General features: G+C 58.7%; 33 protein-coding genes, 1 tRNA gene and 1 pseudogene. 32 read left to right on the top strand and 3 right to left on the bottom strand.

Translation table 11 applies throughout. The features are described from left to right. Window positions 1–147 precede the first annotated feature (147 nt). From ruvC to AC1RAC_RS25810, 20 genes and pseudogenes are all read left to right on the top strand, one after another. Window positions 148–672, top strand: a complete 525-nt coding sequence (gene ruvC / locus AC1RAC_RS25905) for a crossover junction endodeoxyribonuclease RuvC (RefSeq protein WP_492617102.1) — start codon at window positions 148–150, stop codon at window positions 670–672. 70 nt (window positions 673–742) lie between these two features. Next, window positions 743–1354 (top strand): Holliday junction branch migration protein RuvA, encoded by a 612-nt coding sequence (gene ruvA, locus AC1RAC_RS25900; RefSeq protein ID WP_003193868.1) that lies wholly within the window; start codon window positions 743–745, stop codon window positions 1352–1354. Beyond that, complete coding sequence (gene ruvB / locus AC1RAC_RS25895) at window positions 1355–2413, top strand: Holliday junction branch migration DNA helicase RuvB (RefSeq protein WP_003193867.1); 1059 nt, start codon at window positions 1355–1357, stop codon at window positions 2411–2413. Between the two features lie 238 nt (window positions 2414–2651). Further along, window positions 2652–3107: a tol-pal system-associated acyl-CoA thioesterase gene (ybgC, locus tag AC1RAC_RS25890; RefSeq protein WP_014719714.1), complete on the top strand. Its 456-nt coding sequence runs from the start codon at window positions 2652–2654 to the stop codon at window positions 3105–3107. Between the two features lies 1 nt (window position 3108). Next, the gene (gene tolQ, locus AC1RAC_RS25885) at window positions 3109–3804 is read left to right on the top strand and encodes a protein TolQ (RefSeq protein ID WP_003193865.1); all 696 of its coding nucleotides are present in this window, start codon (window positions 3109–3111) and stop codon (window positions 3802–3804) included. A gap of 23 nt (window positions 3805–3827) precedes the next feature. Further along, window positions 3828–4280 carry a protein TolR gene (tolR, locus tag AC1RAC_RS25880; protein ID WP_161793227.1) on the top strand — a complete coding sequence of 151 codons (453 nt, stop codon included), beginning with the start codon at window positions 3828–3830 and terminating at the stop codon, window positions 4278–4280. Then, entirely contained in the window at window positions 4280–5353 is a 1074-nt protein-coding gene (gene tolA / locus AC1RAC_RS25875) for a cell envelope integrity protein TolA (protein ID WP_003193863.1), read from the top strand. Before tolR ends, tolA begins: the two co-directional genes overlap by 1 nt. Window positions 5354–5370: 17 nt before the next feature. After that, a complete protein-coding gene (tolB, locus tag AC1RAC_RS25870; protein ID WP_032874245.1) occupies window positions 5371–6651 on the top strand; it encodes a Tol-Pal system beta propeller repeat protein TolB in 1281 nt (426 codons plus the stop codon). A gap of 55 nt (window positions 6652–6706) precedes the next feature. Beyond that, window positions 6707–7207 carry a peptidoglycan-associated lipoprotein Pal gene (pal, locus tag AC1RAC_RS25865; RefSeq protein WP_003193861.1) on the top strand — a complete coding sequence of 167 codons (501 nt, stop codon included), beginning with the start codon at window positions 6707–6709 and terminating at the stop codon, window positions 7205–7207. Between the two features lie 6 nt (window positions 7208–7213). Next, window positions 7214–8044 carry a tol-pal system protein YbgF gene (ybgF, locus tag AC1RAC_RS25860; RefSeq protein ID WP_034128581.1) on the top strand — a complete coding sequence of 277 codons (831 nt, stop codon included), beginning with the start codon at window positions 7214–7216 and terminating at the stop codon, window positions 8042–8044. 164 nt (window positions 8045–8208) lie between these two features. Continuing rightward, complete coding sequence (gene queE / locus AC1RAC_RS25855) at window positions 8209–8856, top strand: 7-carboxy-7-deazaguanine synthase QueE (RefSeq protein WP_034128580.1); 648 nt, start codon at window positions 8209–8211, stop codon at window positions 8854–8856. A 123-nt stretch (window positions 8857–8979) separates the two neighbouring features. Further along, window positions 8980–9055 (top strand) — tRNA-Lys (locus AC1RAC_RS25850). 398 nt (window positions 9056–9453) lie between these two features. Continuing rightward, window positions 9454–11166 carry a ShlB/FhaC/HecB family hemolysin secretion/activation protein gene (locus AC1RAC_RS25845; protein WP_034128579.1) on the top strand — a complete coding sequence of 571 codons (1713 nt, stop codon included), beginning with the start codon at window positions 9454–9456 and terminating at the stop codon, window positions 11164–11166. A gap of 30 nt (window positions 11167–11196) precedes the next feature. Then, window positions 11197–21831 (top strand): two-partner secretion domain-containing protein, encoded by a 10635-nt coding sequence (locus tag AC1RAC_RS25840; protein WP_492617101.1) that lies wholly within the window; start codon window positions 11197–11199, stop codon window positions 21829–21831. A 10-nt stretch (window positions 21832–21841) separates the two neighbouring features. Then, window positions 21842–22039, top strand: a complete 198-nt coding sequence (locus tag AC1RAC_RS25835) for a DUF4926 domain-containing protein (protein ID WP_034128708.1) — start codon at window positions 21842–21844, stop codon at window positions 22037–22039. A gap of 252 nt (window positions 22040–22291) precedes the next feature. Beyond that, window positions 22292–24793: pseudogene (locus AC1RAC_RS25830) on the top strand (DUF637 domain-containing protein); the annotation flags it as partial. Beyond that, the gene (locus AC1RAC_RS25825) at window positions 24790–25032 is read left to right on the top strand and encodes a hypothetical protein (RefSeq protein ID WP_054897997.1); all 243 of its coding nucleotides are present in this window, start codon (window positions 24790–24792) and stop codon (window positions 25030–25032) included. The pseudogene AC1RAC_RS25830 and the gene AC1RAC_RS25825, both read left to right, overlap by 4 nt. Window positions 25033–25156: 124 nt before the next feature. Continuing rightward, the gene (locus AC1RAC_RS25820) at window positions 25157–25444 is read left to right on the top strand and encodes a tRNase toxin domain-containing protein (RefSeq protein ID WP_487976928.1); all 288 of its coding nucleotides are present in this window, start codon (window positions 25157–25159) and stop codon (window positions 25442–25444) included. Window positions 25445–25447: 3 nt separating this feature from the next. After that, entirely contained in the window at window positions 25448–25927 is a 480-nt protein-coding gene (locus AC1RAC_RS25815; protein WP_054918449.1) for a hypothetical protein, read from the top strand. A gap of 250 nt (window positions 25928–26177) precedes the next feature. Then, window positions 26178–26522 (top strand): hypothetical protein, encoded by a 345-nt coding sequence (locus tag AC1RAC_RS25810; RefSeq protein WP_492617100.1) that lies wholly within the window; start codon window positions 26178–26180, stop codon window positions 26520–26522. 285 nt (window positions 26523–26807) lie between these two features. Here the strand turns inward: AC1RAC_RS25810 and AC1RAC_RS25805 are convergent, their stop codons facing one another. Continuing rightward, window positions 26808–27005 (bottom strand): DUF6124 family protein, encoded by a 198-nt coding sequence (locus tag AC1RAC_RS25805; RefSeq protein WP_430692941.1) that lies wholly within the window; start codon window positions 27003–27005, stop codon window positions 26808–26810. A 53-nt stretch (window positions 27006–27058) separates the two neighbouring features. Here AC1RAC_RS25805 and AC1RAC_RS25800 point away from each other — a divergent pair, with 53 nt between their 5' ends. The 11 genes from AC1RAC_RS25800 to AC1RAC_RS25750 all read left to right on the top strand — a co-directional run bounded on the left by AC1RAC_RS25800 (window position 27059) and on the right by AC1RAC_RS25750 (window position 41561). Further along, window positions 27059–27760: a transposase gene (locus tag AC1RAC_RS25800; RefSeq protein ID WP_089042403.1), complete on the top strand. Its 702-nt coding sequence runs from the start codon at window positions 27059–27061 to the stop codon at window positions 27758–27760. A gap of 431 nt (window positions 27761–28191) precedes the next feature. Next, window positions 28192–29886, top strand: coding sequence for a 2-isopropylmalate synthase (gene leuA, locus AC1RAC_RS25795; RefSeq protein WP_034128567.1), 1695 nt, complete (start codon window positions 28192–28194; stop codon window positions 29884–29886). 1 nt (window position 29887) lies between these two features. Next, entirely contained in the window at window positions 29888–30628 is a 741-nt protein-coding gene (locus AC1RAC_RS25790) for an AraC family transcriptional regulator (RefSeq protein ID WP_054899116.1), read from the top strand. 210 nt (window positions 30629–30838) lie between these two features. Continuing rightward, window positions 30839–32341, top strand: a complete 1503-nt coding sequence (locus AC1RAC_RS25785) for an efflux transporter outer membrane subunit (RefSeq protein ID WP_089042404.1) — start codon at window positions 30839–30841, stop codon at window positions 32339–32341. Then, window positions 32338–33510 carry an HlyD family secretion protein gene (locus AC1RAC_RS25780; RefSeq protein WP_054898385.1) on the top strand — a complete coding sequence of 391 codons (1173 nt, stop codon included), beginning with the start codon at window positions 32338–32340 and terminating at the stop codon, window positions 33508–33510. Before AC1RAC_RS25785 ends, AC1RAC_RS25780 begins: the two co-directional genes overlap by 4 nt. Next, entirely contained in the window at window positions 33503–35047 is a 1545-nt protein-coding gene (locus AC1RAC_RS25775; protein WP_054918466.1) for an MDR family MFS transporter, read from the top strand. Before AC1RAC_RS25780 ends, AC1RAC_RS25775 begins: the two co-directional genes overlap by 8 nt. 461 nt (window positions 35048–35508) lie before the next feature. Continuing rightward, a complete protein-coding gene (locus AC1RAC_RS25770) occupies window positions 35509–36285 on the top strand; it encodes a DUF3050 domain-containing protein (RefSeq protein ID WP_492617099.1) in 777 nt (258 codons plus the stop codon). Then, on the top strand, window positions 36282–36629 hold the full coding sequence (locus tag AC1RAC_RS25765; protein ID WP_492617098.1) for a DUF4437 domain-containing protein: 348 nt from the start codon (window positions 36282–36284) through the stop codon (window positions 36627–36629). Before AC1RAC_RS25770 ends, AC1RAC_RS25765 begins: the two co-directional genes overlap by 4 nt. Window positions 36630–36653: 24 nt before the next feature. Continuing rightward, on the top strand, window positions 36654–37583 hold the full coding sequence (locus AC1RAC_RS25760; protein ID WP_054918469.1) for a diiron oxygenase: 930 nt from the start codon (window positions 36654–36656) through the stop codon (window positions 37581–37583). 12 nt (window positions 37584–37595) lie between these two features. Then, on the top strand, window positions 37596–41072 hold the full coding sequence (locus tag AC1RAC_RS25755) for an amino acid adenylation domain-containing protein (protein ID WP_492617097.1): 3477 nt from the start codon (window positions 37596–37598) through the stop codon (window positions 41070–41072). Window positions 41073–41093: 21 nt separating this feature from the next. Then, window positions 41094–41561 (top strand): SRPBCC family protein, encoded by a 468-nt coding sequence (locus AC1RAC_RS25750; protein WP_054918472.1) that lies wholly within the window; start codon window positions 41094–41096, stop codon window positions 41559–41561. A gap of 143 nt (window positions 41562–41704) precedes the next feature. Here the strand turns inward: AC1RAC_RS25750 and AC1RAC_RS25745 are convergent, their stop codons facing one another. After that, entirely contained in the window at window positions 41705–46660 is a 4956-nt protein-coding gene (locus AC1RAC_RS25745; protein ID WP_492617096.1) for a hemagglutinin repeat-containing protein, read from the bottom strand. A gap of 121 nt (window positions 46661–46781) precedes the next feature. Next, the gene (locus AC1RAC_RS25740; protein WP_492617095.1) at window positions 46782–48470 is read right to left on the bottom strand and encodes a ShlB/FhaC/HecB family hemolysin secretion/activation protein; all 1689 of its coding nucleotides are present in this window, start codon (window positions 48468–48470) and stop codon (window positions 46782–46784) included. Window positions 48471–48970: 500 nt separating this feature from the next. On the opposite strand from AC1RAC_RS25740, the gene nadA reads away from it, so the two are divergent. Further along, on the top strand, window positions 48971–50029 hold the full coding sequence (gene nadA, locus AC1RAC_RS25735) for a quinolinate synthase NadA (protein ID WP_003193840.1): 1059 nt from the start codon (window positions 48971–48973) through the stop codon (window positions 50027–50029). Window positions 50030–50108 lie beyond the last annotated feature (79 nt).

The following is a 50108-nucleotide window of genomic DNA, read 5'->3' as shown; positions in this document are numbered from 1 at the left end:
CCCCCCTCCCCCCCCCCCCCCCCCCCCCCCCCCCCCCCCCCCCCCCCCCCCCCCCCCCCCCCCCCCCCCCCCCCCCCACAGGGCTTCTATGCTGTTACACAAATGTGTGCCTGGCACATACCGTTGTAAATCCAACCCGCAGGCGTTATGACTTTAATCCTAGGTATCGACCCCGGTTCGCGCATCACCGGTTTTGGCGTGGTGCAGCAGACCCCACGCGGCTGTGTGTACGTCGCCTCGGGCTGCATCCGCACTGGCGCAGGGGAATTGGCCGAGCGGCTGCAGATCGTCTATCGCGGCGTACGTGAAGTCATCCAGACCTACGGCCCGGTCACCATGGGCATAGAGAAAGTCTTCATGGCCAAGAATGCCGACTCGGCGTTGAAGCTCGGGCAGGCCCGGGGCGCTGCCATCGTGGCAGGTGCCGAGGAGGGTATGGAGATCGCTGAATACACCGCGACCCAGGTCAAGCAGGCCGTGGTCGGCACCGGTGGCGCCAACAAGGAGCAGGTGCAAATGATGGTCATGCACATGCTCAAGCTCACTTCAAGGCCGCAGATCGACGCCTCGGATGCCCTGGCCATCGCCATTTGCCATGCCCATACCCGCTCCAGCCTGTTGCCTCACGGCTTGGGCGCAGCACGTAGTCGTGGCGGGCGGCTGCGTCTCTGATAGCATCAGCGCAATCGTTATTTTTGCGGTCAGGCTCCGATCTGACCCCCAAGCTTTAAGGATCTGAACCGTGATTGGACGCTTGCGCGGCACCCTGGCTGAGAAACAGCCGCCGCACCTGATTCTGGATGTGAATGGGTTGGGTTATGAGCTGGAAGTGCCCATGACCACCCTGTATCGCCTGCCGTCGGTCGGCGAGCCGATAACCTTGCACACTCATTTAGTGGTGCGCGAAGACGCGCAACTACTCTATGGTTTCATCGGCAAGCGTGACCGCGATTTCTTCCGCGAGCTGATTCGTCTCAATGGCGTGGGGCCCAAATTGGCCCTGGCCTTAATGTCGAGCCTGGAAGTGGATGAATTGGTCCGGGCTGTATCGGCCCAGGATACCTCGGCCCTGACCAAGGTGCCGGGGGTGGGCAAGAAGACCGCCGAGCGCTTGTTGGTCGAGCTCAAGGACCGCTTCAAAGCCTGGGAGGTGGTGCCGAGCATGTTCGCCCTGGTACCGAACCAGCCGGATATGCCGGCGGCCCAGGTCGCCAGCGCGGAAAGCGATGCCGTCAATGCGCTGATCTCCCTGGGCTACAAGCCTCAGGAAGCCAGCAAGGCCGTATCGGCCATCAAGGACAAGAACCTGAGCGCTGAAGACATGATTCGCCGTGCCCTGAAGGGAATGATTTAAGTGATTGAAGCCGATCGTCTGATCGCGGCCACCGGCCCGCGTGACCGTGAAGAAGTCCAGGACCGGGCCATCCGCCCGTTGAGCCTGGCCGAATACATCGGCCAGCCCACCGTGCGCGAGCAGATGGAGCTGTTTATCCAGGCCGCTCGCGGGCGCAGTGAGTCCCTGGACCACACCCTGATCTTCGGCCCGCCGGGTTTGGGCAAGACCACTCTGGCCAATATCATCGCCCAGGAAATGGGCGTGTCGATCAAGTCCACCTCCGGCCCGGTGCTTGAGCGTCCTGGCGACTTGGCCGCGTTGCTGACCAATCTTGAACCCCATGACGTGCTGTTTATCGACGAAATCCATCGCTTGTCGCCGATTGTCGAAGAAGTGCTGTACCCAGCCATGGAAGACTTCCAGCTCGACATCATGATCGGCGAAGGCCCGGCGGCCCGTTCGATCAAACTCGACCTGCCGCCCTTTACCCTGGTGGGCGCGACCACCCGCGCGGGCATGTTGACCAACCCGCTGCGAGACCGTTTCGGCATTGTTCAACGTCTAGAGTTCTATAGCACCGCCGATCTGGCGACCATTGTCAGCCGGTCGGCGAGTATCCTCGGCTTGCCCCTGGACCCGGAAGGCGCCTTTGAAATCGCTCGACGCGCTCGCGGTACGCCACGAATTGCCAACCGTTTGCTGCGCCGCGTGCGAGACTTTGCCGAGGTGCGTGCCAAGGGCCACATCACCAAGGCCGTGGCGGACCTGGCCTTGAACCTGCTGGATGTGGACGAACATGGTTTTGATCACCAAGATCGACGCCTACTTTTGACCATGATCGAGAAATTCGACGGTGGCCCGGTCGGCGTGGACAGCCTGGCCGCAGCCATCAGTGAGGAGCGCCATACCATTGAGGATGTGCTGGAACCGTACCTGATTCAGCAGGGCTACATCATGCGAACCCCGCGGGGCAGGGTGGTGACGCGTCATGCCTATTTGCACTTCGGGCTAAACATTCCGTCACGATTGGGAGAGATGCCCGTGGTAGACGAATTCCTCGATGCAGTGGACGATTAAAAAATTGCAGGAGCGAGCTTGCTCGCGAAAAACGCCAACGATAACGCGGTATGTCTGGTTATACGCGGCGTGCTCAGGTTCTTCGCGAGCAAGCTCGCTCCTACAGGGTATTTGTCATGTGGGGTGATTTATCCGAGCTTTGTGCTGTCCCAGTGTCTGGCGTCGTCATTTGAAAGCGTTCAGGAATGAAAAAACAGTTGCCCAGCCAATTGGCAACCTGAGGAGTAAGCACTAGAGTATGCGCGCGCAAAACGGGGATCAGTCGTTCGCACATCGCTGTCGCGTTTATTACGAGGACACCGATGCCGGCGGCATCGTTTATTACGTCAATTACCTGAAATTCATGGAACGGGCTCGAACCGAGCGGCTGCGGGAGTTGGGTTTTGCCCAGTCCGAGCTGGTAGGCGAGGACCTGTTATTCGTCGTGCATTCCAGCGAGGCGCGGTATTACGCGCCGGCGCGACTGGACGATGAGTTGCTGGTCAGTGCTGAAGTCATCGAATTGAACCGTGCCAGCCTGCGTTTCAAACAGCAGGTCAGGCGGGCCACGGATGCAACGCTGCTCTGTGAGGGGCAGTTCCTGGTGGCGTGTGTGCGCACCAACAGCTTGAAACCTCGGGCCATTCCCGAAACTCTACGCGCGGCCTTTGCCGCCGTGAGCGGCGCGGGTCAACAATCAAAGCAGGAGATTTAGCGTGGAACCTACCGTCGTCGACCATTCCTCCATGTGGAGCCTGGTCAGCAATGCCAGTGTCGTGGTTCAACTGGTCATGCTGACCCTGGTAGCCGCATCGGTTACCTCTTGGGTCATGATTTTTCAGCGCAGCAACATGTTGCGCGCCGGTCGACGTGCCCTGGAGAGCTTTGAAGAGCGCTTCTGGTCGGGTATCGACCTGTCCAAACTGTACCGCCAGGCCGGCAGCAACCCGGACCCGGATTCGGGCGTCGAGCAGATCTTCCGTGCCGGTTTCAAGGAGTTCTCGCGCTTGCGCCAACAGCCGGGTGTCGATCCTGAAGCGGTGATGGAAGGTGTGGCCCGTGCCATGCGCGTGGCCATCTCCCGCGAAGAAGAGAAACTTGAGCAGGGCCTGCCGTTCCTTGCCACCGTGGGTTCTGTCAGCCCGTACATCGGCCTGTTCGGTACCGTATGGGGCATCATGAACTCCTTCCGTGGCCTGGCCCAGGCGCAGCAAGCCACACTGGCCACCGTGGCCCCGGGTATTGCCGAAGCACTGATCGCCACCGCGATCGGCCTGTTCGCCGCTATCCCCGCAGTAATCGCCTACAACCGTTTTGCCGCAACCAGCGAAACCTTGATCGGCCGTTACTACACCTTCGCCGATGAATTCCAGGCGATCCTGCACCGTAAAGTGCACACCAGCGAAGAATAAGCAGGTAATTCCCAATGGCTTTAATCGCTCGAGCTCGCAAAAAGCGCAAGCCGGTCGCCGAGATGAACGTAGTGCCCTACATCGACGTGATGCTGGTGCTGCTGGTGATCTTCATGGTGACCGCGCCGATGCTCAACCAGGGCGTGAAAGTTGATCTGCCCAAGGTTTCCAGTGAAGCCTTGCCGCAGGACAACAACACTCAGGTCCTGACCATTTCGATCAAGGCTGACAAGACCTATTACTGGAACCTTGGCAGCGAAGTCGACACGCAAAAGCAGCAGGACAAGGCCCTGACCTTGCCTGCAATGACCGATGCGGTGACCAAGATCATTCGCTCCGGCAACGAAGGCGGCAAGCACACCCAGGTGTTTATCCGGGGTGACAAATCGGTCGACTACGGCTCCGTCATGGGCGCCATGGGCGGGCTGCAGAAGGCCGGCGTCGGTAACGTTGGCTTGATTACCGAGGCGCCCTGATGCAGCAACAGCGAGAGCCGTCCGCCTCGGAAAGCTACTTCTGGCCTGGCGTGTGGGCAATTGCCCTGCACGTCCTGGTGTTCGGCATGCTGTTCGTCAGCTTTGCCATGACCCCGGACCTGCCGCCAGCCAAGCCGATCGTGCAGGCGACCCTGTATCAGCTGAAATCGAAAAGTCAGGCCACCACCCAGACCAATCAGAAGATTGCGGGTGAGGCCCAGAAGTCGGCCGCGCGCCAGACTGAAGTCGAGCAGATGGAACAGAAGAAGGTCGAGCAGGAAGCGGTGAAGGCTGCTGCGGAACAAAAGAAAGAAGAGGCGGCTCAAAAGGCCGAGGAATCGAAAAAGGCTGACGAAGCCAAGAAGGCCGACGAGGCTAAAAAGGCTGATGAAGCCAAGAAAGCCGAGAAAGCTGCCGAAGCGAAAAAGGCCGAAGAGAAACAATTGGCTGATATAGCCAAGAAGAAATCGGAAGAAGAAGCCAAGAAGGCTGCCGAAGAAGAGGCCAAGAAAAAGGCCGCTGAAGAAGCCAAGAAAAAGATAGTCGAAGACGCGAAAAAGAAAGCCGCCGAAGACGCCAAGAAAAAAGCTGAAGCAGACGAGGCGAAGAAGAAAGTCGCCGACGAAGCGAAGAAGAAAGCTGCCGCCGACGCCTCCAAGAAAAAGGCCCAGGAAGCAGCACGCAAATCCGCCGAAGAGAAAAAGGCCCAGGCCCTGGCAGATTTGCTTTCCGACACGCCGCAGCGTCAGCAAGCCTTGGCCGATGAGCGTGGCGATGAAGTCGCGGGCAGTTTCGACGACCTGATTCGGGCGCGGGCAGCGGAAGGTTGGACACGTCCACCTTCGGCACGTAAAGGCATGACAGTAGTGCTGCAGATCGGCATGTTGCCGGACGGTACGGTGACTTCGGTCAGCGTGGCCAAGTCCAGTGGTGACGGTTCGTTCGACAGTTCGGCGGTTGCCGCGGTCAAGAATATTGGCCGGTTGACCGAGATGCAGGGAATGAAACCAAGTGACTTCGCTCCCTATCGTTCATTCAAGATGACATTCACACCTGAGGATCTAGCCTTGTGAGAAACCTTCTTCGAGGAATGCTTGTCGTTATTTGCTGTATGGCAGGGATAGCGGCGGCGGATGAAAAGAACATCCTGGTAACCAGCGGCAGTGATCGGGCCACCCCGATTGCAGTCGTGCCGTTCGGTTGGCAGGGCGGCAGCGTGCTGCCGGACGACATGGCCCAGATCGTCAGCGACGACCTGCGTAACTCCGGTTACTACGCGCCGATTCCAAAAGGCAACATGATCAGCCAGCCAACCCAGGCCAGCGAAGTCATCTTCCGTGACTGGAAGGCGGTGGGTGCCCAGTACCTGATGGTCGGCAGCATCACGCCGGCCGGCGGTCGCCTGCAGATCCAGTACACGTTGTTCAACGTGGCCACCGAGCAGCAGGTCTTGACCGGCAGCGTATCGGGTACCGCCGAACAACTGCGCGACATGGCTCACTACATCTCGGACCAGTCGTTTGAAAAACTCACCGGTATCAAGGGGGCGTTCTCGACGCGCCTACTGTATGTCACGGCTGAGCGTTTCTCTGTAGACAATACCCGCTACACCCTGCAGCGTTCGGACTACGACGGTGCTCGTGCAGTGACCTTGCTGCAGTCCCGTGAGCCAATCCTGTCGCCGCGCTTCGCGCCGGACGGCAAGCGTATTGCCTACGTATCGTTCGAACAGCGTCGCCCGCGTATCTTTGTGCAGCACATCGATACTGGCCGTCGTGAGCAGATCACCAACTTCGAAGGCCTCAACGGTGCGCCAGCCTGGTCGCCGGACGGTTCGCGCCTGGCTTTCGTGCTGTCCAAGGACGGCAACCCGGATATCTACGTGATGAACATGGCCTCGCGTCAACTCTCGCGTGTGACCAGCGGCCCGGGCATCAACACCGAACCGTTCTGGGGCAAGGATGGCTCGACCATCTACTTCACCTCTGACCGTGGCGGCAAGCCTCAGGTCTACAAGGCAAATGTGAACGGCGGCGGTGCGGAACGTGTGACCTTTATTGGTAACTACAACGCCAACCCCAAGCTTTCGGCCGATGAAAAGACGTTGGTGATGATTCACCGTCAGGATGGTTTCACTAATTTCCGGGTTGCGGCCCAGGATTTGCAGCGCGGAACCGTAAAAATCCTTACAGATACCAACCTTGATGAGTCAGCCACTGTTGCGCCCAACGGCACCATGGTAATCTACGCCACCCGCCAGCAGGGCCGGGGAGTCTTGATGCTCGTGTCCATCAACGGACGCGTAAGGCTCCCACTTCCTACCGCACAAGGCGAAGTCAGAGAACCATCCTGGTCCCCTTACCTGAACTGACGCGGCGCTACAAAAAGAAGTACTTAACACACTGGGGTTCATTAGGAGTTTCACGATGGAAATGCTGAAGTTTGGTAAGTTTGCTGCTCTGGCTCTGGCTCTGTCCGTAGCCGTTGGTTGCTCCTCTAAAGGCGGCGACAATGCCGGTGAAGGCGCAGCTGTTGATCCAAACGCTGGTTACGGCGCCAACACTGGTGCGGTCGACGGCTCCCTGAGCGAAGAAGCTGCTCTGCGCGCTATCACCACTTTCTACTTCGAATACGACAGTTCGGACCTGAAGCCAGAAGCCATGCGCGCTCTGGACGTTCACGCCAAGGACCTGAAAGCTAACGGCGCTCGCGTTGTTCTGGAAGGTAACACTGACGCCCGTGGTACTCGTGAGTACAACATGGCACTGGGCGAGCGTCGTGCGAAAGCCGTTCAGCGCTACCTGGTACTGCAAGGTGTTGCTCCAGGCCAACTGGAACTGGTTTCCTACGGTAAAGAGCGTCCAGTTGCAACTGGCAACGACGAACAGTCGTGGGCTCAGAACCGTCGCGTCGAACTGCGTAAGTAATTCGTCATGCGAACGTGCCGTCGTGCTCTAACTGTATTGGCTCTCAGCTTCGCACCGCTTGCGGTGTGGGCTGCGGTTCCTGTAACGGATAGCAACTCAGGCTATAACAATAGCGGGAGCAGTTATCCGCCAGCGGGTTATGGCACGAACGGCGCCTATGCGGGGGGAGCGGCTACGTCCGCTCCCTCGGCACAGGGCGAACTGTTCAACCAGCTGCAACGCATGCAGGATCAGTTGGCCCAGCAACAAGGCGCCATTGAAGTTCTGCAGAACCAAGTGAACCAGCTGAAGCAAGAAGGCCTGGAGCGTTACCAGGATCTTGACCGTCGTATTGGAGCCGGTGTTGCACCTGCCGCTACTCCTGATAATTCTTCTACCGGTGGCGCACCCAGTGCCGCTGCCGGTGGCGCAGCAGCGGGGGCCGCCGCGGCTGCCCCTGCCGCCAGCAGTGAACCGGGTGATCCGGCGAAGGAAAAACTGTATTACGATGCAGCCTTCGACCTGATCAAGGCCAAGGATTTCGATAAGGCCAGCCAGGCTTTTACCGCTTTCCTGCGCAAATACCCCAACAGCCAGTACGCGGGCAACGCCCAGTACTGGTTGGGTGAGGTCAACCTGGCAAAGGGTGATTTGCAGGCGGCGGGCCAGGCTTTTGCCAAGGTCAGCCAGCTGTACCCCAAGCATGCCAAGGTTCCGGATTCGCTGTACAAACTCGCTGACGTAGAACGCCGCCTGGGTCACACCGACAAGGTCAAAGGTATTCTGCAGCAGGTGGTTGCCCAGTATCCGGGTACTTCCGCGGCGCAGTTGGCCCAGCGGGACCTGCAACGCTTGTAAGCAATGCAGCCCGTTCAGAAGAAACCCGCGCTTGTCGCGGGTTTTTTCGTTAGAATCCACGCCCTTTTATGAAACACGCTTCCTGGGGTTGACGCGTTGGCGCAATCCCTTGAAGTGCCTGACTGAGGCGGACAGCCTGTTTAGCTGTTACGCCCGTGGCGACTATGCAAGACACACTACGTATTACCGAAGTCTTTTACTCGTTGCAGGGTGAAACGCGCACTGCTGGCCTGCCCACCGTATTTGTACGGCTCACCGGCTGCCCGTTGCGTTGCCAATACTGTGACAGCGCCTACGCCTTCAGCGGCGGCACTGTGCGCACCCTCGACGACATCCTGGAACAGGTTGCCGGTTACCGGCCGCGCTACGTCTGCGTGACGGGCGGTGAGCCTCTGGCGCAACCCAACGCCATTCCGTTGCTCAAACAGCTGTGTGATGCCGGTTACGAGGTCTCGCTGGAAACCAGTGGCGCCCTGGACATCTCTGCGGTCGACCCGCGCGTCAGCCGAGTGGTTGACCTCAAGACCCCGGATTCCAAGGAAGCCCACCGCAACCGCTACGAGAACATGGACTTGCTGACGGCCAACGATCAGGTCAAGTTCGTCATCTGTTCACGTGACGATTATGACTGGGCCACCTCCAAGCTGATCCAGTATGGCCTGGAGCGTCGTGCGGGCGAGGTGCTGTTCTCGCCAAGCCATCACGACCTGAATGCCCGTGACCTGGCGGATTGGGTAGTGGCGGACAACCTGCCGGTACGCCTGCAATTGCAGCTGCATAAGTACCTGTGGAACGACGAGCCGGGGCGCTGATTCGGCTGCTGCTTTAGGCGTTCTACCCACCGAATTACCGTTCAAATGCGTTTTTTCTGATTTATTTAAAATAAGGTGTTGAATAATCCTTAGAAATCAGTATTATACGCGCCACCACACAGCGGGTCGTTAGCTCAGTTGGTAGAGCAGTTGGCTTTTAACCAATTGGTCGTAGGTTCGAATCCCACACGACCCACCATTTTTGGCGGTTTAGAAAATCCGGAAGGCCCACGCAAGTGAGGATTTCCGGGTTTTTTTTTGCCTGTGATTTGGCCTGTCCGAGTCGACGTTGGGTCAACGTCTGCGCAAATTTCCGTTGTCGTCCAAAAATTCCTTAAATTCAAATATTCATATGCGGACCGGTGCTGACCCAATAGTCCGGGCGTTCGTGTGGGTGCTCGATGTGTATCAAATCTGATACCGCTGGTCGGAAAACAACCAATAACTTCAAGCAATATCCATTCTTATTCGATTATTTTCTTTATTAGTCAGCTAGTTACAGTTTTTTTAGGGCGTTACCTAAAGGTGGGTCAGATTATTGGCGAGAAAGGCGGTCGATGTTAGTTTGCCACCCTTCGTAAATTCGATGGATCGAACATGAATTCCCAACCGCCACGGACTCGGTATTCACTGAGCATTGCCCTGCTTGTCTGCCTCGCCTCCCCCAGCGTGATGGCGGCAACCCTTCCGGGTGATCAGGACCTGATCCGCGACCGGCAAAACCGCCTGTTGGAAGATCAGCAACGCCGCCTTGAACAACTCAAGGAACTGCCCGGCAAAGAGGCCAGGCCCGAAGCGCCAGCAGCCCCGGTGGACAGCCGTTGCTTCCCGATCCAAACCATTGAACTCCAGGGGGCCGACCACCTGCCTGCCCCTGAACGCGAGCGTCTGCTCAAACCGTACACCGGTCAATGCCTGGGCGTCTCACAACTCAACGCCCTGCTCAAAGACCTCACCGACTTCTACATCGACAAAGGCCTGATGACGAGTCGCGCCTACTTGCCGCAACAGGACATGTCCAAGGGGCATCTGCAAGTGCTGGTGGTGGAGGGCAAACTCGAAGGCTTGAAGGGCGCCGACAACAGCAAGTTGACGGACCGCGAGCTGGCCATGGCCTTTCCCGGCAAAAGCGGCGAGATATTGAACCTGCGAGAAATCGAGCAGGCCGTCGACCAACTCAATCGCTTGCCGTCCAATCAAGCCCAAATGGAGCTGACCCCGGGCGAGGCCGTGGGCGGCAGCTCGGTATTGGTCAAAAACAACCCGCAAAAGCCATGGCGCGCCAGCCTTTCACGTAACAACGATGGCCAGAAAAGCACCGGCGAACAGCAGTGGGGCACCGGCTTTGAGTGGGACAGCCCGCTGGGCCTGGCCGATCAGCTGATTCTGCGTGGCGGCCATGACGCGGTCAGCGACCATCAGAAAACCTCCAAGAATGCGATGCTCTACTACAACGTGCCCTGGGGCTGGTGGAACTTCAGCTACAGCTACAACCAGAGCGATTACCGTTCGGTCGTCCAGGGCGACGGTTTCGACTTCAAGCAAACCGGTGACAGTGAAAACCATCAGTTACGCGCTGAGCGGGTGATCCACCGTGATGCCGTGAGCAAGACGTCGCTCAACGTCGGCTTGTCCCACCTGCGAACCAACAACTACATCGATAGCAGCCGCCTCAAAGAGAGCAGCAACCGCCTCAGTGAACTGCAGTTGGGCATCAACCATGGTCGTCGTATCGGCAGTGCGTTCGTCAACGTCGATGTGGGCATGCAAAACGGCACCGGCGCCTTCGACGCCCAAGGCAATCATAACCCCCTGCCTGGCGTGCCGGATGCGCGCTACCGCAAGTACACCGCCACCGTCAGCTACCTGCAACCCTTCACGCTGTGGGGCGAGTCGTTCAGTTTCACCAGCCTGGCCACCGGCCAACGCAGCGAAGACGTGCTGTTCAGCCCCCAGCGCATGAGCCTCGGTGGCTCGGCGTCGGTACGCGGCTACAAGGATCAGCAACTGACCGGCGACAGCGGCGGTTACTGGCGCAATGACCTGCGCTGGAGCCGCCCGGTGACCCTCGGTTGGCTGCGCCCGGTGTTCGGCGAGTACGGTGCCAGCGTGGGCTACGACCAGGGCGTGATCCGCAATGGTCGCTACAACGGCGAAGTGCACGGCCGCGTCTCGAGCAACTCCCTTGAGCTGTTCGCCCGCGGCCAACACGTGAGCACCAGCGTGACCTTTGCCCACTCGCTGGAACGACCGGCCGCGCTGCTTGAGCGCGAAGCACCGATCTACTTCCGCATGGATTTCTTCCTGTAATTCAACGCCCAGTTGCAACGAGAATTTGAAATGGATGTTCGCCAATTTGCCTTCCTGGTTCGCCAGCCTTCTGCTGCCCTGAAAAGCCGTGACGCGTTCCTGGGCCTGCCCAAACGTGGCGTGGCGCTGATCCTGGCCAACGCGCTGTTCTGGCAACCGCTGCTGGCCCAGGCCGAAGGCATCGTGGTCAGCGCGCCGGGCACCACGGTCGGCCAGGCGGGCAATGGCGTGCCGGTGGTAAACATCGCCGCCCCCAATGGCAGTGGCCTGTCCCACAACCAGTTCAAGGACTACAACGTCGGCGCCAACGGCGTGATACTCAACAACGCCACCGACCGTACCCAATCGACGCAACTGGGCGGCATCATCCTCGGCAACCCGAACCTGCAAGGCCGCGCCGCCAACATCATCCTCAACGAAGTCAACGGCGGCAGTCCCAGCCAACTGCGCGGCTACACCGAAGTGGCGGGCCAGTCGGCCAAGGTCATCGTCGCCAACCCCTATGGCATTACTTGCAGTGGCTGCGGCTTCATCAACACCCCCAACGTCACCCTGACCACCGGCAAACCGATACTCGACGCAAGCGGGCAACTGCAACGTTACCAGGTTGATGGCGGCGTCGTGACCATCGACGGCCAGGGCTTGAACGCCGATAACGTCGACCGCTTTGAAATCATCACCCGCTCGGCCAGGATTAACGCACAGATCAATGCGCGCAACTTAAGTGTGGTTGCCGGGCGCAATGACGTCGATGCTAAAAGCCTGCAAGCCACTGCCCGCGCCGACGACGGCAGCGCTAAGCCCGAGCTGGCGATTGATTCGACGGCGTTGGGTGGGATGTATGCCGGGGCGATCAAACTGGTGGGCACCGAGGCCGGGGTGGGCGTGAAGCTCGACGGTACGTTAATGGCCAGTGGCGGTGATATTCAGCTCGATGCCAATGGACGACTGAGTTTGGCTAATGCCAAAGCCAGCGAAGCGGTGGTGATCAAGGCCGGTCAATTGGACGCTGCGGGTGCGGTGTATGCCGGCACGCGAGTCGATGTACAAACTACGACAGGCCTGAGCAACCAGAAAAGCCTGGCGGCCCGCGACAGCATCACCGTGACCAGCGGTGGGGCGCTGGTCAACAGCGGCATCATCGAAGCCGGTGTCAACGCCGATGAAAGCCGCAATGCTGGTGGCGATGTCAGTCTGCGCGCGGCAAACCTGAGCAATAGCGGCAGCGTGGTTGCCAGCCGAACCCTTACCGCCACGGCCAACCAAACCTTGAACAATCAAGGCGGCACTCTGAGCGGTACCACCGCCGTGATTAACGCCGGTCAACTCGACAACCGTGGCGGTCGTGTACTGGGTACGGACTCGCTCAAGGTCACGGCCACCGGTCTGGATAACCGCACCAACGGTCTGCTGCACAGTGAAAACAGCACCGACGTTACGGTGACCGCTGCGCTGGATAACCAGAACGGTCGCGTGATCGGCCTCAAGAACCTGACGCTCAACGCCGGCCAACTGACTAACGATAACGGCCTGGTCGCCAGCCAGGCGCAGGCCCGTGTAACCGCAGGGCAACTGAGTAACCAGGCGGGTGAAATCTCTGCCAGCCAGACAACCGTGATTGCCACGAACCTGGATAACCGTTCAGGAAAATTGCTGGGCAGCAACCTCAACGTAACCGCCAGCGGTGCCATCGATAACCGCCTGGGGATTTTCTCTGCGTCCAGCCTGACAGTACAGGCGGCCAGCCTGGATAACCGCGACAAAGGTTCCATCGCCGCCCAAGGCGTGATGAACCTGACCGTCGCCGGGCTGCTGGACAATCGCAATGAAGGCAACCTCGTCAGCCAGGGGGCTCAACAAATAACCGCAGGGCAGTTGAACAACAGCCAGGGCGGCCTGGTGTCCAGCAAAACCACCCTGGCGTTGCACGGCGACAGCCTGATCAACCAGGGTGGCGTGGTCATTGCCGACGGCGCGCTGACCCTCACCGGCGGCGATCTGGATAACAGCCAAGCGGGCGTGATCAGCACCAAGGCCGCCGCGCACGTGCAACTGAACCAGTTGAACAACAGCAATGGCGGCAAGTTGGGCAGCGATGGTGCGCTGACCCTCAACGCCAACCAGCTCGAAAACGGCGCCGGTCGTATCAGCGCCAAGGGCGACCTGCAGGCAACCGTCGGTGTGCTCAATCAACAAGCGGGCGAACTCGTCAGCGACGGTGCGCTGAACCTGACCGGCGCGTCCCTGGATAACCGCAACGGCGGCCTTATCGCTGCCACCAAGGGCGTGGACCTGCGCAGCCAGACCATCCTCAATCAGCAAGGCGAGATCTCCAGCCAGGCCAGGGTGCTGGTGGTCGCCGATCAACTGAACAACACCACCGGCAAGGTCATCGGCGACAGCGGCCTGACGCTCACGGTGCAGCGCCTGCTCAACCAGAGCAACGGCTTGCTGGCGGGGCGTGAGAGCCTGGCATTGAATGGCGACCAACTGGATAACAGCCTGGGTGGCCGCGTTACCAGCCAAAAAGACCTGACCATTAGCCTGACCGGAGGCTTGCTCAACCAAGGGCAGGGCACGCTGCTGAGCGAGGGCGGACTGACCGTCAGGGCTGGCACCCTGGATAACAGCCGGGGCGGTATTCTTTCTGCGGCCAATGCGCTGTCGATCACCACCCAGGGCCAACTGAACAATCAGGCTGGCAAGCTGCTGGCCGATGGCACCGCCACGCTGGTCAGCACTGCGCTGAACAACAGCCAGGGCGGCGTGATCAGCGCCAAGCAACAGGTGGACGTGCGCAGCGCCGGCCTGGACAACAGCCAGCGCGGCAGCATCAGCAGTGACGCTGGCATCACCCTCAACGCAGGGCGACTGGACAACAGCCAACAAGGTTCGATCTTCGCCAAGTCCACGGTCAAGGCAACCCTGACCGGGCTGGACCAACATGATCGTGGCGAGCTGATCAGCAATACCAGCATCGACCTGGACTTGAGCCATGGGCAACTGATCAACCGTGACCACGGCCTGATCGCGACACCGGGCCAACTGCTGCTGAACAACCTGGGCACCGTCGACAACAGTCAGGGCGGTGAAATCTCCAGCACCCAATCATTCCTGTTGATGGCCGATGCGCTGAATAACCGCGGCGGTAAAGTCATCAGTGGCGACAGCCTGCAGGTACGTATCGCCAAGGCGCTGGATAACAGTGTGGAAGGTGTACTGTCCGCCAAGAGCGTTCTGCAGGTGGCAGCCGACAGCCTGGACAACCAGGCCGGTGGCGCGCTCGCCAGCCGTGGTGCGCTGGACCTGAAGGTCACCGGCGTGCTGGATAACCATAACCAGGGGCAGATCTTTGCCGCTACGGTTTTGACGACCACCTCAGGCTCCTTGAACAACAGCGACAAGGGCAGCCTTTCGGCCGGCACGCTCCAGACGCTCAACACCGGCGCGCTGGACAATCACCAGGGCGGGCGAATCGTCAGCGATGGTAGCCAGACGGTCACCGCCGCCAATGTGGATAACCGCGCGGGTGTGATCGGCAGTCAACAGGCGTTGAACCTGACCACTGCCAACCTCGATAACACTGCCGGGTTGATCAACAGCCAGGCTGATTTGACTCTGACCGGGCAAACAGTCGACTCAAGCCTGGATGGCGAAATCTCAGCCAAGGGCGACTTGAAACTCATCGTCCAACAGCTGATCCAGCGCCAGGGCCGCTTGATCGGCGAACGCGCTGTGAGCCTCGATCTGCAAGGCGGAAATCTCGAAAACAGCGCAGGCTTGATCAGCGCCAAAGGCCCGCTGACCTTCGCGCGCCTGGCTAACCTGACCAACCGAGAACAAGGCGAAATCTCCAGCCAGACGGCGTTCACCATCGCCGCCAAACGCATCGATAACGGTGATCGCGGGGTCATCCTCAGTGCCGATCAATTGCGCCTTGAAGCGGATACCGTGGTCAACACCAACAAGGGCTTGATCTCCGGCTGGAACGGTCTGACGGTGGTCGGCAATGGCCTCGACAACAGCGCCGAGGGCACGTTGTCGAGCAAGAGTGGCACCCTGCACACTGACCTCACCGGTGTATTGGATAACCACGCGGCGGGTGCCCTGGTCAGCATGGGCAAACAAACGCTCATCGCGGGCAGCCTGAACAATGATCAGGGGATCATCTCCGGCCAGGCCGATGTCGACCTCAACGTTGCCGGTCGCCTGGATAACAGCAACAACGGCCTGATTTCCGCAGCTCAACACCTGGGCTTCAATAATGCCCAGAGTCAAATTCTCAACCGTGGTGGGCGTATCAACGCCGCCAACATCACCTTTATCGGCGAGAGTCTCGACAACAGTGCTGGCCAACTGATCAGCCAGGGCACCTTGGACGGCACCCTCAGTGGCGCGCTGATCAATGCCAACAATGCGCGCCTGGCCAGTGGCGCAGCCCTGTTGCTGAACGCCGCCAGCCTGGGCAACCAAGGCGGCCAACTGGTCAGCCAGGATCGCCTTGACCTGACCCTCGCCAATGGCGACCTGGATAACAGCGCCAAAGGCACGCTTGCCAGCCAGAAAGACCTGGTGATCAAGCTGTTGGCCGGTGACGTTCAAAACCAGCAAGACGGCCTGATGTTCAGCCAGAAGGGCAAGCTCGACCTTACCGCCCGCGCCCTCACCAACGATCAAGGCACGCTGCAAAGCCAGACCGATAACCGCCTGCGCCTCAGCGGCGCCCTGAGTAACCAGGGCGGCCGCGTCGACAGCCTCAGTGGCAACCTGGACCTGGAAACCGCCAGTGTAGCCAACACGGCCGGTGGCGTACTCAACAGCAGCAAGGGCTGGGTCAAACTGGTCACTGGGTTGTTCACTAACAGCAACGGCATCACTCAGGCGCAGTCGCTGGATATCCAAGCCAAGGGCGGGCTGCTCAACCAAATGGGGCATTTATCCGCACTCGGCGGTGAAAGCCGCATCGTCACCACGACCTTCAATAACCAGGGCGGCGGTGTCTACGCCGATACCTTGCTCAAGGTCACTGCCCAGGCTTTCGATAACCAGGGCACGGCGGCCGGTAAGGGCGGCAAGGTCGGTGCACGCAATATCGACTTTGGCCTCACTGGCGCCCTGAGCAATGGCTATGGCCTGATTGAAAGCGACGACGTCCTGCGCCTTGCTGCGCAAACCATCAACAACGTCGGCGGTAACCTGCGGGCCATGGGCCGTACGGGCACGACCGACATCGATGTTTCCGGCCTGTTCGATAACCGCTTCGGCGTGCTTGAAAGCGCCAACGAACACCTGAACCTGCAAGCCGCCGGCCTGGACAATAACGGCGGGCGCATCGTACACACCGGCACCGGTACGTTCGACCTGACCTCCGACCAAGTCACCCGGGCCGGCGGCAGCTTCGTCACCAACGGCCAGTTGGACATCAAGGCTGCCAGTTGGACCAACAGCAGCGTGATCCAGGCCGGGCGCCTGAACCTCGACATCGGCCAGTTCACCCAGACCGCCAGCGGCCAGTTGCTCGGTGCACAAAGCCTGGTCGGCATTGGCGACACCTGGACCAACGACGGCCTTCTGGCCAGTGATGGCACCCTCAGTGTGACGCTCACCGGTGGCTACAGCGGCAACGGCCGCGTCAGCAGCCTGGGCAACATGAGCCTCACCAGCGCCAGCATGGACCTGGGCGAGAACGCCCGCATTGCCGGCGGCGCACTCAACCAGGTCACTAGCACGAGCCTGAATAACCACGGGCGCCTGACTGCCATCGGCGACCTGACAGTCAATGCCACCACCCTGAACAACTACGGCACCCTGGGCGGCGCCGGAAAAGTCCGGCTGAACGCCACGCACCTGGTCAATGACAAGGGCTTGCTCTTCAGCGGCAACGACATGGCGTTGCGCGTCAATGATTTCAGCAACCGCTATGGCGACGTCTACAGCCTCGGCGCCCTGGACATCGCCCGGGATGATGCGAGCGCGCGCAGCAGCCTGATCGAGAACGTCTCCGGCAGCCTGGAAAGTGGCACCGGCATGCGCTTGCTGGCAGACACCCTGAGCAACCGTCGTGACCAGTTCACCACTGAAATGAAGCTGGTGTCGGGCAACCTCAATATCTATTGGAACGACTACTGCAAAGGCAAAGGCTGCGAGCTGTACTTCAACTCGGTGGAGAAATACGAAGATGTCATCACCGGCAGCTCGGCCTCTGCGTTCATCAACGCCGGTGGCGACCTGACTGTGGGCAGCCAGACCTTCGATAACCTTTACAGCTCGGTATCCGCCGCCGGGAATATCCTGATCAACACCGATGTGCTGACCAACCGCGGCGCGGCAGGCGGCGAAGAGCGTCACTTCAATTCCGGGCTCTATACCCGCGACCGTGGCATCTACAACACCTTCATGGAGCGCCAGAACCAGTTCAACATCTACAACAATCCCAACTCAGGCGACTACCGCCCGGGCCAGATGACGATGGACCAGGTCAGGGCAGGCGTTGGCAATTTCTATGAAAGCAGTATCTATGTAGTGCCCATCACCGGCAGCGTGATTGCACAGGCGGTGATTCAGGCCGCAGGTGCGGTGACGGTCAATGCGACCTCCAGGATCGACAACAGCGTCATCCGCCCCAACGCTACCCACATCGACACCCCGGCGGCCAACCGCAACACCAATTCCGAGGTATTTGCCTCCACCGTCAAGCCGGCGATCACCGCACAGCTACCGCCAGATCTGGCCCAACGCCAGGTCAACCCGGTGACCTTGCCCGGCTTCAGTTTGCCGACCAGCCAGAACGGCCTGTTCCGTCTCAGCGGCCAGGCCGCGAAGGGTGGTGCAGCGGGTAACGCGGCTACCGGTAGCGGTGACTTCAGCGTGAGTGGACGTGTAATCAGCGCCGCCGAGCGCGAGAAAACCCTCGACTACAACGCCGTGCAAGAACGCGGTTTCAGCCTCGATGGCCAGCCCGTCAGCGGTGCAGTCAACGGCCAGGGCCCGCTGGCCTTGGACAACCGCGCGCCCTCCGTCACCCGCGTTCAAGGAATGCCGGACATCGCCCCGGCGGATAACAGCCACAAATACCTGATCGAAACCAACCCGGCGCTCACCGACCTCAAGCAGTTCATGAGCTCCGACTACCTGCTCGGCAAACTCGGCTACAACCCCGACGCCAGCTGGAAGCGCCTAGGCGATGGCCTGTACGAGCAACGCCTGATCCGCGAAGCCGTGGTGGCCCGCACCGGCCAACGCTACATCAACGGCCTTGCCAGTGATGACCAGTTGTTCCGCTACCTGATGGACAACGCCATCTCCTACAAGGACTCGCTCAACCTGCAACTGGGCGTGTCCCTTACCGCTGAGCAAGTGGCGGCGCTGACCCACGACATCGTGTGGATGGAAGAAGCCGAGGTCAACGGCCAGAAAGTCCTGACCCCCGTGCTCTACCTGGCCCAGGCCAACAACCGCCTGGCCCCCAACGGCGCGCTGATTCAGGGCCAGGACGTGAGCCTGGTCACCGGCGGCGACCTGCACAACAGCGGCACCCTGCGGGCCACCAACAACCTCAGCATGGTCGCCGGCAACATCGACAACAGCGGCCTGATGCAAGCCGGCAACCGCCTGGAAATGCTCGCCACCGACTCGATCCGCAACAGCCGTGGCGGCATCATCAATGGCCGCGACATCAGCGCCACTGCTGTGACCGGCGACATCATCAACGAGCGCACCGTCACCACCTTTAAACAGGAAGGCCAGGGCTACCAACTGCGCAACGACGTGGCCAGCGAAGCCTCCCGCTTCGAAGCCACCGACACGCTCAAACTGAACGCCGGCCGCGACGTGCTCAACCTCGGCAGCAACCTCAAGGCCGGTGGCAACGCCAGCGTAACCGCAGGGCGCGACGTACTGATCGCCAGCCAGACCGAACAGGACGACTACGCCTACCAACGCCGCCGCATCAGCGGCACCGAGCAAACCATCCTGCAACACACCTCCGCCGTGGACGTGGGCGGCAACCTCGCCATCGACGCCCGGCGCGACATCGCCGTGGTCGCCAGCACCGTCAGCGCCGCCAAAGACCTCAGCGTCAAAGCCGGCGAAAACCTGACCCTGGCCGCCGCCGCCAACGAACAACACGACTACTCCAAAGGCAAAAAAGGCGGCACCAAAACCACTACTCAACTGGACGACGTCACCCAACAAAGCGCCGAACTCAAAGCCGGCGGCGACCTGATCGCCATCGCCGGCACCGACCTCACGCTAGTCGCCAGCAAAATCAGCGCGGGCAACGAAGCCTATGTGCACGCTGATAACGAACTGCAAATGCTGGCGGCGCAGGACAGCCACTACTCGCTGTATGACATGAGCAAGAAGGGTAGTTGGGGCAGCAAGAAGACTCAGCGTGATGAAGTGACCGATGTGAAGAATGCCGGGAGTGAGGTCAAGACGGGTGGAGACCTGACGCTGGAGAGCGGTGGGGATCAGAAGTATCAGGCGGCGAAGCTTGAGAGTGGTGGGGGTATTGCGATTGTCAGCGGTGGGGCGGTGACGTTTGAGGCAGTGAAGGATCTGCATGACGAGAGCCACACCAAGAGCAAGGGCGACCTCGCCTGGACCAGCTCCAAGGGCAAGGGGAATACCGACGAGACGCTACGTCAGACGCAGATGATTGCAGAAGGCAGCGTCGTGATTAAAGCCGTCGATGGCTTGAAAATTGACATCAAGCAGATCGATCAAAATACGGTTAGTCAGACGATTGATGTGATGGTCAAAGCCGACCCGCAACTGGCCTGGCTAAAAGAGGCCGAGCAGCGCGGAGACGTGGATTGGCGCCAGGTTAAAGAGCTGCACGACAGTTTCAAGTACAGCAATTCAGGCTTGGGCGCCGGCGCGCAGATCATCATCGCGATCATTGTTACCTACTTCACGATGGGAGCCGCCAGCGGTGCAATTGCCGCAGCTGGTTCGGGGACATCGATGGCGAGTGCCACGGCTGTTGGGACTGCGGCCACGTCTGCCGGATGGGCCAATGCTGCGGGCAGTACCGTGCTTGCTGGCATGGCGAGTAACGGTGCGATCAGCGCCATCAATAACCGTGGAAACCTGAGCACCGTCTTAAAGGATGTCACTTCCAGCGACGCGATGAAAGGCTACGTGGTGTCCGGCGTCACTGCGGGCTTGACTGCAGGTGTCTATGACAAATGGACCGGCACTCAGACAGGTACTTCCACTGCACTCCCCAACTCAGGTGCAGTTGCCACCGTAAGTCCGTTGAGCACTTGGCAAGGTGTGGGGCAGTTCACGGCCAACCAAGTACTGCAAAACGGAACATCACTATTGGTAGATCGGGCGCTCGGGGGCGAAGCCCGTCTTGGCGACGCGTTGCAGAGTAGTTTGGCTAACGCATTTGCGGCTTATGGATTCAACCTGGTCGGGGATGTTTCCAAGAACCGGTTTGCAGAAGGTGGCATTACCAAGATTGGGCTACATGCCTTGATGGGCGGGTTGGCAGCTGAGGCTTCTGGAGGAGATTTCCGCACAGGGGCCCTGGCAGCGGGTGTGAATGAGGCATTGCTGGATAGCCTCGCCAAGAACTACGCGGACATGCCCGATGACCAGAAGAAAGGTTTGCTGGTCATGAACTCGCAGTTGCTTGGTGTGCTTGCGGCATCGGTACAGAGCAATGCGGATGCGCAGAGCCTGCAAACTGGGGCGTGGGTGGCAAAGAATGCCACGCAATACAACTATCTGGGCGATCATCAAAAGGCTCAGAGAGCGAAAGAGCTGGAAGAAAGCAAAGATTCACTGGAAACACTCAGGATCAATACGAAGTGGGAATTGATCGACGCCGGGCAGGACGCCAGCTTTGCGGGTGGGGCAGTGGTTGGGGTGCCGGAAGGGCTACTTGATACGGTCAAGGGCATCTTGGAAGTTGCCGTCAGCCCGATAGAGACGTATCGGGCGTTGAGATCTGTGCTTGAGAGCGGGGATGTGCTGGGTAATGTTTCGGACGCTATGAAGCAGTCCTACATCGCACGAATTGACAATCTGGAAGCAGAGTATGAAAGAGCTGGGGCGGGTGGATCGTTTAACGCAGGGCGTGAAACCGGGAAGCTGATAAGCGACGTGGTGGCGCTTGGGACGGGGGTTGGGGGAGCGCTGAAAAGCGGGGCCTTGCTCGTCGAAAAGGTCACTGCTAAGGTTGTTAAGGTGGAGTTGGCGGGTGCAAAAGCAACCGGCGAGGTAGCTGCTACCGTGCCGCGGACTCCTCTAGCAGGCCCGACAGGTAACTGGAAAAATTATACTCACGCAGAGGCTGTCATTCAGACCCAAGCATCTGGCCGGTTGGTAAATGCAGAAAAAGCGGTTATTGATCCGAGCAAAGTGACATCTTATGCATTGAACACAGCGCACCCTGTTGGCGGTAACAAAGCAAAGGTCTTTGAGTCGGCCTTGGGCTACAATCAAACGAATGCTGCCAGTTTAATAACAAAAGTACAGGAGGGTGCAGCGCTGTATCCTGCGAAGTTAGGCGCTTCTGATAAATTTGGTCAGCGTATAACTATAGATATGCCAATAACTGGGCCAAACGGTAATACGGCAACTGTCCGTACAGGCTGGATATATGATCCGGGTTCTGCCACACCTAGGATGACGACCCTCTATGTCAAGTAAGGAGTATAAGGTGGTTTATTCGCTTTTTGATGTGGTTGTGTTAATCGAGGATATTCCGGAGGAGGGGTTGCGGGCAGGTATGAAGGGCGCGATTATCGAGATCTATAGTCAGCCAGTTGAGGGGTATGAAATAGAGTTTTGTGACGAGCAGGGGCGAACAGTTTCACAGTTGGCATTATCCTCTAATCAATTCCAGCTCTATAAGTAGGTGCAAAAGCAACTGGGGCTGTTGTAGATGATGCGGTCAAGGCATTACCAGCTCCAAGGCAAATAGATGCATCCTGGAGCGCGAGCACTTATAACAAGGGCGGCCTGATAAGAAAAGGGGACAGATTTATTTTAGCGATCAAAGAAAAGGGGACAGATTTATTTTTGAAGTTTGGTTTTGTGAGGATTTTGAAAAGTAGCGGATGAGTTTCTGAAAAATAAATCTGTCCCCTTTTTTTAGGGCTACCAACTGCGCAACGACGTGGCCAGCGAAGCCTCCCGCTTCGAAGCCACCGACACGCTCAAACTGAACGCCGGCCGCGACGTGCTCAACCTCGGCAGCAACCTCAAGGCCGGTGGCAACGCCAGCGTAACCGCAGGGCGCGACGTACTGATCGCCAGCCAGACCGAACAGGACGACTACGCCTACCAACGCCGCCGCATCAGCGGCACCGAGCAAACCATCCTGCAACACACCTCCGCCGTGGACGTGGGCGGCAACCTCGCCATCGACGCCCGGCGCGACATCGCCGTGGTCGCCAGCACCGTCAGCGCCGCCAAAGACCTCAGCGTCAAAGCCGGCGAAAACCTGACCCTGGCCGCCGCCGCCAACGAACAACACGACTACTCCAAAGGCAAAAAAGGCGGCACCAAAACCACTACTCAACTGGACGACGTCACCCAACAAAGCGCCGAACTCAAAGCCGGCGGCGACCTGATCGCCATCGCCGGCACCGACCTGACTTTGGTTGCCAGCAAGATCAGCGCAGGCAATGAAGCCTATGTGCATGCGGATAACGAACTGCAAATGCTGGCGGCGCAGGACAGTCATTACTCGCTGTATGACATGAGCAAGAAGGGCAATTGGGGCAGCAAGAAGACTCAGCGTGATGAAGTGACCGATGTGAAGAGTGTCGGGAGCGAGATCAAGACTGGGGGTGATCTGACGCTGGAGAGTGGTGGGGATCAGAAGTATCAGGCGGCGAAGCTTGAGAGTGGTGGGGATATTGCGATTGTCAGTGGGGGGGCGGTTGAGTTTGAGGCGGTGAAGGATCTGCATCAGGAGAGTCATGAGAAGAGCAATAACAATGCCTTCTGGGTGTCCTCCAAAGGCAAAGGCAACACCGACGAAACACTGCGCCAGACCCAGATGGTTGCCGAGGGCAACATCGCGATCAAGGCGGTGGAAGGCCTGAAGATCGACGTCAATCAGGTCAATCAACAGACCGTCAGCCAATCGATTGAGGCGATGGTCAAGGCCGATCCGCAACTGGCCTGGATTAAGGATGCAGAGGCTCGTGGGGATGTGGACTGGAGGCAGGTCAAGGAGATTCATGACAGCTTCAAGTACAGCAACTCAGGGTTGGGGCCTGCGTCGCAGATCATTATTGCGATTGTGATGGCGGCGGTGGTTGGGCCGTTGGCTGCGGGTGCGGCTGCCAGCGCAGGGGCGGGCGTTGGCGTGGCAGCTGGAGCTGGAGCAGTGGCTGCAGGAGCAGCGACCAACGCTACGGTCAGTGTCGTTAACAACCGTGGCAACTTGGGCGCGGTACTCAAGGACGTGACTTCTTCGGATGCGATGAAGGGGTATGTGATTGCTGGCGTCACGGCTGGCATGACCGCTGCATATTTTGGTGATTGGACGGGGACTCAAACAAACACAATCACTGGGAAAGTCACGACGCCAGGTCTACTGAATACGTGGAGCGGTGTCGGTAAATTTGCCGCCAACCAGACGTTGCAAAGCGGCACATCCATGCTGCTGAGCAAGGCACTCGGGCAGGGCGGTAGCGCCAGCGATGCATTAAAAAGTGCGCTGTTCAATACGTTGGCGGCAGCTAGTTTCAATCTGGTGGGAAATTACACCCAAGGTGTAGTTGCCGATGGGTCGGCACCCAAGATTGCGATTCACGCGATGGTAGGTGGTTTGCTGGCTGAGGCTACGGGCGGCGATTTTAAAACCGGTGCGTTGGCAGCGGGGGCGAATGAGGCGCTGGTTACTCATCTGAATACGCTGGTTAACGGCAACGAAGAGTTGCTGACGATGAGTTCGCAGATCGTGGGTGTGTTGGCGGCTGCGGGGCAGAAAGATGCGGACGCTGCCAAGATCGAGAAAGGGGCTTGGGTTGCGCAAAACCTGACGCAATACAATTTTCTGGAGCATCTGCCACCAGGCTTAAGTGAATACGGATCAGCGGCGACTACTCTGGCAAAGGACATGCTGGAAAAAGGTGCCACTAACGACCAAATTGCCCAAGCACAGCTGGAGCTGGCCCAAGGACAAGGTTTTGAAGGGGTTCAACCGGCTAACGAGTTCGTCAAGGCTTGGGGCTATTTTATGGCCGGTGAACTCACAGGTGCTGGGCTGGCGGCAGTATTAGGTCGGCTTGTGATGGGAGGTGCAAAAGGATTGCCTTCCGCCCTGCAAAATTTCGGCGGCCGCACTTTCGATGATCTATCTGCCGCAGCTTCAAATCCTATCAATAAGGAAGGTCTGACAGAGGCTGCTAGGGCGCTCACAAAGCATGCTTCTGGCCAGCGAGCTACTGGAACGTTCCCAAAACTCACAGGTGGAATTGAAAAGCAAAATGCAACTGCACTCGGTATTATTGATGACGTTCTCAAGAATCCAAATTCAACATTCTCAAATTTGAGTCGCGGTGGGCTAGAGGTCCGGGCTCCCGATGGAAGAGGTCTGCGCTACAATAATGATGGCTCATTTTCTGGGTTTTTGGACCCTAAGGCGAAACCATGAAACTTGAAAGTAATTCGGATTTTGAAGTTCTGGGCTTTAGTGATAATCGCTATAAAAGGCTGACTGCGGAGATTCAATATAAAGGCGAACCAATTGCTCAAGTTAATCAGGATAAAGGGGTGGACGCTTTAGAGGTGGAGATCTTTGCTGACTTAAGTAGCGCGACTTTGAGAGTTCCATTCTCTGGTTTTTTTGAGGCGATGATTCTAGCGAAAGATTTCATTGTTGAGTCGGGGTGAGGCTAGAAGAAAAAATGGGGCAAATTTGAGCGTCACTTACTTGACAAGAAAAGGGGGCAGGTTTTTTGAGGTTTGGGCTTTGTGAAGATCTTGAGACGTAGCGGATGAGTCTCTGAAAAAATAAATCTGTCCATTTTTTTTCGTTCAATTACCTTACAAAGGTTCCACCGTTATCGGTCATGCACTATCGAAGCACGCGGGTAGAAATCCTGATATTTGGGGTAAGACTACAGGGTCTATGGCTACTTGGAACGAGCAGGCTATGAAGCAGTTACGTGAAATAATACGTGCTCCCGGCGAGTTTAAGTCGGTGACAACAGAAAAAGGAATTCCATTTATAGAGAAACGTCTTGGCGACGGGCGTGGCATACGGTTGAATTTAGATGGGGCATTTAAAGGGTTTGTCGACTAATTTATGAAAGAGTTATATGAGGTTGTTCTAGGTGGTGTGGTTGAAGACGATATTATTATTCTTCTGAAGGATTTGGAGAGTCATTCGGAGCGCGTCGACGATGTGACAGCTTCAGAAGTGCTCGGTATTGCGAGTTGCTTGGGCCTTGATCAAAGTATGGTTGCGGAGCTTTGTCGTTTTGAAGGTGATGTTTGTGTGTCTGCTAAGTTGTATGGTTTTGATATTGTATCTGCTTCCTCCGATTTTTTTGTATTACTTAGAGTTGTAAAATGTGGGGGCGGTGTTGACGTAGAGCTGTGTTTTGACGATTCTGTTTTTAATGATGTTGATAAAGTTATGCTTCTACTGCAGAAATATCTGAAAGAGATTTCTGATAGAGTTCGTATGAAGGAGTATTACGGAGGGATGGAGCCTGCTAAAGACTTAGGAACTCGGTACTTTACTGGCGAAATGTTAGGCCCTCTGGTTACGCGTTTTCGCTGACAGGTGGCAAAATGGGTGAGTATAAGCCTACATCCACGAAAACGACTTACGATCCAAAGGTTCTGCCGGATAGCAGGGTGGCTGATATGTCTAGTCGAGCGGCAGTCCAAGCCGAGTCTTTGTTTAAAACCAACCCAGCGTTGAGAGAAGCTAGTATTAAAGTTGATGGCTATCACTTCCAAGTGACACGTAATAGCAAGACAGGAGAAATAACAAATTCCTTTATCACTATGCCCCCGAGGACAAACTAATGGATAGCTTGGCTTGGCTTAAGAGGTTCAAGGAGTCATTTGCTTCAACTGGTCTGGACTATGAAGATCTTTACGAATTGATAGAGGCTTCTATGGCGAGGGGAAGGACTAATTTTCCAGCGTTCATCTATGACGCTTCGCAGGGATTTGGCTTCTCTGTGAGTGAAGGTTTTTTTTACGCCCTTGATCAGGACTGGGACGATCCAGAAAGTTTCAATAAGGTTAGTTTCTTTTTGGGCGAAGTGGAAACTTCAAGTATCCCAGTGCCTGACTACGTTTCCCTGATGAAAATTGCAGCAGATGTTTATTCTGCTTTCTTTCCTGATGATGGGATGGCGTTCTAAGGTCTGCTGAAAGATTAGAAGAGCGTTACTCAAAAAAATTTTCAGTCTAGTTGGAGTGGAAAAGGGGCAGATTTATTTGATTGCTCTATTGGCGGTTTGCTGTTTAATAACGTGGTTTTATTTTTTGGTACCTGCTAGCTTTATAGTTAGCCAAAATGGATGTCTATAAGGCACCATTTTTTTGTAAGTATTCAATTGTTTAAATATAAGTGATAGATGGGGTAGGACACGATATTTCGAATAAAACTGCGTAACCTATCCTCATCTATTTTTCTCCATTAAAAATCAGAGGGTTACTGGACTCGTTTTTTTCAGAGCATCGTTTACTAGAAGGTGCGCGCTTTCGATCAGCTGGGCCAACCCGAAGGTTTGAAGTCGCTGTGATCCGTTTGAGGAAAACGCCTGTTCATTCGCCATTGCTGATGCCGAAGCCAAAAGCTCACTCGCATTGAGAAAAAAGGGGACTGAGAAAAAAGGGGACAGATTTATTTTTTTCCATTTGCTAGGCTGTAATTCTCTAAGGAAGGAGGTTACCTATGCCCAGAGTGGGACATGTCGTTTTGCCCAACTATCCTCATCATGTTGTACAGCGTGGTCACAACCGCCAGGTGGTCTTTGCTGCCGAGGAGGACTACCAGCGCTACGTGAGAGACCTTCGAGAGCTTAAGGACGCATTTGGCATAAAAATATACGCCTACTGTTTGATGACTAATCATGTCCATTTACTGGTTTCTCCGGGTAACTCGGTTGCAGGGCTAGGGCAGTTAATGAAGGCGCTCGCGGCTCGGGCCACTCGGTATCGAAACAGGTTAGAAGGGCGGACAGGTACATTATGGGAGGGACGGTATAAATCAAGCGTGGTGCAAACGGAGGCTTACTTGCTAGCTTGCTGCAGGTACATTGAATTAAATCCGGTTCGTGCATGCATGGTAGCTGACGCGGCGGATTATCCATGGTCAAGTTACAGTGCCCGCACAGGGGGGGTGCCTGATAGTGACTGGCTTGATGTTGATGCTTGTTTTTCCATATTGGGGGATACAACGCTGAAGCGCCGCGAAAATTATAAGTTATTTGTGAAGCAGTCCGTTTCGAGTGATGAGACGAAAATTATTCGTGAGGCGTTGCAACGGGGGCAGCTTACCGGAACTGCTCGTTTCATTGAAGAAGTTGAGAGGATTGCAGGCGTTCGTATTGAGCGCCGAGGGCAAGGGCGGCCGAGGTTGGATGGTGGTAAATAAATCTGTCCCCTTTTTGGTCGTCACCCCCTTTTTGGTCGCTTTTTGCTCGTCCTGAACGTAACCTACAGGTATCCAATCAAGTGTGTTCAGAAAACCCGAGAGCCTTACACAGGTAAGGTTCTCGGGTTTTTTTTGCCCGTCAGAAATGTTTTCCCTGGCTCCCTCAGCCCGTTCATCCAAGCGATAGGTTCTTTTTTACTGATTTTGCCCGTAACTCCTGACTTCCGGTCTTTGATTGTTTGTTTTTATTTCTTTGCGCAATATTTTTTCGGTTTTTTTGAGCTTTTTGGATTTTTCTTTGGATTTTTTCATTCCGCAAACTCAACAACGCAATTTGTATCAAACTATGTTCGTTTAGTATTGGATCCAATCAGTCGGCATTGCCGGTGGTGTGTCTGACACAAACAAACTGCTGAAAAAGGAGAAACGCCATGATGCTCAAGGACCCTTCCCGCAAATATCGCCACTTCACCACGGTCAACCTGCCGGATCGCACATGGCCCAGCACTGTCCAGGCTGCTGCTCCCACCTGGTGCAGTGTGGATATGCGTGATGGCAACCAGGCTTTGATCGAGCCGATGAATGCCGAGCGCAAGCGGCGTTTCTTCGATTTGCTGGTGAAGGTCGGTTTCAAGCAGATCGAGGTGGGCTTTCCTGCCGCTTCGCAGACCGACTTTGACTATGTCCGTGAGCTGATTGAAAGCGGTTCGATTCCTGATGATGTGACGATTCAGGTCATGACCCAGGCGCGCAGCCACCTCATCGCACGCACGTTTGAGGCGTTGAAGGGCGCGCCTCGCGCCATCGTGCATGTTTACAATGCGACGGCGCCGGTGTTTCGGGACGTTGTCTTCAATGTGGACAAGGCGGGCTGCATCGAGATTGCTACCCAGGCAACACGAGAGATCAAGCAGCACATGGACGCGAACCCCGATACGCAGTGGACGTTCCAGTACTCCCCGGAAACCTTTTGCTTCACCGAGCTGGATTTTGCATTGCAGGTGTGTGAAGCGGTGACGGATACGTTCGGGCCGACCCCGAGCAACAAGATGATCCTGAATCTGCCCACCACCGTGGAGGTGTCTACCGCCAATGTCTTCGCCGACCAGATCGAATGGTTCTGCCGGCACTTCAGTCGCCGTGACAGTGTGGTCATCAGCGTGCATCCGCACAATGATCGGGGCACTGGAGTTTCCACCGCGGAGCAGGCGTGCCTGGCCGGTGCCGAGCGTGTCGAGGGCACGTTGTTCGGTAACGGTGAGCGTACCGGCAACGTCGATATCCTCACGTTGGCGATGAACCTCTACACCAGCGGCATCGATCCGCAGTTGGATTTCTCCGACATCCTGCACGTCCAGCGTGAGGTGGAGTTCTGCAATCAGTTGCCGACCCATCCTCGTCACCCTTACGCCGGTGAGTTGGTGTTTACCGCGTTCTCCGGCTCGCATCAGGACGCGATCAAGAAAGGCTTTGCGGCGCGCCAGGCCAATCCGCAGGGCATGTGGGAAGTGCCGTATCTGCCTATCGATCCTGCCGATATGGGCCGTAGCTATGAAGCGGTGATTCGCGTGAACAGCCAGTCGGGCAAGGGGGGCGTGGCCTATCTGTTGGAGCAGCACGGCATTGTGATGCCGCGTCGCTTGCAGATGGAGTTCAGCAGCCTGGTACAACAGGAAGCCGATGGCTCCGGCCAGGAAATCAGTGGCGAGATGATCCTTGCCTGCTTCACCCGGCATTACCTGGAGCAGGGCAAGCCTTACGCGTTACGAGCCCCCAAACTGGTGAGCGAGGGCGATGTGACTTACCTGGAGGCCACCCTTGAACAAGGTACACAGCGCATCGACTTGAGTGGCGAGGGCAACGGCCCGCTTGCGGCGCTGGTCGATGCGTTTGCCCAGCGTGGCATTCATTTTGATATCGCCGATTACCACGAACATGCCACCCGTGACGGTGCCCAGGCTGAGGCGTTGGCCTATGTGGAAATTCGCGTGGGCAACCAGTTGCTGTTCGGCGCCGCTCGCGATGGCAGTAGCCTGCTCGCTTCCCTCGAAGCGGTCACCAGTGCGGTCAATCGTGCATCGCGCCTGGGCCTGCTCAGCGTGGTGAATGCTGCGGTGCCGTCCTGAGATGAACGCGCATACCGCATTGGCGGCACTTGCCGGTAATTATGGCCACGGTGACATCGTGGCCTCGCATCGACATGACGAAGGCCAACTGGTCTACGCCATCAACGGCGTGATGCTTGTGTCGGTGGAGGAGACCACCTGGGTGGTACCTTCCGGGCATGCCCTGTGGGTGCCTTCAGGTTTGGAACATCAGATCCGCATGACCGGCGAAGTGCGCATGCGCACTTTGTTGATCTCACCGGGAGCGCACCGTCGTTTGACGGAGGAGTGCGAGGTCATCAGGGTTTCACCCTTGCTGCGCGAGCTGATTGTGGCCGCCGGCGATGAGCCTGACAGCCACCCGGCGTCGTTGCGGCATGTACAGATTGTCGAGCTGATTTTCTCGGAACTTGACCGTGCGCAAAGGGTGCTGGCTCACGTGCCGATACCGGACGAGCCTAGGCTCAAGTCTCTGTGTGCGGACTTTATCGACAACCCTTCTCAGGAGTCGAAACTGGAGAGTTGGGCGGTGCAACTCAATATGAGTTCACGCACCTTGGCTCGGCTGTTCCAGAAAGAGTTGGGCATGAGTTACGGCGAGTGGCGCAAGCGCACGCGGCTGCTGCTCAGCATGCAGCGGCTGGCCAGTGGTGCCTCCATCCTTGAAGTGGCATTGGAGCATGGTTATCAGAGTCCGAGTGCATTTACCGCGATGTTCAAACGCACCATGGGCTACACCCCGAGTAACTGTCGCTTGGTCTGAATCTGACTGGCGATAGCACCACCTCCTTTTGAACATGGCCCCGCCTCCAGGCAGGGCCATGTTTACCTGTGCCTGGTGTATGGAGCCTGCGGCGCAGAGGGCGCGCCGGCACATTGTCCCAATCGAAACGATGGTTGTCTGGAACTCGGGAGATGCGCAACCGGTTGCTCTCTTACCCTGCGTCTCTACTTGGCATTCTGGATTTCTTCGATGGGTTCGCCTTCTCTTTTCCCACGGCATTACCGTCTTTCGCTGCTTGGCATGGCGGTGGCGTTGTTGGCGGGTTGTTCGTCCTGGGTCGCCCATACACCGGCACAGCCACATCCGGAACGCATCAATGCCCTGAGCCACCTGCCCCAAGGTGTCTCGGACCAAGTGTTACCTGAGCGCTGGTGGCAGTTGTATAACGATCCGCAACTCGATGCGCTGGTGCAACAGGCGTTACTGCACAACCGCGACCTGGCGGCGGCCCAGGCCCATGTGCAAGCGATGCTGGCCGGGATCCAGCAGGCCGATGCCGAGCGCTGGCCGTCCACCCAGGCGTCGCTGGGGGCCGCTTATGGCAAGACGACCGATGACCAGACGCTGGCCAAGGCCACCGATAGCCATGCGCCGTCAGAATGGGCATTCAACCCAGGCTTCGAGCTGGCTTATCAAGTGGATGTGTGGGGCCAGGTTCAGCGCACCATTGAACGTGCCCAAGTGCAAACCGCAGCGGCGCAGGATGCCGAGGACTTGCTGCGCATCACGGTCGTGGCGCAAACCACTCGCGCCTATGTGAATGCCTGCGCCCTGGGGGCGCGTGCCAAGGTACAGCGCCATTCGTTGGACGTGGTCGGGCATAGCCTGGCGTTGACCGATCGCCAGCGCCAGGCCGGTGTGGTGACAGACCTTGAATACAGCCGCATGCAAGCCCTGCAAGGCGAAACCCAGGCGTTGCTGCCGATGTTGGAGGCGCGTCGACAAGCCGCGCTCTACGAATTGGCCATGCTGACCGGCGTCGCTGAACTGGACCAAGGCTCTGGCGCCGCAACGTGTGAAGTGGTGCCCCAACTCAATGCCGAGTTGCCGGTGGGTGATGGCTGGCAACTATTGGCGCGCCGCCCCGACATACGTCAGGCCGAGCGCGCGTTGCAGGCGGCCACGCTGCAAGTGGATATCGTCCAGGCCGACCTGTACCCCAAGGTGACCTTCGGCGCTTCAGTGTCCTCCTCGGCCAACAAACCCCATGAGCTGGGGGACAGCAGTGCGGTGATGTTCGGCATCGGCCCACTGATTACCTGGCAGTTCCCTAATTGGCAGGCCAACCGCGCGCGGGTCAAGCAGGCACGGGCACTCGAGCAGGTGGAGGTCGCGCAGTTCGAGGCCAGCGTCCTCAAGGCCCTCAAGGAGGTGCGCCAGGCCCTGGCGTTGTACGACGGCGAACGGCAGCGCCACGCGGCCTTGAGCCGGGCGCTGGACAGCAGCCGCCAAGCCTACAAGTTGGCCCAATTCAACTACGACGCCGGTTCTATCGACTTTCTCGACGTGCTGGACAGTGAGCGTGAACTGATCCGCTTGCAGGCCACGCGCGCCGACGCCGATGGCCAGTTACTGCAACGCCAGATCGGCCTATTCCGTGCCCTTGGTGGCGGTTGGCAGTCCGGCGCCGTCGATACCCCGGCCGCTGCGCCCACCCACGCGTCTATCCCTTCTTCCGGTACCCAGCCATGAATATCGCCGTTGATGAAAAAACTGCTGTCCAGGACGAGCAGGAGAATGTGCTCGAGCAACTTATGCATGCGCGTAAGCAACGGCGCAAAAGAAACCTGATCCTGCTGGGCGGCGCCGGGTTGTTGATCGCGGCGGTGGTGTTCGGCGTGTACTGGATGACCGTCGGCCGCTATCTGGAGCAGACCGATGATGCTTATGTGCGGGCCGACTGGATCCCCATCAGCCCGAAAGTCTCAGGCTACGTGGCCGAGGTGATGGTAGAGGATGATCAGCCGGTCAAGGCAGGGGATGTGCTGGTACGCATCGAGGACCGTGACTACCAGGCCCGCTTGGCACAAGCCCGCGCAGAACTGGCCGAGACCCAGGCCTCGGTGGCAGCGCAAGAGGCCAACTTGACAGTCACTGACAGCCTGATCGCCCAGCAAAAGGCCGGGGTTGCCCAGGCTGAGGCCCATGCTCGCAGTGTGGCCGCTGAGTTACGCCGCGCAAGCCTTGACCAGCGTCGCTACGAAGGCTTGGTGCGCGAACATGCTGCCAGCACGCAGCGTCTGGAAACGGCCGCCGCCAGTTACACCCAGGCCAATGCTGCGGTGGAAATTGCCAAGGCGATGCAACGCCAGCAGGAAACCCGCTTGACCGTGGCCACCACCCGCCGTCAACTGGCCCAGGCTTCGCTCCAGCAGCAGATAGCCCGGCGCAGCCAGGCCGAGGCGCAGTTGAACCTGGCGACGCATGCGTTGGAGGACACCTTGATCCGCTCACCCATCGACGGCGTGGTGGGGCAGCGCAAAGTCCGTACCCGCCAATACGTCGCGCCAGGGTTGCCACTGCTGGCGGTGGTGCCTTTGCAGCAGGCTTACGTCGTGGCCAACTACAAAGAAACTCAATTGCGCGATATGCGTGCCGGCCAACCGGTGGATATCAGCGTCGACAGTTATTCGGGGCGCAAGCTCAAAGGCCATGTGGTGAGCTTCTCGCCAGGCTCCGGGGCGGTGTTCGCACTGTTGCCGTCGGACAACGCTACCGGCAACTTCACCAAGATCGTGCAACGCTTTCCAGTCAAGATCGTCATTGATGAGCATGACGAAGGCGGGCCCATCCTGCCGGGCATGTCGGTGATCACCACGGTGGACACCCGCCCAGCTGAGCAGGGCGCTGCACATGACTGAAGCGGCTGAAAAGAGCGTCTCCTTTCGCGCCTGGGTGGCGGTGATCGGGGGGCTGTTCGGCTGTTTCATGGCCGGCATGAACGTGCACGTGACCAGCGCCGCGCTGCCGGAGATCGAAGGCTCCCTGGGCGCGACGTTCGAGGAAGGCTCGTGGATTTCCACCGCCTACCTGGTCGCGGAAATCGTGATGATCCCGCTGACCGCCTGGTTGGTGCAGGTGTTCTCTCTGCGACGTGTGATGCTCGTGGGCTCGTTTGTATTTTTGGTGGCGTCCATTGCCTGCTCCTGGGCGCCCAACCTGGAAGTGATGATCATCATTCGGGTAATCCAGGGCGCTGCCGGCGCAGTGCTGATTCCCTTGTCATTCCAGCTGATCATCACTGAACTGCCGCCCAGCAAGATCGCGATGGGCATGGCGCTGTTCGCGTTGTCCAACAGCGTCGCCCAGGCCGCCGGGCCGTCCATTGGCGGCTGGCTGACCGATGCCTATTCCTGGCGCTGGATCTTCTACCTGCAACTGGCCCCCGGCATTCTCTTGCTGTTGGCGGTGGCATGGTCGATCGATGCCAAGCCCATGCAGTTGAGCCTGCTCAAGCGCGGCGACTGGGGCGGGATCATCGCCATGATCGTCGGCCTGGGTGGCTTGCAGATCGTGCTGGAAGAAGGTGGCCGCAAGGACTGGTTCGGCTCCGATTTCATTGTATGGATGTCACTGATTGCCGGCGTTGCCTTGGTGTACTTCGTGCTGTCGCAGTTGTATGGCAGTCGCTCCTTCATCAACCTGCGCCTGCTCAAGAGCTACAACTTCGGCGTGGCCAGCGCAGCGATGTTCATCTTTGGCGCGGCCACCTTCGGCCTGGTGTTCCTGGTGCCCAATTACCTGTCTCAGTTGCAGGGCTACAACGCCCGGGAGATTGGCATCAGCCTGATCGCCTACGGCATGGTGCAACTGGTACTGGCGCCGTTCATGCCGCGCTTGATGAAGTGGCTCAACCCGAAACTGATGGTTGCCAGTGGCTTTTTCATCATGGCCCTGGGGTGCTATCTCGGCGCGCACCTGGACGTGGACAGCGCCGCCAACGTGATTATTCCGTCCACCGTGGTACGGGGCATCGGGCAGCCGCTGATCATGGTGGCGCTTTCCGTGCTGGCGGTGTCTGGCCTGGCCAAAGATGAAGCCGGCTCGGCCTCGGCCTTGTTTTCCATGCTGCGTAACTTGGGTGGTGCCGTGGGCACGGCGGGCCTGACGCAGATCGTGGCCATGCGCGAGCGCTTTCACTCTGAGCGGGTAGGGGAGTCGATCACCCTGTTTTCTCCGGCCTTTCAGGAGCGCCTGCGCGCCAGCATGGCCGACAGCGAGGCTTTTATCTTCAACCAGCTATTACCCGCTCAACAGCAGGTCCTTGAGGGCTTGATCCACACCGTGCGTCGTGAGGCGTACCTGATGGCCTACAGCGATGCGTTCTATGTGTCCTGTATTGCTTTGATCTTGTGCGGGGTCGCGGCCCTGGCATTGCGCCAATCAGCAAAGAACTGAACTCATTACTGCCCGCAGGTAATACGCGGGCGCTTATCAGCGGTAAGAGGGAACTTGAATGGTAAAAAGGCGAATGGCCGCGTTCATAGACTAGTTAATTGCTAACTTAGCAATTCCATACAGTTTGTTTGCACTCCCTTGAGGGGTGTTAGCCAGCTATTGCCTGGCGAAGTTGATTTTATTAACTTCGGTCGGGCTTCTGTTGTTGTGGGTTTTACAACTTGGAAATAAATTGTATTAATTTTCCAAAAAACACTTGCTGATCATCATGAACTTCCTCTAAGTTTCGTCTTGCTTCGACGGCTGACCTTTGGGTCACGGAAGCATAACCCTACAACTTAATTGAATAAGACTCTAGCACTGGCCAAGAACGGCGAGGCAGGCCTGCTTATGCCTGAAAAAAGGTAAGCGGGTATCTCTCGAGTGGTCAGCGTTAACTAAAGCCTGATAAGGAGCGCAACATGGAAGATAAAAAGACGCTGTTGAACGCCAAGAAAGTAGAGCTGGGCAATCATCGGATCTTTGCTGAAATCAATTCGCTGCCGGTCCTGCGCGCCTTTATGGAAACCCATGTGTTTGCGGTGTGGGATTTCATGTCCCTGGCCAAGCGCCTGCAACAGGACCTCACCTGTACTCGCCTGCCTTGGCTGCCTCCCGTGGACCCGGCGGCCGCGCACCTGATCAACGAAATCATCCTGGGCGAAGAGTCCGACCAGAACTTGCAAGGCGGTCACTACAGCCACTTCGAACTCTACCTGCATGCCATGCGCGAAGTCAGCGCCAGCACCGACAAGATCGAACACTTTGTCAAACTGATACGCGAAGGCGTCGATCTGAAAACGGCCTTGAGCCGTTGCGGTGCAGGCCTGGCAGCGTCGGCTTTCGTCACTGACACCATCGAAACCGCCATCAACGCTTCCACCCACAGTGTGGCTGCTGCGTTTTTGCATGGCCGTGAAAGTGTCATCCCGCAGATGTTCCAGCGCATTCTGGACGATTGGGATATCACCGCAGACGACGCGCCAACCTTTCGCTATTACCTGCAGCGCCACATCGAAGTCGACTCGGAAGACCACGGCCCGGCGGCAGAAAGCCTGTTGGCGCGCCTGGTCAATGGCGATGCGCAGCGTCAGGAAGAGGTCTACGTATCGGCTATCGCGGCGGTACAAAGCCGCCTGGCGTTGTGGGACAACCTGCGCGTGGCCATGGGCGAAACGGTCAGTGAGTGCGTGGCATGAACTTCGAAGTGATCGAGGCCGACCAGGCCCAATGGTTTGAGGTGACCTCTGAACGCGGTATCACGCTGACCGTCTTCAAAGACACATTGGACCCTGTTACGAAAACTGGAGTGCGTACACGTCTGGTACGTTTTCACCCTGGGGGCGGCACCCGTGAAATCTATACCCATGATTATCACGAAGAAGTGTATTTGATTGACGGCGACCAGACAGAGCAGGCCAGTGAGGGGCGCCCGGAGAAAACTTACCGCGACGGTAGTTACTTCTTCAGGGCCGCACACACGAAGCACGGGCCGTTTAATTCGAAAGACGGATGCCTGTTGTTTGAAGTGCACTACTACTGAGTATCATGAATAAAGGAAGTAGTCATGAGAGCTGAAGCATATCAATCGTTTTCCGAGTCGTGGGAGGAAAGGGCGACCATTCGGACGCGCCCGAGACGACGCTTGGAAGATGACGAAAAGTTAATATTTCCGGCCAGTCGTCAACCATTGGTCATGAGCGCAACCTTTATGCAGGAGTGTAGTCACTTACAGCATTTTGTTCTCGTTCAGAGCTTGTATAAGTTCATTAATGATGTGGTGATTTTCGAAACCGAAATTGTCGACAAGACCGCCAGGAGCATTGCGAAAGATAACTTCGCTATCCGCTTTCCGTTTGCGTGCCGTTACGACGCGATGACCGTGGTCGTCGATGAGGACTATCACGCGCTAGTGGCGATGGACTACATGCAACAGACCATCGAGTTGACGGGCATCGAACCCATCACCTTGCCAGCGGAAATCGAGCTCAGCCGTTCAATCCCCAAGGCATTGGCCATGGCGCCCGCGCACCTCAAGGCTGCTGTCGAGCTGATCTGCGTGGCCATTGCGGAAAACACCCTGACCAACGATGTTGCCGCGTTTGCCCGCGACGACTCGGTCAAGGCATCGGTCAAGGGGTTGATGGCCGACCACTTGGCGGATGAGGGTCGACATTCGGGCTTTTGGGCCAAGTTGACGCGCATTTACTGGAATACCGCGAGCGAAGAGGACAAACGTGTGCTGGCCTCGATCATGCCGGTGTTCCTGGGAGAGTACCTGACCAACGAGATCCAGCAGGGGTTTGATTTCGCGCTGATCGAGCAACTGCCGGTGAACCCCAGCGTCAAGGCGGCGTTGCGTGAAGAGGTCGAAGGCATGAGTTTTCCGATCACGCCGTCTCACCCGCTGGTAGGCAACATCGTCCGATTCTTCAAACACAGCGGCCTGCTCGACGCTCCCTGCATGCAGGAAGCGCTCGCCGATTATCTGCGCTAGAGGACAACTTCGATGAGACATCTTGATATCGTTTTGTGCGGGCGCAGCCATGCGCTCGCCTGCCTTACGCAAGAGTTGGAACAGATGGGGCACACCGCCCGCTTGTTGACCAGCGATAACGCCATTGAGCTTTGCCAGTTATCGGCGCCGGACGTGTTGATAGACGACGCTAGCACGGCGCAACTCCCGCACTATCCGTCGTGTCATCGCCTATCTTTGCGGGCGCAGGCTGACGATGACAGTGATGTTCTCGCGCCACTGCGGGTGGACTGCCTGTGGCGTCCTGGCGATGGCGATTGGATGCTGCTGGGGCGTCGTGAAGTCAGCGCCTCCCTCGCCGGCAACGGTGCCGACCGGGCACGTGAAGCGATAGCGCAAGTGGTAGAGATGGCCAGTGTGCACATCGGGCGTTTCTCACGCAGTGCTGACTATCTTGAGGCGCCCCGTGAGCCGGTGCAGGCGATTGATCGCTTGTCGAGCCTGACCCTGTTGGATGGCCTGGCCTGGCGTCATCGCCACAATGCGAGCGCTAATACCGGCATTCTGGAGGAGGCCAGGCGCCCCTTTGTGCAGCGCTTGGCCGATAGCCTGTTGGCCAACGCCGAGCGCAACGCCCTGAAAGTGCAAGGGCGGGGTATGTCCTATGCGCAACTGCACGCTTATAGCGTTGCGATCCAGGAACGCTTGCAACCCTTGCTTGAAACCTCGACCCCAGGGTTGACGGTGGTCGGCATCTCGTTGCCCAAAGGCACTGCGCTCTATGCAGCGATCCTGGCGGTGATTGGTTGCGGTGCGGTGTACCTGCCGTTGGACCCGAACCATCCTGTCGAACGCCGTGCGGCCATCCTCAAGCATGCCGGTGCCAGCCTGCTGATCCAGGACACCGAGGCAGACAACCCGCTACCGGGCCTGGCTACCCTGGATATTGGCCATCTGGACTTCTTCCACCACGGCGCCAAGGGCTACAGCCGTGTCGCCCTGGCCCCGGATCAGAGCCTGTTGCGCGTAGCGCTGGACGGTTCGGCACCCTGTGTGGCGATCTACACGTCCGGTACCACCGGCCAACCCAAAGGCGTGTTGCTCACAGTCGACAACTTGAGCCACTTCTGTGCGTGGTATGCCCGTTACGTGGAACTGGACCGCCATAGCCGCGCCCTGCAGTTCTCGACCATCAATTTCGATGCATCGCTGCTGGATATCTTCCCGACGCTGATCCAGGGTGGCGAGTTGATCGTGCCCACCGAAGACCAGCGCCGCGACCCGGTGGCGCTTGCTGAGTTGATCCAACAGGAGCAGGTCACCCACGCCTTTTTGCCGCCGGCTTTGCTCAGCATCATCCAGCTTGAATCGCTGTACGGCATGCAGCACTTGGTGACGGGCGGCGATGTGTGCGAACCCCACGTGATCGAACAACTGGTTGGCCATTGTGCACTGCACAACATCTATGGCCCCACCGAGACCACGGTGCTCGCCACCTGCCGTACCTTCCAACGGGGGGACAACAATCGCAACCTGGGCGTACCGATTGCCAATACCGCGATTTACCTGCTGGATGAGCACGGCCAACCGGTAGGCGAAAATGACAGCGGTGAAATCCACATCGCCGGGCCAGGGGTGGGCGCCGGTTACCTGGGCGCCTTGCAAATGACGGCCGAACGCTATCGGCTGCACGAGTTGCCCGATGGCCAGTGGGTGCGCCTCTACCGTACCGGTGACCTGGCGCGTTGGACCGAGGAGGGCATCCAGATCATCGGGCGCCTGGATAACCAGGTGAAGATCCGCGGTTTTCGGGTGGAGCCGGAAGAGATCGAACACCTGCTGCAATCGAGCCAGTTGTTCCGGCAACTGGCGGTGGTCATCGATCACCAGCGCCGCATCCTGGCGTTTTTCTCCCAGCCCCAAGAGGGCGAGGGCCAGGCGGCCAGCGAGCAGTTGCAGGCCTATGCGCTCAAGCATTTGCCCGACTACATGCGCCCCAGCGCCTATTGCCTGCTGGACCGGTTGCCGGCCACGGCCAATGGCAAGGTCGACCGCAAGGCCCTGAGAGACCTGCCGGTCAACTACAAGACGCAAGGGCCGCGCCTGGCTCCCCAGAACGCCACCCAGGCGCAGTTGCTGGAGCTGTGGTCCAGGCTGCTCGACTTGCCTGGGCCGGACATTTCCGTAGATGACAGTTTCTTCAATCTGGGTGGCCATTCGATCCTGTTGTCGCAGATGCTCATGGGGATTCGCGAGGCGTTCGGCAAAGGAGTCTCGATCAACCGTTTTATTGAGCAACCCACCTTGGTCAACCTCGCCAACCTTATTGACCAGGACGTCGAGGCCACTGCTACGGTCAGTCCGCAGGCGCTGCAAGACGCCATGATCCGGCCTGAGCTGGAGGTACTGCCCATCAGTCGATTGGGCAACGTACATAAAGTCATCGTGACCGGTTCCAACGGGTTCCTGGGTGTGCATATCGTCGAGGCCCTGCTGGAACTGGGCAGCACCGAAGTGGCGTGCCTGGTGCGCGAGTCCGGCGGCATGAGCGCGCAAGAGCGCTTCGAGGATGCGCTGATCCAGAACCGCCTCGAACATCTGGACCTGAGCCGGGTCAAGGTCCTGGCGGCGGATATCAGCAAGCCGCGCCTGGGGTTGTCCGAGCAGGACTATGAATGGCTGGATCGTGAATACGGCGTGTTGATCTACAACGCGGCCAACGTCAACCACGTGCTCGACTACGAGTCGCTGGTCAAGGACAACGTCACGCCGGTGCTGGAATGCCTGCAATTGTGTGAAGGGCGCAGCAAGAAAATTTTCAACTTCATTTCCACCCTGTCGGCCTCCAGCACGGTGGACGAGCAGGGCCGGGTATTGGAAGAACCGCCTGCCTTCACGCCGCCCATCTACATCCGCAATGGTTACAACCTCTCCAAATGGGTGGCTGAGCGCATCTTGTGGAACGCCAGTGAGTCGGGGGTGTGGGTCAATCTCTATCGCCCTGGAAACATCGCGTTCAATACGCGAACCGGTGTGTGCCAGCCTCATCAGAACCGTTTGATGCTGATGCTCAAAGGCTCCTTGCAGCTTAAGCAAGTGCCCGAACTGGCGCTCAACTTCGACCTGATGCCGGTGGACTTCCTCGCACGCTTCATTGCGTTTCACGCCAGCCGTCATAACCGCACCAAAGCGGTGTTCAACTTGCACAACCCGCTGCCTTTGACATGGGCTCACTATCTGGAGGCGTTCCGCACGGCCGGTCACGATTTCCAGATGGTCCCGGTGACACAATGGCAGCAACGCCTGTCGGCCATCGACAGTGATAACGCGTTGTTCGGCGTGGTCGGTTTTTACCTCAATGGGTTTGAAGAAGACATTGGCGATATCTCGATGATCGAGTACCGCAATGCACTCTCAGGCATCCAGAGCATGGGCGAAGACTACCCAGCCAAGAACAGTGAGTTGCTGCAAAAAGGCTGTGACTACCTCAAGCAAATCGATTTCATCTGAGCAAAAAAAAGGAGCTTACCCATGCAACATTTTGAACCCGATACCCTGGTCCGTAATCCAGTCGGCAACCCTGTCGTCGCCAGCGTCAGCGTGAATGGCGATGCTCGCAGTGTGTGGAATGTCGTCGGAGATTTCGCCGGTTTCACGAAGTTTATTCCGGCCTTGTCCCATATCGAGATGACGGGCGAGGGCGTGCGCTCGGTACGCAAGAAGCTGTTCAAGGACGGCAATGTCGTGATTGAGCAACTCAACAGCCATGACGATCAAGCCATGACCATGACCTGGTCGCTGATCTACACCTCGCTGAACATCGGTAACCTGTGGGCGCTGATGGAGGTGGTGCCACAAGGCCCGAACCAGAGCCTGGCGACCTGGACCATCATTGGCCAGCCCTACACGGGCGGCAAGGAAGACGTACCGGCGTTCGAAGCTTTCCTGCAAGGCTTTGCCGATGACGCGATGAAGAACGTACAGGCGCTCTTCAACTGACATAGGAAGAGCAGGCAGTGGCTGATTCCGTGGCGAGGGAGCTTGCTCCCGTTGGGGCGCGAAGCGACCCTGAGAATAGGACTGCTGCGCAGTCCAGCGGGAGCAAGCTCCCTCGCCACAGAAGCGTTCTGCTGTTTTAAGCGTTAGTTGATGGCCTGATCAATCCCCGCCTGCAAGGCCTGGCTCTCACTGTGCCCACCCGCGCGCAGCGGGCCCAGGTTGAAGGCTTGGTCATTGCGTGTGGCGTCGTCGTGTTTCTGGGTCAGTTCGTCCTTGGCACCCAGGGCCAGGTTGACCGGTGACTTCGAAACGTTCAGCCCGACATCGGCGCGGTAGTCGCTGCCGGCCAGTGTGGTTGCCGTCACCTTGGAGCCACCCAGCTCAACCTTGCCATTGGGCGAACTGATCCGCGCGCCCGTAAGCTGGGTATCACCCTTGACCTGCAGGTTGACGCCGTGGCTCGCGCGAATGCCTGACGCCTGGGTGACGCTGTCCTTGGCCACATGGCTGACATCCAGATACAGAGTCGGGGTGTAGCTGGTGTTGCCGCTCTTGTCGCCGAACAACACGCTTTCGGCGGTATTGGCCACCTTGCTGCCGGTGGTGTCTTTGCCACTGACGGTGTAGCTGTCGCTGGTTTTTGGCCAGACCTTATCCTTGAAGCCAGACAAGCGCGTGCCCAGGGCATCGGTCTTGTCTGCCAGGTATGCCTTGGCCTTGTCCACGCGGGTACCGAAGGCGCCACGGGGTTCCGGGTTCACATCGTAGCTGCCACTGCGAGTGAGTTTTTCGCCCAAGCGTTCCTTGGCATTGACCACGCTGTTGACCACGCTGTCCTTGGCCGAAGCCAGGTGCCCGGTGCCTTTGTCGACGACGTTCTCCAGCTTGTCGCGATGCTTGTCGAACGCGCCTTCAGCCTTGGCTTGTACCTTGTCCTTCAATGGGCCGCTGGCTTTGGCCAGCTTATCCACCACCCCCGGCTGGTTTTTTTCGACATCCAGCCTGGCGTCGACATTCACCTGAGTGCTGTTGACCTGGTCCTTGCGGCTTTCGACGACGAGGTCGCCGCCCACCGTGCCATGTACCTTGTTGGCGTCGATACGCGCTCCGGCCAGATGGGTATCGCCGGCACTGTTGAGGGTGACGTCACCCGCTGTGATCACGCTGTTGTGCTGCGTGGTGCCTTGCAAGTAATCCACATCGACCTTGGCCCGCGCATTGATGCCGCGCTGGGTCTTGGGTGTCTCATGTTCACCGGCGTCGGCCAGGGTGGTTTGGCCGACGCTGCCCCCTGCGCCCAGGGTGACGCCCCAGTTGCCACGGGCCTGGTTCGATTGCGCAGACTCTTGCAGGATGCCTCCGTTTTGCGCATCCAGGCTAACGCTGGCTGCGCTGACCTGAGTGCCCTGCAAGTGGATGGCATCGGTTGCATCAGCGCCGCTGGCGAGGCTGACCTTGCCGCTGCTGTGCAACTGCCCGACGACGGCGCTCTGGTCGTTTTCCGCTACTTTGCCAATGTTGAAGTTGGCGCTGAGGCTGCCGGTCTTGCTGCTGCTTTCGGCGCTGCTGGTCTTGCCGGCACCGAGGGTCAGGCCACCGCCCAGGTTGCTGCCGTTGCTGACGTGGCTATCGGTGGCGGCTTGCAGGTTTAGCTTGCCGCCGGCATTGAGGCTGATATCGCCAGCCTTCGCGCCCGTACTGCCGATCTGCGTGCCTTGCAGGGTCATGTCAGCGCCGCTGCTGAGCTTGACGGGGCCGCTGCCCTGGATGGTCGCGACCTGGGCCTGGCTGTCCTGGGTGTCCAGGCGCTTGTTATCCAACTGCACGCCGGCACCGAGGTTGACGTTGCTGCCATTGGCGCCGGGCGCGGTGCCCACCGTCAGTGAGCCGTTGCCGCGCAGCGTGCTGCTGTTTTTGCTCTGGGTGTTGGTGGCCTGGTTGAGCGCCAGCTCACCGTCGGTCTTGAGGTTGACCCCGGCCTGGCCGCCGTCGAACTGGCTGCCTTCATAACGAGCATCGCCCTTGGCTTCGATGCTCACGCCTTGGCTGGCCACATAGCTGCCGACCACCGCCGTGCTGCTGGACTCGCGCACATCGCTGCTGCCGCCCAGGCCACTGCCGCGCACATTCAGGTCTTCACCGGTGGTGGTATAGACTCGCACGCCAGCCTTGGCGTCCACGCCTTGCTCGCTGCTGCTGTGGGTGTTGGCCGCTGCGGTAGCAACGTGCTCGCCCGCCTTGATGTTCAGCCCGCCCTCGGTGGCGCGGTACTGGGTGCCCTCGTCCTGCAAGGTGCCGGCCGCATTGACCTGCACCGTGGCGCCACTGAACTGGCTGACCACTGCGGTGCTGCCCTGCGTTGTGCCGGTTTTGTTCGTGTGCCCGACTTCCACATCCAGGCCGACATTGGGTTGCTCGAATGCATCCAGCAAACCGGGCTGATGGAACTTGGCCTGGGCCACGCCCTCGACGGCTTTTTCGATCGGGCGGGTAATGCCTTTGTATTCCACATTGGCGCCGACATCGGCGGTCCAGCCGTTTTCCTTGTGGGTGCTGGTCTCGGTGGAATGGGCGGCCTGGTTGTCGATCTGGCCAGCGTTGACCTGCAGCCCGGCGCCGGCCTTGGCCTGTGCACCCTCGCTGGTGAAGGTGTTGCCAGCGTTGATGGTCAGCTTGCCGGCCGCGGCCACGGTGCTGGTTTGCGCAGTGGTTTTTTCAGCGGTGTCTTGGCTGCTTTGGTGGCTGAACTGAGCGCCACTGCCTGCCCGATCAATGCCGCCGGTGTAGTAGAAACTGCCGCCGGTGGCGGTTTTGTCGACGGCTTCGGTGCGCTTGTCGTGGGCGGCCAACAGCTCGACGTTTTTGCCGCTCAGGCTCGCATCGCCTTCGGTGGCCTGGAGGTTGGACCCGGTGATGCTGACATCGCCTGCGGCGTTAACCGCCACACTGGCGCCTTTAAGGCTGGAAGCCTGTTGTTGCGTGGTGTCGGTCTGGCGGGTTTGCTGCTGGTCTTCATAACTCAGGCCCGCACGGTACTGGCGGCTGACACCCTCGGTTTCCTTGGCGTAGCCATCGAAGCCACGGCTATGGGTGCGAGTGGTTTCGTGGGTGGTGTTCTCGGCGGCAACGACCTTGATATCGCCCTTGGCATCCGCTTGCAGTTCACCCGCGGCGGACACCTGGGAGCCACTGACGGTGATGTCCTTGGCACTTTGCAGCTTGAGGTTGCTGTCCGAGCGCAGGTTGCTGGCAACCACGGTGCTGTCCTTGAGGTTCTTGCGGCTTTCGTCCTTGGAGATACCGAAGAACTTGCTGTCATTGCTGTAGCGGTTGTCGTGGGAGGTGTCCTGGACGCCGTCGATCACCAGCGAGCCTTTGTCACTGATGACGCTGGCCTGTTTGCCGCCTCGGGCCTGGCTGCCGCTGATGCGCACGTCGTCGGCCTTGACGATCAGCTTGCCGTCGGCGTTGACCTTGCTACCAGTGTTCGACGTCTTGCCCTGGTTACCGTCGCCTTGCTTGCCGAAGAAGCTGCCACCGGTGAGGTCGCCGGAGTAGGCATTGTCGCTGCTGCTCTGGGTACGGCTGGCGCTGGCGATTTCCACGTGCCGGGCGGCCAGTTGGATATCGCCGGGGGTTTTCAGCTCGGCGCCTTGCAATTGCAGCTTCTGTTGGCTGGTCAGCTCCAGTGTCTTTCCGGCCTTGAGGCTGCTGGTGATGCTGCGTTGTTCGCTGCTGGATTTATCCCAGTTGGCTTTCCACAGGTGCTTGCGATGGTTGCCCTGGTCGCGGGTTTCATGGGTTTCGGTGGCGGCGTTAACGTGCAGGTTGGCACCGCTGTCGACGCGCAGAGTGTTGCCCGCTTCCACATGGCTGGCTTTGATCTCGGTGTTGGCACCGGAAGACAGCGCCGCATCCTGTTGCGCCACAACCTTGTTGCCGTGCTGGCGCGAGTCTTTGTCGGTGGTGGTGCGGTCGTAGGTTTCGTAGGTGAACAGGAAGTTGCTGTTGTTCCACTGTTCACGCTTTTCCTGGAGCTTGCGGCTTTCCAGGCTGCTGAGGGTCAGGTTGCGGCTGGCGTCGAGTTTGACGTTGCGCCCGCTGACGTCGGTGGCGGCCAGGCTCAAATCCTTGGCGCTGTCCAAGTCGATATCGCCCTGGCGGCTGTGCACGCCAGCGCGAGTGGCGTCGAGGCTGTCGGCGCGCACCTGGCCGCTGATATCAAGGTCGCCGGCCGAACTGATCTTCACCCCGTCAGTGCCTTGCACCTGCACGCCGCCCACGCGTACACCGGCGCCTTCGGCGGTGCTGATGATATTGATGCGCCCGGCCTGCATTGCGCCGAACAGGCGCGCGTCGATGCGTTGGTCCTGGGTCTTGCTGGCCGGGTCCACCTGGCGTACCTGCCCGCTGGCGAAATCCACCTGGTTGCGGCCGACGGTGAGGTTCAATTGATCGCGGGCACTGAGGCGACCTTCGCTGTCGATGCGCGGCGCGATCAGGTTGATGGACCCTTCGCGGTTGTGCAGGCCCTGGCCTTGCACTGTCAGTTGGCCGTTGGCATCGCGGGTGCTCAAGGCTTGCAGCTTGCCGTCGTTGAGTTCAGGGCGGCCCACCACCAGGTTGGCATTGGGCGTGTTGATGAAACTGCCGCCATTCACCGAAATGCCGTTAGGGTTGGCCAGCACGTAATCGGCCGCCTGGCCGAAAATCTCCTGGGCGCCGTTGAGGGTCGAGGCGTTGCGGCTGATCACTTCGTTGAGGATCACGCTCGCCGCCTGGCCCTGGAACTGCGGGTTGGCGGCCAATTGCCCGGCAAGTTGGGACTGGCCGGCCTGCAAGGCGTTGTTCAACACCAGGCCCTGGCGGTCGACGTTGTAATCCAGGAACTGGTTATGGGACAGGCCACCGGCGTTCGGCGCGACGATGTTGACGATGGGGACGCCGCCCTGGTTTTGCAGCTGCGGCGTACCGCCAGGGCCTTCGACGACGGTCAAGCCTGCGGCGAGCGCGAGCTGCGGCAGCAGGAAGAGACTAGCGATGGCCCAGCGCAGTTTGCCCTGGGGTGAAAGGTGGAAGCTGTGTGGAGTAGTCGGCATAAATAATCTCGCTCTGTGTTGGCTGATCCACGACGCGCGTTGTTCGTTGCAACGCTGCTGGGGTGGTCAGGTACGGCGGTGACTCAGGCTAAAAACAGGTAATTGGCTCATCGGTGCACACTCATATCTGCAAGCTAAGGCGCGTCAGCCAGACCTCCGGCTCCTGGCGAAAACCTGTGGGGGTGTTGAGGTTGCGTTGGTAGTCGATGTCGAGCTGTACGTTCTTCCAGCTCAGGTTGAGCCCCGCGCTGGCGCCGCTCAGGCGTTGGCTCTGGGCGCCGTGTTCGTGCTTGACCCAGCCGTTGTCCAGGCCCAGGCGCGGGGTGAGCTTCACCGGCAAGTCAGTGTTGAGCGGCAGGCGCAAGGTGTTGCGCCAGACCGCGCCAATGGCACCGGAACTACTGTTTTCGCGGTAGCCGCGCACGGCCGAGTCGTCGGTGATCAGCAACTGTTCGATGGCGGGCAACGCATCCGGGCTGTACTGCACCGACAACTGGCTCTGCCACTGCCATGGCTGCGCTGCCCATTGGCCGTTGCGCCATTGGGTGAGGTTGGCGCGGTACTTTTGAAACTGCGCCTTGGGCCGGTTTTTCTGCACCTGGTCGGCATCGCGATCGGCGCCGAACCAGGTCAGGCCCTGGGCGTAATTGACGTCCAGGTTCCACACCGCGCTGTTGAGCCAGAACAGGTTCATGCCCGCTTCGGCTACGGTCAGCGTGGGGCTTTGGATGTCCAGGTGTACCTTCTGTAGGTAGCTGTCGACGTCTTTGTAGGCCAGTTGCAGGTTGGCGCTGAGTTGGTGGCCCTGGTCGCGCCACAACACACGGTCGCTACGCAGGCTGACCTGATCGGTGCGGCCACTGTTGTAAAACGTGGCGCGGCTGAGTTTGAACGGCGAGCGGTATTCGGCATGGCTGGCGAACAGGCTGTAGGTCCAGTAACCGTAGGGGATCGAGTAGAACAGGCTGTGGCTGCGGCTGTAGCGCGGCCCATGGTTGAGCGTGTCGCTGAAGCTCAGGTTGAGCGAGTCGTTGATTTGCAGCGGGCTGTCCAGGCTCAAGTTGATCGTATTGCGATCACGCCCGGTGCCGGCGCTGCCGAGGTTATCCACCCCCAGGCCCAGGGCCCAGCGCGAGGCACTGCTGCGCGAGCGCAGGATGATGCGCGACGCGCCCGCGGTGCTGCCTGGGGCGATGTCGGCCGTGAGGTCCACCGAGCGCAGGCGGTTGAGCTGGTCCAGGCCCTGTTCCAGATCTCGCAGGTTCAGTGGCTTGCCGAGCATCCCGGGGAATGCCCCACCCAATGACACCGGCAGGCTCTGGTCGGCCAGTTCGATGGCCTCCAGGTAGCCTTCTTCGACGTGAATATCCAGCGGTTGCCCGGCGGCGGGCGCGCTGATCAGGTAGGGGCGGCTGGCGATATAACCGGCCTCGACATACAGCCGCGTAATCTCGGCCAGCAGGCGGTTGATCTGGGTGACGCCCATGCAAGGCGCCACGTAGGGCTCGATGTGTTTGTCCAACTCGGCACGGCTGAACAGCGTGACCCCGGCCAGGCGCGTACCGCTCAAGGGCCAGCAGCGTTCGTCCTTGGCGATGTCTGTTGGCAAGGCCGGTGTGGCCGCTGGCGTACCGAAACTGCCACGTTGCATCTGGCGTTGGCGCTGCTCCAATTGTAATTGCTGCAGGTCGCGTTGCTGTTGCTGTTGCAAGCGCAGGGCTTCCTGGCCTGGCTGCGGCGCCTCGGCGCCAGCCACGGGCAGCGCCCACAGGCAGAGCAGGGCAATGCCCAGGTTCCGGGTACAATTCAAGTGTCCGGTTGAGAGCTGATTTGGCACTCGACATCCTTAACGTAGAAATACACACGATCCACACCGCACGAGCTAAACCTTGAACTCAGCGCAGACTTGCCCCACTTGAGTGAGTGCTGAACGGTTTGTTACATCGCCGTAGGATTTATTGCACATTCTGTAAGAAAAATCGTGTGATGCAGTGCTCAAATGCACAAATTCAGTGCGCGAATGGGCGTCTCAGCCCAAAAAACCTGATTTTTCAGGAGGCGGGAGGGGGCGGCGCGGTTTTGATTGTTGTCTGGGCTTCACCTAATCGGCGTGCCGCGGCGAGGAACTGAGTACCTTGCCCGGTTGCCAGATTAGGCTTTTGAATCCATTGGATATTCTGTAGCCTTGCGCAGCTTTAAGCTGTCCCCGTGCTTGATGAACAAAAACACTTCGTCCGGCGGCGCCCGAAGGGCTCCTGAGCCGGTGGTACACTCGACTTTCGCGCTACTGCGCCTGCAGGTCTTGCGAACATGACGCACATTTCCGAACGCCTACTGGTTCAAGCTCACCTCGACGCCAAGCAGCCCAAGGTCCTCAGCGCTGCCGAAGAGGCGAGCCTGCGAACCGCCATCGCCGCCGAGCTCAAGGCTCAGGACGCGGTGCTGGTTGCCCACTTTTATTGCGACCCGGTGATTCAGGCTCTGGCCGAAGAAACCGGTGGTTGTGTTTCCGACTCCCTGGAGATGGCGCGCTTTGGTGCCGCTCACCCGGCCAAAACCGTACTGGTGGCTGGCGTGCGCTTCATGGGCGAGACCGCCAAGATCCTTACGCCTGAAAAACGCATCCTGATGCCTACCCTGGAAGCCACGTGCTCCCTGGACCTGGGTTGCCCGGTGGATGAGTTTTCCGCGTTCTGCGATCAGCACCCCGAGCGCACCGTGGTGGTCTATGCCAACACCTCGGCGGCGGTCAAAGCTCGGGCGGATTGGGTGGTGACTTCCAGCTGCGCGCTGGAAATTGTCGAAAGCCTGATGGACAACGGCGAGACCATTATCTGGGGTCCGGACAAACACCTGGGCACCTACATCCAGCGCCAGACCGGTGCCGATATGCTGCTGTGGGACGGTGCCTGCATCGTCCACGAAGAATTCAAGTCCAAGCAGCTCGAAGACATGAAGGCGCTGTACCCGGATGCGGCAATCCTGGTGCACCCGGAGTCACCGACTTCGGTGATCGAATTGGCTGACGCGGTGGGTTCCACCAGCCAACTGATCGCTGCGGCGCAACGCTTGCCGAACAAGACCTTTATCGTCGCGACCGACCGCGGCATCTTCTACAAGATGCAGCAGTTGTGCCCGGACAAAGTCTTTGTCGAAGCGCCTACCGCCGGTAACGGTGCAGCCTGTCGCAGTTGCGCGCACTGCCCGTGGATGGCAATGAACACACTGGAGCGTACGTTGCAGTGTTTGCGTGAGGGCAGTAATGAGATCTTCGTGGAACCAGCGGTGATTCCCCAGGCGGTACGACCGCTCAAGCGCATGCTCGACTTTACCCAGGCAGCACGATTGAAACTGGCCGGCAACGCCTGAACACAAATCAAAATGTGGGAGCGGGGGGGGGGGGGGGGGGGGGGGGGGGGGGGGGGGGGGGGGGGGGGGGGGGGGGGGG

Source organism: Pseudomonas sp. GW823-FHT02F05, assembly GCF_058797315.1.
The sequence above is the reverse complement of the archived record's forward strand: the minus strand, read 5'-3'. Positions and strand labels throughout refer to the sequence as shown.

Coding starts and splice junctions, on each gene's coding strand:
- ruvC (WP_492617102.1), top strand. CDS start 148: ATGACTTTAATCCTAGGTATCGACCCCGGTTCGCGCATCACCGGTTTT.
- ybgC (WP_014719714.1), top strand. CDS start 2,652: ATGCGCGCGCAAAACGGGGATCAGTCGTTCGCACATCGCTGTCGCGTT.
- tolA (WP_003193863.1), top strand. CDS start 4,280: ATGCAGCAACAGCGAGAGCCGTCCGCCTCGGAAAGCTACTTCTGGCCT.
- tolB (WP_032874245.1), top strand. CDS start 5,371: ATGCTTGTCGTTATTTGCTGTATGGCAGGGATAGCGGCGGCGGATGAA.
- pal (WP_003193861.1), top strand. CDS start 6,707: ATGGAAATGCTGAAGTTTGGTAAGTTTGCTGCTCTGGCTCTGGCTCTG.
- ybgF (WP_034128581.1), top strand. CDS start 7,214: ATGCGAACGTGCCGTCGTGCTCTAACTGTATTGGCTCTCAGCTTCGCA.
- queE (WP_034128580.1), top strand. CDS start 8,209: ATGCAAGACACACTACGTATTACCGAAGTCTTTTACTCGTTGCAGGGT.
- AC1RAC_RS25845 (WP_034128579.1), top strand. CDS start 9,454: ATGAATTCCCAACCGCCACGGACTCGGTATTCACTGAGCATTGCCCTG.
- AC1RAC_RS25840 (WP_492617101.1), top strand. CDS start 11,197: ATGGATGTTCGCCAATTTGCCTTCCTGGTTCGCCAGCCTTCTGCTGCC.
- AC1RAC_RS25825 (WP_054897997.1), top strand. CDS start 24,790: ATGAAACTTGAAAGTAATTCGGATTTTGAAGTTCTGGGCTTTAGTGAT.
- AC1RAC_RS25815 (WP_054918449.1), top strand. CDS start 25,448: ATGAAAGAGTTATATGAGGTTGTTCTAGGTGGTGTGGTTGAAGACGAT.
- AC1RAC_RS25810 (WP_492617100.1), top strand. CDS start 26,178: ATGGATAGCTTGGCTTGGCTTAAGAGGTTCAAGGAGTCATTTGCTTCA.
- AC1RAC_RS25800 (WP_089042403.1), top strand. CDS start 27,059: ATGCCCAGAGTGGGACATGTCGTTTTGCCCAACTATCCTCATCATGTT.
- leuA (WP_034128567.1), top strand. CDS start 28,192: ATGATGCTCAAGGACCCTTCCCGCAAATATCGCCACTTCACCACGGTC.
- AC1RAC_RS25790 (WP_054899116.1), top strand. CDS start 29,888: ATGAACGCGCATACCGCATTGGCGGCACTTGCCGGTAATTATGGCCAC.
- AC1RAC_RS25785 (WP_089042404.1), top strand. CDS start 30,839: ATGGGTTCGCCTTCTCTTTTCCCACGGCATTACCGTCTTTCGCTGCTT.
- AC1RAC_RS25780 (WP_054898385.1), top strand. CDS start 32,338: ATGAATATCGCCGTTGATGAAAAAACTGCTGTCCAGGACGAGCAGGAG.
- AC1RAC_RS25775 (WP_054918466.1), top strand. CDS start 33,503: ATGACTGAAGCGGCTGAAAAGAGCGTCTCCTTTCGCGCCTGGGTGGCG.
- AC1RAC_RS25770 (WP_492617099.1), top strand. CDS start 35,509: ATGGAAGATAAAAAGACGCTGTTGAACGCCAAGAAAGTAGAGCTGGGC.
- AC1RAC_RS25765 (WP_492617098.1), top strand. CDS start 36,282: ATGAACTTCGAAGTGATCGAGGCCGACCAGGCCCAATGGTTTGAGGTG.
- AC1RAC_RS25760 (WP_054918469.1), top strand. CDS start 36,654: ATGAGAGCTGAAGCATATCAATCGTTTTCCGAGTCGTGGGAGGAAAGG.
- AC1RAC_RS25755 (WP_492617097.1), top strand. CDS start 37,596: ATGAGACATCTTGATATCGTTTTGTGCGGGCGCAGCCATGCGCTCGCC.
- AC1RAC_RS25750 (WP_054918472.1), top strand. CDS start 41,094: ATGCAACATTTTGAACCCGATACCCTGGTCCGTAATCCAGTCGGCAAC.
- AC1RAC_RS25745 (WP_492617096.1), bottom strand. CDS start 46,660: ATGCCGACTACTCCACACAGCTTCCACCTTTCACCCCAGGGCAAACTG.
- nadA (WP_003193840.1), top strand. CDS start 48,971: ATGACGCACATTTCCGAACGCCTACTGGTTCAAGCTCACCTCGACGCC.